Source organism: Eubacterium sp. AF34-35BH (assembly GCF_003477765.1).
Lineage (GTDB): Bacteria > Bacillota > Clostridia > Lachnospirales > Lachnospiraceae > Eubacterium_G.
In genome coordinates this window covers 115,343-169,371 of record NZ_QUDZ01000005.1, presented here as the reverse complement: position 1 = coordinate 169,371, position 54,029 = coordinate 115,343, and the positions used below count along the sequence as shown (strand labels likewise).

The 54,029-nt window shown below is 33.8% G+C and carries 48 protein-coding genes (1 of these 48 cut by a window edge); 39 read left to right on the top strand and 9 right to left on the bottom strand.

Going from position 1 to position 54,029, the window contains the following annotated elements; all coding sequences use genetic code 11:
• Window positions 1-294 precede the first annotated feature (294 nt).
• The 7 genes from DWZ69_RS07460 to DWZ69_RS07430 all read left to right on the top strand — a co-directional run bounded on the left by DWZ69_RS07460 (window position 295) and on the right by DWZ69_RS07430 (window position 8,043).
• Window positions 295-1,656 (top strand): sugar transferase, encoded by a 1,362-nt coding sequence (locus tag DWZ69_RS07460; RefSeq protein ID WP_118436584.1) that lies wholly within the window; start codon window positions 295-297, stop codon window positions 1,654-1,656.
• 9 nt (window positions 1,657-1,665) lie between these two features.
• A complete protein-coding gene (locus DWZ69_RS07455) occupies window positions 1,666-2,484 on the top strand; it encodes a glycosyltransferase (protein WP_118436583.1) in 819 nt (272 codons plus the stop codon).
• Between the two features lie 7 nt (window positions 2,485-2,491).
• Entirely contained in the window at window positions 2,492-3,616 is a 1,125-nt protein-coding gene (locus DWZ69_RS07450; protein ID WP_118436581.1) for a CDP-glycerol glycerophosphotransferase family protein, read from the top strand.
• The gene (locus DWZ69_RS07445) at window positions 3,613-4,800 is read left to right on the top strand and encodes a CDP-glycerol glycerophosphotransferase family protein (protein WP_118436579.1); all 1,188 of its coding nucleotides are present in this window, start codon (window positions 3,613-3,615) and stop codon (window positions 4,798-4,800) included. Before DWZ69_RS07450 ends, DWZ69_RS07445 begins: the two co-directional genes overlap by 4 nt.
• Window positions 4,801-4,872: 72 nt before the next feature.
• Window positions 4,873-5,289: a glycerol-3-phosphate cytidylyltransferase gene (gene tagD / locus DWZ69_RS07440; RefSeq protein WP_117999977.1), complete on the top strand. Its 417-nt coding sequence runs from the start codon at window positions 4,873-4,875 to the stop codon at window positions 5,287-5,289.
• Between the two features lie 9 nt (window positions 5,290-5,298).
• The gene (locus tag DWZ69_RS07435; protein WP_118436577.1) at window positions 5,299-7,494 is read left to right on the top strand and encodes a bifunctional glycosyltransferase family 2 protein/CDP-glycerol:glycerophosphate glycerophosphotransferase; all 2,196 of its coding nucleotides are present in this window, start codon (window positions 5,299-5,301) and stop codon (window positions 7,492-7,494) included.
• Between the two features lie 135 nt (window positions 7,495-7,629).
• Window positions 7,630-8,043, top strand: coding sequence for an EamA family transporter (locus DWZ69_RS07430; RefSeq protein WP_118436575.1), 414 nt, complete (start codon window positions 7,630-7,632; stop codon window positions 8,041-8,043).
• Window positions 8,044-8,262: 219 nt separating this feature from the next.
• On the opposite strand, the gene DWZ69_RS07425 is transcribed toward DWZ69_RS07430, so the two are convergent.
• Together DWZ69_RS07425 and DWZ69_RS07420 are read right to left on the bottom strand one after the other, a co-directional pair.
• Window positions 8,263-9,945 carry a CDP-glycerol glycerophosphotransferase family protein gene (locus tag DWZ69_RS07425; RefSeq protein WP_118436573.1) on the bottom strand — a complete coding sequence of 561 codons (1,683 nt, stop codon included), beginning with the start codon at window positions 9,943-9,945 and terminating at the stop codon, window positions 8,263-8,265.
• Window positions 9,946-10,050: 105 nt separating this feature from the next.
• Window positions 10,051-12,513, bottom strand: coding sequence for a glycosyltransferase (locus DWZ69_RS07420; protein WP_118436571.1), 2,463 nt, complete (start codon window positions 12,511-12,513; stop codon window positions 10,051-10,053).
• Window positions 12,514-12,694: 181 nt separating this feature from the next.
• On the opposite strand from DWZ69_RS07420, the gene DWZ69_RS07415 reads away from it, so the two are divergent.
• The 19 genes from DWZ69_RS07415 to DWZ69_RS07330 all read left to right on the top strand — a co-directional run bounded on the left by DWZ69_RS07415 (window position 12,695) and on the right by DWZ69_RS07330 (window position 30,071).
• Complete coding sequence (locus DWZ69_RS07415; RefSeq protein ID WP_022165131.1) at window positions 12,695-13,495, top strand: ABC transporter permease; 801 nt, start codon at window positions 12,695-12,697, stop codon at window positions 13,493-13,495.
• Window positions 13,496-13,503: 8 nt separating this feature from the next.
• On the top strand, window positions 13,504-14,247 hold the full coding sequence (locus DWZ69_RS07410) for an ABC transporter ATP-binding protein (protein WP_118436569.1): 744 nt from the start codon (window positions 13,504-13,506) through the stop codon (window positions 14,245-14,247).
• 42 nt (window positions 14,248-14,289) lie between these two features.
• The gene (locus DWZ69_RS07405; RefSeq protein WP_022165129.1) at window positions 14,290-14,538 is read left to right on the top strand and encodes a TIGR03905 family TSCPD domain-containing protein; all 249 of its coding nucleotides are present in this window, start codon (window positions 14,290-14,292) and stop codon (window positions 14,536-14,538) included.
• Between the two features lie 83 nt (window positions 14,539-14,621).
• Window positions 14,622-15,314, top strand: a complete 693-nt coding sequence (locus DWZ69_RS07400; protein WP_199640866.1) for a 5'-methylthioadenosine/adenosylhomocysteine nucleosidase — start codon at window positions 14,622-14,624, stop codon at window positions 15,312-15,314.
• Between the two features lie 91 nt (window positions 15,315-15,405).
• Window positions 15,406-16,119 carry a hypothetical protein gene (locus tag DWZ69_RS07395; protein ID WP_117999971.1) on the top strand — a complete coding sequence of 238 codons (714 nt, stop codon included), beginning with the start codon at window positions 15,406-15,408 and terminating at the stop codon, window positions 16,117-16,119.
• 124 nt (window positions 16,120-16,243) lie between these two features.
• Window positions 16,244-17,590, top strand: coding sequence for a glucose-6-phosphate isomerase (locus tag DWZ69_RS07390; RefSeq protein WP_117999970.1), 1,347 nt, complete (start codon window positions 16,244-16,246; stop codon window positions 17,588-17,590).
• A gap of 272 nt (window positions 17,591-17,862) precedes the next feature.
• Window positions 17,863-19,164: a leucine-rich repeat domain-containing protein gene (locus DWZ69_RS07385; protein WP_118436565.1), complete on the top strand. Its 1,302-nt coding sequence runs from the start codon at window positions 17,863-17,865 to the stop codon at window positions 19,162-19,164.
• Between the two features lie 156 nt (window positions 19,165-19,320).
• On the top strand, window positions 19,321-19,482 hold the full coding sequence (locus DWZ69_RS12080; protein WP_158573369.1) for a hypothetical protein: 162 nt from the start codon (window positions 19,321-19,323) through the stop codon (window positions 19,480-19,482).
• Between the two features lie 125 nt (window positions 19,483-19,607).
• Entirely contained in the window at window positions 19,608-20,606 is a 999-nt protein-coding gene (locus tag DWZ69_RS07380) for a LacI family DNA-binding transcriptional regulator (protein ID WP_117999968.1), read from the top strand.
• Between the two features lie 212 nt (window positions 20,607-20,818).
• Window positions 20,819-21,469, top strand: a complete 651-nt coding sequence (rpe, locus tag DWZ69_RS07375) for a ribulose-phosphate 3-epimerase (protein ID WP_117999967.1) — start codon at window positions 20,819-20,821, stop codon at window positions 21,467-21,469.
• Between the two features lie 14 nt (window positions 21,470-21,483).
• On the top strand, window positions 21,484-22,392 hold the full coding sequence (gene alsK / locus DWZ69_RS07370) for an allose kinase (RefSeq protein ID WP_117999966.1): 909 nt from the start codon (window positions 21,484-21,486) through the stop codon (window positions 22,390-22,392).
• Window positions 22,393-22,707: 315 nt separating this feature from the next.
• Window positions 22,708-23,628: a sugar phosphate isomerase/epimerase family protein gene (locus tag DWZ69_RS07365; protein ID WP_118436563.1), complete on the top strand. Its 921-nt coding sequence runs from the start codon at window positions 22,708-22,710 to the stop codon at window positions 23,626-23,628.
• 33 nt (window positions 23,629-23,661) lie between these two features.
• Window positions 23,662-24,768, top strand: coding sequence for a substrate-binding domain-containing protein (locus DWZ69_RS07360; protein WP_022165120.1), 1,107 nt, complete (start codon window positions 23,662-23,664; stop codon window positions 24,766-24,768).
• A gap of 78 nt (window positions 24,769-24,846) precedes the next feature.
• A complete protein-coding gene (locus tag DWZ69_RS07355; RefSeq protein ID WP_117999963.1) occupies window positions 24,847-26,343 on the top strand; it encodes a sugar ABC transporter ATP-binding protein in 1,497 nt (498 codons plus the stop codon).
• A gap of 1 nt (window position 26,344) precedes the next feature.
• The gene (locus DWZ69_RS07350) at window positions 26,345-27,319 is read left to right on the top strand and encodes an ABC transporter permease (protein WP_117999962.1); all 975 of its coding nucleotides are present in this window, start codon (window positions 26,345-26,347) and stop codon (window positions 27,317-27,319) included.
• Window positions 27,320-27,457: 138 nt separating this feature from the next.
• Window positions 27,458-28,357, top strand: coding sequence for a ribokinase (locus tag DWZ69_RS07345; protein ID WP_118436561.1), 900 nt, complete (start codon window positions 27,458-27,460; stop codon window positions 28,355-28,357).
• A gap of 65 nt (window positions 28,358-28,422) precedes the next feature.
• A complete protein-coding gene (locus tag DWZ69_RS07340; RefSeq protein WP_117999960.1) occupies window positions 28,423-29,160 on the top strand; it encodes a DeoR/GlpR family DNA-binding transcription regulator in 738 nt (245 codons plus the stop codon).
• Between the two features lie 92 nt (window positions 29,161-29,252).
• Window positions 29,253-29,705: a ribose 5-phosphate isomerase B gene (rpiB, locus tag DWZ69_RS07335; protein ID WP_118000039.1), complete on the top strand. Its 453-nt coding sequence runs from the start codon at window positions 29,253-29,255 to the stop codon at window positions 29,703-29,705.
• A gap of 123 nt (window positions 29,706-29,828) precedes the next feature.
• Window positions 29,829-30,071 (top strand): polya polymerase, encoded by a 243-nt coding sequence (locus DWZ69_RS07330; protein WP_117999959.1) that lies wholly within the window; start codon window positions 29,829-29,831, stop codon window positions 30,069-30,071.
• On the opposite strand, the gene DWZ69_RS07325 is transcribed toward DWZ69_RS07330, so the two are convergent.
• The gene (locus DWZ69_RS07325; RefSeq protein ID WP_022165113.1) at window positions 30,072-30,338 is read right to left on the bottom strand and encodes a hypothetical protein; all 267 of its coding nucleotides are present in this window, start codon (window positions 30,336-30,338) and stop codon (window positions 30,072-30,074) included.
• A 121-nt stretch (window positions 30,339-30,459) separates the two neighbouring features.
• Here DWZ69_RS07325 and DWZ69_RS07320 point away from each other — a divergent pair, with 121 nt between their 5' ends.
• The 4 genes from DWZ69_RS07320 to DWZ69_RS07305 all read left to right on the top strand — a co-directional run bounded on the left by DWZ69_RS07320 (window position 30,460) and on the right by DWZ69_RS07305 (window position 35,343).
• Window positions 30,460-32,511: a DHH family phosphoesterase gene (locus tag DWZ69_RS07320; protein WP_118436559.1), complete on the top strand. Its 2,052-nt coding sequence runs from the start codon at window positions 30,460-30,462 to the stop codon at window positions 32,509-32,511.
• Window positions 32,511-32,957, top strand: a complete 447-nt coding sequence (rplI, locus tag DWZ69_RS07315) for a 50S ribosomal protein L9 (protein ID WP_118436557.1) — start codon at window positions 32,511-32,513, stop codon at window positions 32,955-32,957. Before DWZ69_RS07320 ends, rplI begins: the two co-directional genes overlap by 1 nt.
• 71 nt (window positions 32,958-33,028) lie before the next feature.
• On the top strand, window positions 33,029-34,372 hold the full coding sequence (gene dnaB / locus DWZ69_RS07310) for a replicative DNA helicase (protein WP_117999956.1): 1,344 nt from the start codon (window positions 33,029-33,031) through the stop codon (window positions 34,370-34,372).
• A 266-nt stretch (window positions 34,373-34,638) separates the two neighbouring features.
• Complete coding sequence (locus DWZ69_RS07305; RefSeq protein ID WP_117999955.1) at window positions 34,639-35,343, top strand: helix-turn-helix domain-containing protein; 705 nt, start codon at window positions 34,639-34,641, stop codon at window positions 35,341-35,343.
• Window positions 35,344-35,463: 120 nt separating this feature from the next.
• Here the strand turns inward: DWZ69_RS07305 and DWZ69_RS07300 are convergent, their stop codons facing one another.
• Both DWZ69_RS07300 and DWZ69_RS07295 read right to left on the bottom strand, forming a co-directional pair.
• Window positions 35,464-35,637, bottom strand: a complete 174-nt coding sequence (locus DWZ69_RS07300; RefSeq protein WP_117999954.1) for a 4Fe-4S binding protein — start codon at window positions 35,635-35,637, stop codon at window positions 35,464-35,466.
• Between the two features lie 352 nt (window positions 35,638-35,989).
• Window positions 35,990-36,730 carry a helix-turn-helix domain-containing protein gene (locus DWZ69_RS07295; protein WP_118436555.1) on the bottom strand — a complete coding sequence of 247 codons (741 nt, stop codon included), beginning with the start codon at window positions 36,728-36,730 and terminating at the stop codon, window positions 35,990-35,992.
• Between the two features lie 340 nt (window positions 36,731-37,070).
• On the opposite strand from DWZ69_RS07295, the gene DWZ69_RS07290 reads away from it, so the two are divergent.
• Window positions 37,071-37,877, top strand: a complete 807-nt coding sequence (locus DWZ69_RS07290; RefSeq protein WP_118436554.1) for a sporulation initiation factor Spo0A C-terminal domain-containing protein — start codon at window positions 37,071-37,073, stop codon at window positions 37,875-37,877.
• A gap of 257 nt (window positions 37,878-38,134) precedes the next feature.
• Here the strand turns inward: DWZ69_RS07290 and DWZ69_RS07285 are convergent, their stop codons facing one another.
• The 3 genes from DWZ69_RS07285 to DWZ69_RS07275 all read right to left on the bottom strand — a co-directional run bounded on the left by DWZ69_RS07285 (window position 38,135) and on the right by DWZ69_RS07275 (window position 42,857).
• Complete coding sequence (locus DWZ69_RS07285; protein WP_117999951.1) at window positions 38,135-39,559, bottom strand: HAMP domain-containing sensor histidine kinase; 1,425 nt, start codon at window positions 39,557-39,559, stop codon at window positions 38,135-38,137.
• Complete coding sequence (locus DWZ69_RS07280) at window positions 39,559-40,263, bottom strand: response regulator transcription factor (RefSeq protein WP_022165105.1); 705 nt, start codon at window positions 40,261-40,263, stop codon at window positions 39,559-39,561. The genes DWZ69_RS07285 and DWZ69_RS07280 overlap by 1 nt, the downstream gene beginning before the upstream one ends.
• A gap of 224 nt (window positions 40,264-40,487) precedes the next feature.
• On the bottom strand, window positions 40,488-42,857 hold the full coding sequence (locus DWZ69_RS07275) for an endonuclease MutS2 (RefSeq protein WP_118436552.1): 2,370 nt from the start codon (window positions 42,855-42,857) through the stop codon (window positions 40,488-40,490).
• A gap of 146 nt (window positions 42,858-43,003) precedes the next feature.
• On the opposite strand from DWZ69_RS07275, the gene DWZ69_RS07270 reads away from it, so the two are divergent.
• The 6 genes from DWZ69_RS07270 (at window position 43,004) to DWZ69_RS07245 (ending at window position 48,091) form a co-directional block, all read left to right on the top strand.
• The gene (locus DWZ69_RS07270; RefSeq protein WP_117999949.1) at window positions 43,004-43,954 is read left to right on the top strand and encodes an HD domain-containing protein; all 951 of its coding nucleotides are present in this window, start codon (window positions 43,004-43,006) and stop codon (window positions 43,952-43,954) included.
• 22 nt (window positions 43,955-43,976) lie between these two features.
• Entirely contained in the window at window positions 43,977-45,419 is a 1,443-nt protein-coding gene (rlmD, locus tag DWZ69_RS07265; protein WP_118436550.1) for a 23S rRNA (uracil(1939)-C(5))-methyltransferase RlmD, read from the top strand.
• Between the two features lie 280 nt (window positions 45,420-45,699).
• Window positions 45,700-46,047, top strand: a complete 348-nt coding sequence (locus DWZ69_RS07260; protein ID WP_118436548.1) for a helix-turn-helix transcriptional regulator — start codon at window positions 45,700-45,702, stop codon at window positions 46,045-46,047.
• 165 nt (window positions 46,048-46,212) lie between these two features.
• Window positions 46,213-47,259: an ORF6N domain-containing protein gene (locus DWZ69_RS07255; RefSeq protein ID WP_118436546.1), complete on the top strand. Its 1,047-nt coding sequence runs from the start codon at window positions 46,213-46,215 to the stop codon at window positions 47,257-47,259.
• Window positions 47,260-47,573: 314 nt separating this feature from the next.
• A complete protein-coding gene (locus DWZ69_RS12255; RefSeq protein WP_279210256.1) occupies window positions 47,574-47,753 on the top strand; it encodes a helix-turn-helix transcriptional regulator in 180 nt (59 codons plus the stop codon).
• Between the two features lie 83 nt (window positions 47,754-47,836).
• A complete protein-coding gene (locus tag DWZ69_RS07245; RefSeq protein ID WP_118436544.1) occupies window positions 47,837-48,091 on the top strand; it encodes a hypothetical protein in 255 nt (84 codons plus the stop codon).
• Here DWZ69_RS07245 and DWZ69_RS07240 read toward each other — a convergent pair.
• Window positions 48,068-48,607, bottom strand: a complete 540-nt coding sequence (locus DWZ69_RS07240; protein WP_118436542.1) for a hypothetical protein — start codon at window positions 48,605-48,607, stop codon at window positions 48,068-48,070. The two genes, DWZ69_RS07245 and DWZ69_RS07240, sit on opposite strands and share 24 nt — an antisense overlap.
• A gap of 378 nt (window positions 48,608-48,985) precedes the next feature.
• On the opposite strand from DWZ69_RS07240, the gene pckA reads away from it, so the two are divergent.
• Together pckA and DWZ69_RS07230 are read left to right on the top strand one after the other, a co-directional pair.
• A complete protein-coding gene (pckA, locus tag DWZ69_RS07235) occupies window positions 48,986-50,587 on the top strand; it encodes a phosphoenolpyruvate carboxykinase (ATP) (RefSeq protein ID WP_118436541.1) in 1,602 nt (533 codons plus the stop codon).
• Between the two features lie 447 nt (window positions 50,588-51,034).
• Window positions 51,035-54,029 carry the 5' portion of a S8 family serine peptidase gene (locus DWZ69_RS07230; protein ID WP_118436539.1) on the top strand. The gene runs 935 nt beyond the window's last position, so only the first 2,995 of its 3,930 coding nucleotides appear in the window; the start codon lies at window positions 51,035-51,037; its stop codon lies beyond the right edge, outside the window.

The window sequence follows — 54,029 nt, the reverse complement described above, 5'->3', positions numbered from 1 at the left end:
TCAAAGTCTCAAAGAGCCTTTTCGCTGTGGTGAATCACCGAATGATATATAACTATTCAGCCAACAGCTCAAAGTCTCAAAGAGCCTTTTCGCTGTGGTGAATCACCATATGATACTGTAAATATCACCGAAAAATGTGCAAGCACCTTTTTGGGTGATATTTACAGTATCGCATGGCTGAATAGTTATACAAATTGACAAATAATAGTGGCTTTGGTAAAATTATAGAATATTATGAGCTGGTGTTGCGGACTTTGAAACTGTTGCAAGCCAGCTTATGTTGTAGGAGAAAAAATGAAACAGTCAAGAGCGTTTAGAAGAATAATAGTATTATTGTTGCTTGCAACAGTAATAACTGTACAGACAATAGTATTCTGGTATTGTTGGGATAATCATTACAGCAGTGGAATGGACAGAGGCTTTTTCTTTAAAGGTCATATGGTACTGTTGTTTGTATATGCTTTATTGTTTACAGTGTTCTGTCAGGTGTACGGAGCATTTAAGTTAGGAAGACTTAAGTATTCGGATTTGGTATTCTCTCAGTTACTTGCATTGTTATTTACTAATGTAATAATGTATTTGCAGATTTCCATGTTAAGTCTTAAATTAGTAAATCCGGCACCTATTATCGGGATGAGCTTTGATAATATTTTATGTTGTCTCATTTGGGCGGCAATAGCCATGTCGGTGTACAAATGGTTATATCCACCAAAAGACATGTTATTAATATATAGTGACAGAGATCCGGATAATTTAGTAAAGAAAATCAAAACAAGAGAAGATAAATATCACATTAAAGAGTCAATTCATTGTGATGAAGATTTTTCAAAAATAAAAGAAGCCATTTTGGGACATTCAGCAGTATTGCTTTGTGACATACCAAGTGGAACAAGAAACTCAATTATCAAACTTTGCTATATGTATGATAAGAGAGCATATATCACACCAAAGTTATCAGATATTATTGTTATTGGTGCAGAACAGAATAATTTATTTGATTCACCATTATTGGTAACTAAGGTAAGAGGTCTTAAATGGGAACAGGCTTTTGTGAAGAGAATTATTGATATTGTCATTGCCTTAATATTATGTATACCAACAGTTATTATTACTGTGATTGTTGCAGTATGCGATTTAATTTGGGATAGAGGACCGGTTTTCTACACACAGCCAAGACTTACGGTCAATGGAAAAGTTTTTAAAATATTAAAGTTCAGAAGCATGAAAGTTGACTGCGAAAAAGACGGCGCACGTTTAGCAGCCAAAGATGATGACAGAGTTACTAAGGTGGGAAAAATATTAAGAGCAACACATCTTGATGAATTACCACAGGTGTTTAATATCCTTGCAGGTCAGATGTCAGTTGTAGGTCCAAGACCTGAACGACCTGAAATCGCAAAACAGTACGAGGAAACAATTCCTGAATTTTGTTTCAGATTAAAGGTAAAAGCAGGACTTACAGGATATGCTCAGGTATACGGAAAATATAACACAACACCTTATGATAAATTGAAATTGGATATGTATTATATTCAACATTATAAGATTTGGACTGATATTCAGTTAATATTAATGACCTTTAAGATTATGTTCATGAAGGATAATACCGAAGGCGTGGACAAAAATCAGAAGACAGCAATTATAGATAAGAAATAGGTGATTTATATGACAGAGAATTACTCAGTGCTAATGTCAGTTTATATAAAAGAAAAACCTGAATATTTAAAGGAGGCCATTACCAGCATTCTTAATCAGACAGTAAAAACTAATGATTTTGTAATTGTATGTGATGGCCCTCTTACAGAAGGCCTGAATAAAGTTATTGCAGATTTTGTAACAACCTATTCAGGCTTATTCAATGTTTACAGACTTGAACATAACATGGGGTTGGCAAAGGCACTTAACAATGGAATATTACAATGTAAAAATGAGATAATCGTTAGAATGGATAGCGATGATGTAAGTATGCCTGATAGAGTTGAAAAGCAGATGAAGGCAATGAAGGAAAAAAATGCAGATATAGTTGGCTCTAACATAATTGAGTTTGTGGGAGATATTAGTAACACCGGAAACATGCGCGTGGTTCCTGAGAATAATGAAGAAATAATTATGTTTGCAAAAAACAGAAGTCCTTTTAATCATCCATCAGTAATGTACAAAAAATCAGCAGTAATCGAAGCCGGCTTTTATGAGGATTATAGATTTTTCGAGGATTATAATCTTTGGTGTACAATGTTAAACAAAGGCTACAAAGGATATAATGTTAAAAAAAATCTCCTGTATATGCGTGGCGGCAGTGAAATGTACAAGAGACGTGGCGGTGTTTCTTATGTAAGGTATATTTACAGATTCAGAAAACATTTGAAAAAGATAGGATTCATATCTATGGGAAATTTCCTTACAAGTGTATTAACAAGAAGTATTGTAAGTATTATTCCTAACGGCTTAAGAGCTGCCTTATATGGAAAGACATTAAGAAAGTAGTAGGACAATGAATAAAGAAGTTTTAAAAGTTTTTTTCAAACCATTAACGTGGTTTAACAAGGCTATAAAAAAAGACGAAAAGCTAATATTTTTCTATACTAACTTAGGCTTTAGAGATAATGTTAAGGCTTTTTATGATTATTTAATAAGAAAGAACTATAACGATGATTACCGGATTGTGGTAAGCAGTAATGATTATGAAAAATATATTGAAAGCACTCCTACTAATGTTACATTTGTGGGAAACACGCAGGGCATTAAGTATTTTCTAAAATCAAAATACGCTTTTTACTGCTTTGGTAAATATCCAATAAAACCTAGTAAAAATCAGACAGTTGTTAATTTGTGGCATGGCACACCTTTAAAGAAAATCGGAAATTTGGAAAAAGGATTAGAGAAAATAGACTATAACTTTTTTACCATTGTGGCTGCAAGTTCGCCATTGTATAAACCAATTATGGCAAAGATTTTCGGCTGCAATGAGGAACAGGTACAAATACTTGGAAATCCAAGAAATGATGAGCTATTTATACCAAACAAAAAAGAAGATGAATTGTTGAAAAAGCCAAATGAGAAATTAATTTTGTGGCTTCCAACATACAGAGAATATAATGATGATTATATTGTTTCGGTTTTAAAGAAAACTCAGATTGAAGAGTTGAATTCGAAATTAAAAAAATCAAACATTAAGATGATTATAAAAATGCATCCACTTCAAAAAGCTGATGCTTACAAAGAAAAGCACAGCAACATTAAATTCATGACACAAAAGGCACTTGAGAAGAAAGGTCTAAGTGTGTATGCACTGCTTAGAAATGCAGATGCACTTATTACCGACTACTCATCAGCTTACTTTGACTATATGCTTCTTAACAGACCAATTGCTTTTACAGTCGAAGATATTGAAGAATATAGAAAGAAGCGAGGTTTTGTATTTGATAATCCATTTGAATACATGCCAGGTGAGAAGATTAATTCCTATGAAGATTTGGAAAAATATGTAGCGAATGTGGCAGAAGATAATGATGTTTTCGCAGCAGAACGCGAGAGAGTTAATATGATTATCAACTCCTACAATGACGGAGAAAGCTGTCAGAGAGTGGAAAAGAAAGTTTTCGGAGGTATTAAATGAAAAAGGTAAAAGACATACTGAGAAAACTAATGCTGCTTTACAAAAGATTTTTATATTTTCTGGCAAAACTCATAGAAAAAAGAGATGACAAAATGGTTGTGTTTGAGTCTTTTCAGGGAAGAAATATTTCGTGTAACCCAAAGGCGTTGTATGAAGAAATGAAAAATAATCCTAAATATAAAGATTACACACTGGTTTGGTCTCTTAGAAATCCTAACAGAACAGATGTGAAAAATGCTGTTAAGTTTGAAAGTTTTGGCTATTACAGAGACTTGGCAAAAGCAAAATATTGGATTTTTAATTCAAATCCAAGAATGTTTTTGAAACCTAAGGCTGACCAGATTTTTGTTCAGACATGGCATGGTACACCATTGAAAAAAATAGGTCTTGATGTGGAAAAGCAGGGAAACGCATTAACAAACAAGTCTCAGATGAAAAATATTTATGTGGAGGAATCAAAGAAAATAACTTACATGATTTCACCATCTAAGTATTGTACAGATAAGTTTATTTCGGCATTTAATATGAAAAATGTGTCTAAAGAGAACAATGTGCTGACAACAGGCTATCCAAGAAATGACTATCTTTTTAAATTTACAAAAGACCAGTGCACTAATATAAAGAAAGAACTAAATATACCAACAGATAAGAAAGTTGTACTTTACGCACCCACATTCAGGGATAATCAGTACAGTGCAGCAGAAGGTTTCAAGCTGGCTAACTATATTGATTTTAAGGAAGCGTACAAAGAACTTGGTGATGATTATGTAATTTTATTTAGGGCACATTATTTTATATCAAAGAAACTGGATGTAAGTGAGTATAGAGGCTTTGTTTATGATGTATCTTCAGTTGAAGATGTAAACACTCTTTATGCCATAAGCGATATGCTTATTACAGATTACTCATCGGTATTCTTTGATTATGCTAATCTGAAAAGACCAATTGTTTTCTTTATGGCAGATTATGACGAATACAAAAATAAGACCAGAGACTTTTATTTTGATGTGAAAGAGTTGCCCGGTCCGGTAGTGTTTAATCAGCAGGAAACAATGGCGTATGTTAAGAAATTCATTGACAATTTTGTCATTGATGATAAATATAAAAAGTTTAACGAGAAGTATAATTATTTAGACGGACCTGACGTCAGTAAAAAAGTGCTGGATATGATAATAGAAAATTAGTATAATTGTTGTGATACTATGGGTTCGTTAAGATTATACAATCACACGAATGCAGAAATGGAGGAAGAACACGTGAAACGAGTTATAACATATGGAACATTTGATATGCTTCATTATGGACATATTAATATTTTAAGAAGAGCAAAGGAAATGGGAGACTATTTGGTAGTAGTGCTTTCAACAGATGAATTTAACTGGAACTCAAAGCAAAAGAAATGTTACTTTACTTATGAGCAAAGAAAGCAGGTACTTGAAGCTATCAGATATGTAGATTTAGTTATCCCTGAAAATAACTGGGATCAGAAGATTTCAGACGTACAAGACTACAAGATTGATACTTTTGTAATGGGTAGCGATTGGGAAGGCAAATTTGATTTTCTTAAAGATTATTGCGAAGTAGTTTATTTACCAAGAACAGAAGGTATTTCAACTACACAGATAAAAGAAGACCTTAACAAAAAAGACATGACTGCTAAGGGCGATAAGTAGGAGATGGAAATGGTAAGTATAATTGTAACCCACAGAAAGTGGCTATTGTATTTAAAAGACTGCTTCAAAAGCATTTCAGAACAGGAATTTAAGGATTATGAAACAGTGCTTGTTGTAGATGATTTACAGGATGACAAAGATGAATTCCAGCAGGTTATTGACGAATACAAGGACAAAATTAATTTAAAAGTATTCTATTTGGAAGGCAAAACCGGCGTATCCGCAGCCAGAAATTTGGGCATGGATAAGGCGCAGGGAGAATATATTTATTTTCTTGATAATGACGACTACATTTACGATGATGGGATTAAGAAATTATTAGATGTAATGGATGAAGATACAGACATGGCTTATGGTCGTGTTCAGGGAACATATCAGGGAACAGTTACATTTGAGGAAAAGCGTAATATTGAAAAGGAAGAGGAAAATCTTGAAAAATATGATTTTGATAATCCCATTGAGTCAAGACTTACTCATTTTAGAAGACTGGAAAGATTAACAGTTCTTGGTGCATTATATAGAAAGTCATTATTTACAGACAATAACATTAGGTTTAATGAAGAACAGTATTGTTTCGCAGATGTTAGAGTGCTTACAGAGATTTTGTGTACAACAAAGAAAATCAAAAGTAACGTAAATGCAATTTATGTAAAGAGACATCATAATGACAGATATAATAATCCGGCAATCGAACAGACACCTAAGATAGAGTCAATGCCTTATTATTTTATGGCAATTGACAATGCAAAGAAGGTAGCTGAGGGACATCCTGAAATTCAGGGACATTTTGATCTTATTGAAGCTAAGTTCGTTACATTATACTTAATTAAAAAACTCCGTTGGAATACAGAGGAAGAAGAGTGCTGGGAAAATGAATATTTCCAGGAATTCTACAAGAGATGTAGCCAGATGGATAAGAAGAATTTAAAAAGAAGATATTTTTATTTTCTTGAAAAGCCTGTAATAAAGGCAATGGCAAAGGGCGATTTGGCAAAGGTTAAAAAAACAGGCAACAGATATCTGGCAAAGAAGAAGTTAAAGAGAATGTTCAAAAATAAATGGGCTAGAAATAAAGCTTTTGCATTGCATATTTTTAACAAAATGCCAATGAAAGAAAACTATGTAATTTTTGAAAGTTTTATGGGAAGAAATTATTCCGGACAGCCTAAATATATTTACGAATACATGCAGGAACATTTTGGAGATAAATACACTTATGTGTGGTCTGTGGATAAGAGAGGATTGAAGATACCGGGAAAACATAAAACAGTTAGAAGATCAGGTCTTAGATATTTCTATTATATGAATAGAAGTAAATATTGGATTCTAAATATGAAACAGCCACTTAGTGTTCCAAAAAGGGAAGATACAGTGCTTTTGGAAACATGGCATGGAACACCACTTAAGAGACTGGCTTTTGACTTAAACGATGTTGTAGGTGGCGTATCAAATTACAAGGACAAGTTTTACAGACAGAAAGAAAACTGGGATTATCTTTTATCAGACAATCCGTTTTCAACTGAAAAATTCCAAAGTTGCTTTATGTATCCAAAAGAAAAAATTCTTGAATACGGATATCCTGCAAATGATCCTTTATATGCACCTGACAGAGAAGAACGTGCTAGAAAGATAAAGGAAAAATTGGGAATTCCTGTCGACAAGAAAGTAATTATGTATGCTCCAACATGGCGTGATGATAATTACTATGAAATTGGACAGTTTAAGTTTGACTTGGATTTAGACGTAAACAGATTAGAAAAAGAATTTGGTGACGAATATGTGCTATTGCTTAGATTACATTATTTAGTTGTTGAAGCTTTAGATATGTCAAAATACGGTGAGTTTGCAGTTAATGGAAGTGCTTATGATGACGTTACGGATTTGTATTTAATAACAGATATTTTAATAACAGACTACTCATCAGTATTCTTTGACTTTGCTAACTTAAAGAGACCGGTTCTTTATTATACTTACGATCTTGAAAGATATAGAGATGTTTTACATGGTTTCTATTTATCCATGGAAGATGATCTTCCGGGTCCAATGCTTCTAACAAATGATGAAGTAGTAGATGCCATAAAGAACATTGACCAAATTCAGGAAAAATATAAAGACAGATATGAAGAATTTTACAATAGATTCTGTTGCATAGATGACGGTCATGCTACAGAAAGAGTTGTAAATAAGATTTTTAAAGAATCATAATAAAAAGGCCTCATTCTATGAGGTCTTTTTGTGTACTTACACGAAAAAAGTTGTGTGGCAATATGCACTTAGTAAGTAGAATGTCACAAGAGGCATTCGTTGTTAAGTATAGGAAGTGATATAGGAGGGGGTTTTATGTGGGCAGTTTTCGCATTATTATCAGCAGTTTTCGCTGCATTAACAAGTATATTGGCAAAGGTTGGTATTAACGGTGTTAATTCAAATCTTGCGACAGCAATTCGAACAGTAGTTGTTGTAATTATGGCATGGGGCATGGTATTCCTTACCAAAGGTCAAAGCGGAATTGGAGCCATAAGCAAAAAAAGTTGGATTTTTCTTATTCTATCAGGGTTGGCTACAGGTGCATCATGGTTATGCTATTACAGAGCCTTACAAATGGGTAGTGCCTCAAAAGTAGTACCAATTGACAAACTAAGCGTGGTAATTACGCTTATACTTGCGTTTATATTTCTTCACGAAGATTTTACATACAAGTCAGCCATTGGCTCGATATTAATAACGGCCGGTACATTATTTATGGTGTTGTAAACAGATAACAAATGATGGAGATAATTGACGTATAATATATTTAAATGAATATATATGAATAATATTTTAAAATAATATATAGAATCAATAATATATGAAATGAGAAAAGAACCGGTTAGCATTGGGTAAAATCCATACTAACCGGTTTTTCTGTAATTATTATTTTCTTCTGTAACTACTGTATTACTGTAATTATTATTCAACTTTTGCAGTTATTATTTAACCCTGTTGTGGCTCATTTTCGTATAAGCCATTTAGGTTGTTTGCAAAGTCTGCAAAATATTCATTAATGTCACCTTCAACCAAAACTTCATCAAAGTGTACATCACCAAAAGCTCTAAGCGCTTCTCTGTCATAGAAAGTTTTAGACGCCTCAATGACAAATGGTAATGCAAACCAAACTAAAACTCTTACTTCATCAGGAAGATTGTTAAAATATTTTTTAGATTCTAAATCTTTAAAAGAAGTAACAAGTACAGTTACGTCTGTAGTTTTAAAATCGTATTTCTTAAGCTTCTGATAAAATTCAGCCCAAAAGGCATTGCTCTTTTGTTTTGAATTAACACATATAAGAACTTTTTTCTTCCCTTCATCAAAAGTTTTGATAATATCCTGATTTCTTGATGATAGATAGGTGTAGTCTTTAAAGATAATGTTAATAAGTCTCTGAGTAGACAATCCATCATCATTGTAAGTACACCAACGATTCATTTCATCTAGCTGTGGTTTGTAGAAATCGCAATATTCTTTTCTATTCTTGCAAATTGCATCCAGTGAGGAAGCAACTTCATCTAAATCAGAGGATACAATTCCCGGCAAAGTATTAACCGGTACATAAAGCCCTCTACCACTTTCGTATTCCTTTAAGTCAGGAACGTAGAAAACAATTGGTCGACCTGTAATCAGAAAGTCGAAGAAGATGCTTGAGTAGTCGGAAATTAAAATATCCACAACTGAAAGTAGCTCATTAGTATCAATTGTAAAAGGTATTAAAATATCCTTTAATTCAGAATCCTCAGCTAAAATTTTGTATAAGAAATAATGAACTCTTAAATAAATTCTATATTTGCTTTGGTCAATGTTTTCTGAAAACTTCTTAACAGTATTCTTAAACTCTTCAACATCATATTCAAGTTGATTGTAAAGATTACCTTTCCAGGTTGGTGCATACAAAATAATTTTCTTGTCAGTTTTGATACCAATGTCTTCAAGTTTTTGTTTTACCTTCTTAATATCTGCGTTTATAAGTAAATCACTTCTTGGATAACCAATTTCCAAAGTAGTGCCCTCATACAGACCGTCAAGCTTGTACGCACGCTTGTACATAACTTCTGTCATAAATTTGTTGGCTGAAATAAGATAGTCAGCACCTAAGAAGTTTCTTGCAGGTCCTCTGGCATTTTCAACACGTTCAACAGTATGTTCGTAACCCATGTATTTGGTTGGAACGCCATGCCAGGTGTTAATGTATGTTTGCTCAGGGCGTTTCACAAAAAAGTACCCAAAAGTTGAATTTGATACAAGATACTTGCTGCTGGCAAGATAACGGTAATAATCTTCAGATTCACGCTTAACAAAACGAACATTTGGTAAATCTTCAAATTCCTTAATGTTGTCTTTTGCCATATCCATATCTGAAATGGACCAAATATGAATCATATCCTCAAATGCAGGATCTTTCAATAACTGTAGAAAAATGGCACGAGGATTATCAAGAACACCAAGTCCTGAGAAAGCTTCGTAAAATATATGATGCTCACGAACCGGTATAGACAAAAATGAGTAGTATTGTTTTTTACCTAAATCTTTTTCAGGCATCTTTATGTTTTGAGTATATTTCTTTATGTTTCGCTTCAGAGTGTATTTAAACCCATTTTTTATAGTGGCTGAATATTTCTCCATACTTGCACCAATTCCAAGTAAAATACTTGTCCTTTCTTTGAAATAAGTAAATAGTTAAATGTTATATTAATTATATATGGGGGTTACGTGACAGGTTATCGTAAACTACCCGATAATTTCCTCAAACTGTTCTATTGTAGTTTTATTATAATCTTTGTAATTAAAATCACAAGTAGGAACCTGACCGTTAATAAAAGTAGTTAAACCTTTATAAATTTCCTCTTCGCTATTACCAATTAAAAGTTGTCCGTTTTCAAATAAAGAAGATTTAGCAGAGCTAAAGTCAGACATTATAATTGGCAGACCAAGTAATCTTGCTTCTAATAATGAAACAGGTTGTCCTTCGTGTAATGAAGGTAGAACAAAACAACTGCATTCTTTCATTAACATAAAAGGATTCTCCATATTACCGGTCATAATAACCTTCCCCTTTAAACCTAAAGACTTGATTAAAGATTTAAGATGTTCCATTAATGGACCGTCACCTATAATGTAAAGTCTTGTGTTATGATTCTCTTTGTTAACTTTGGCAAAACCTTTAATTAAAGCTTCCTGATTTTTCTCAGGTGATAATCTGCCCATATTAACAAAAGAAATTAAATCTTTATTAAGAAGCTCCGGTAAGCCTGCATTTATAGCAGTCTCTTCATTATATGATTCCTTGGCTCCTTTTAGTACCCTGTCAAAATTAGCTGCGTTTCTAACATAAGTACATTTTCTCTTCAAATTCTTGTAACCGATTTTTTCAAGGTTTACTTCCATTGTGGCTTCTGAACAACCAACGATTTTGTCATAGAACTGATAAGTTGAAAAAACAACACGAAGCTCACGACTGTGTGGTTTTTTGCCGTTTACAACTTTGTTCTTTTCGGTAAGTAAATCATTGTGTTGCCAAATTAACTTCTTTGCGCCTGTAGCACTTAAAAGAAGTATGGAATAGAAACTTCCATAACCTGAATAATCAATAACAGTGTCAAAATGACTTGTGCCAAAGCATCTTACAAATTCCCTGTCATACATTGCCTTTGGATAGACCTTTTTCATAAGACCGTTACAAAAGCCAAAGACTCTTAGGAAATCGTTGCGAATCATTTCACAAAATGTTGAAGGTGTGTAAGAAACTCTAGCAAAAATTCTAGGATTCTTATTAAATGAACAAATCATTTCTTTACTGTCAGGAAATTTCAAATTCCCTGCGTAAACAGTTACGTCATATTTGTCATAGTCAATATAATCAAGCATTGTTCTAAGTGCGGTGGAAATACCGTTCATTCGTAAACCACCACCGAAGAATAAAAGCTTTTTCTTATGGTTACTACATTTAATTAAATTATAGTCCCTGCCGTTAGCATCAGATGTTCTGCCATAAAAAACAACATCTACAATACGTTTTGCCACATTGCCGTCATCCATTGGACAACCAAAAGCTTTTGCTTCATTATATTTAATTTGATATTTGTTAATATAAAAATCTAAATTGTTAATAACTTTTCCAATTTCATCAATGTTTGTTAAACAAGGTCCCGGAAGTTGTTCCGGAGCAAGGTATAAACCACGATAATTCTTGTATTCTTCCAAATCAGGAATGTAGAAAACAACAGGTTTTCCAGTTGCAAGAAAATCGTAGAAAATACTTGAATAATCTGAAATCAAAACATCTGTAATTGACAAAAGTTCATTTGTATCTACGAAAGCAGGTATAAGCGAATCGCTTATTCTGCCGGATTTCTTAAGCTCCTTATAAACTACCTGATGAGGCTTAAGTAGAACCTGATATTTATCAGTGTCAATTAAGGACTCCAGTGACCGCTTAAAATCAATGTATTCATTAACATCAATCTGTGGGTGATTATAGTCGTTGCCCTTCCAGGTTGGTGCATATAAAATAATCTCTTTTTTTGAATCAATATCTAAGCCGTATTTTCCAAGAAGTGATAATAGAGCTTTTCTATCAGTATTAAAAAGCCTGTCATTTCTAGGATAGCCTTCTTCTATAATTGTTCCTTCGTATAATCCCTGTAATTTGTATTTTTCAAGAAATACAGATGTTAAAAAAGGATTGGCTGAAATCATATAGTCCGAAGAAAGAAAGTTCCTAAGGACATTAGAAATTGTAACCGGTGCGTCTGGCATATCAAAACCTAAACTCTTAATAGGAGTTCCATGCCATGTGTTAATGTATATTTGGTCCGGCTTCTTACAATAATAAAAGGGTAAGGAAACGTTAGTTATAATATATTTTGCTGAAGCTAAATAGCGAAGATGGTCATCGCTGTGTCTGCCGATAACAAATACATTTTTGTTTTCTGCAAACTGCTCCATAACAGGTTCGTTTCCATATTTATCTTCAATAACCCAAACGTGGGTATAATCCTTGAAATCGTCATTATTAAGTAACTCAAGAAAAATGCCAAAGGGGTTACAAATCATGCCTCGTCCAAAATAAGAATCATATAAAATAACCTTATCTTCAATTAAAAGGTTTTTGTAGTATTTAGCATATTTGGAACGCCTTGCAGTTTCTTTGAAATTGCCGGCTTTTCTTTTGACTTTGCCTAAAAATCCCATAAAAATCTCCGTTCTTTTGAATCTAGTATTCCTTATATTATAGTACAAATAAAAAAGAAATACTATAAATTTCACATTTAATAACTTTTTTGTTATAATAAAAAAATGTGGCTATTTGTTGACATTACAAAAGAATAATATATAATTATTGCGAGTATTACTAAGAAAAGATGGAGGTAATATGAAGAAGTATATTCAAGGATTTATGAGATATAGATATCTTTTAAAAGAATTAGTATATAAAGGTATTAAGCTCAAATATAGGAGATCATATTTAGGTTTAGTGTGGACGCTGTTGGAACCATTACTTACAACAATGGTATTAGCATTTGTATTTGGTGAACTGTTAGGAAACAGTCATCCTTACTACCCGGTATATATTTTATGCGGTAGATTGATTTACAGTTGCTTCTCAAGTACAAGTAAGGTGGCAATGAGATCCATTAGAGCAAATCAGGCTATGATAAAGAAGGTATATGTACCAAAATATTTATACCCATTATCAACAATTATATATAACTTTATTTTATTCTTATTATCATTAATAATACTTGCAATATTGGCTATATTCTATAGAGTTCCAATGTCATGGCATATTATTGAAGTGTTTATACCACTGGGAATATTATTTATTTTCTGTGTGGCAGTTGGACTTATATTATCAACTGTATGTGTATTCTTTAGAGATTTGGAATACTTATGGGAAGTTATAGTAATGCTTATTATGTATTGCTCAGCAATATTCTATTATGTAGACAAAGTTGAAAAGGTAAAAACTGTACTTCAGTTTAATCCATTATACTGCATTATCAGTAATGTAAGATGTGTAGTTATGGAAGGCGGTTCACTTTTCACAAGCATGAGTTATGGTCTATCAAACTTAACAATGATGCTTTACTCACTTGGATTTAGTTTGGTAGCATTAGTAATTGGAATTGTAATGTTCAAGAAGAATCAAGATAAGTTCATCTTGCATATTTAGGAGGAACTATGGAAAAACCGGCACTTAAAGTTGAAGATATAAGTATTCGTTTTAACTTAAGTAAAGAAAAAGTAGATAATTTTAAAGAATTACTTATAAAGAAAATAAAAGGCGAGACAATTCGTTTTAACGAATTCTGGGCTCTTAAAAATATTAATTTTGAACTTCAAAAAGGTGACAGACTTGGAATCCTTGGTCTTAACGGAGCAGGCAAGTCTACACTTCTTAAAGTTATTGCAGGAGTTTACAAACCTACAACAGGTAAGGTTACAAGAAACGGTCATATAGCTCCAATGATTGAACTTGGAGCAGGCTTTGATCCTAACTACACAGGAAGAGAAAACATTTTCCTTTATGGTTCAGTGTTAGGATTTTCAAGAAGTTTCTTGGAAGAAAAATATGATGAAATTTTAGAGTTCTCTGAACTTGGTGAATTTATTGATGTACCTATTAAGAATTATTCTTCAGGTATGAAAGCAAGATTAGGTTTCTCAATTGCTACAGTAGTTGAGCCGGAAATCTTGATCTTAGATGAAGTATTATCTGTAGGTGATGCTAAGTTTAGAAAGAAATGTGAAAAGAAAATGCAGGGGATGTTTGACCATGGAGTAACGGTACTTTTTGTATCACATAGTTTGCAGCAGGTTGAACGTTTATGCAATAAAGCTATATTACTAGATCATGGTCAGTTAATTGCCAAAGGTGATATTGATGAAGTGTCAGCAATTTACCAGAGTAAATTAAATGACTAAAACATTGTCGTATGTAATTCTTAGAAAAAGGAGGACAAGGTAATGGAATATACAACAAGAGGAACATGTTCAAGACTTATTAAGTTTGATGTTGACGGTGACAAGGTAAAAGACGTGCAGTTTGTTATGGGTTGTCACGGAAACACACAGGGCGTGGCAAAGTTAGTTGAAGGAATGGATATTCACGAAGTTATTAAAAGACTTAAAGGTATTGACTGTAACGGTAGAGGAACTTCATGTCCGGACCAGCTTGCACAGGCATTAGAACAGTATTTAGAACAGCAGAAATAAATTAATTTAATAGAACCGTTGTCAGAAAACAATATGACAACGGTTTTGTTAGCTTTAAATGAAAGAATTTTAGGAGGATAAACATGCTTGGTATAATTGGAGCAATGGAAGTGGAGGTGGCAACTTTAAAGTCAGCCATTAATAATTTGAAAGTAACAAAGAAGGCAGGAATGGAATTCTGCATGGGTAACATTTTTGGAAAAGACGTTGTAGTTGTAAAAAGCGGTATTGGAAAAGTAAATGCAGCAATCTGCACACAGATATTAGCGGATGATTTTCAGGTTGATGGGGTAATTAACACAGGTGTGGCAGGTTCCCTTAATAATGATATTAATATTTGTGATATTGTAATTTCAACTGAAGCCTTAGAACATGATATGGACGTTACACCACTTGGATATGAAAAAAGCGTAATTCCTGACATGGAAACTTCAGTGTTTAAAGCTGACAAGAGACTTATGGAGGTTGCCAAGAAATCTGCAAAAGAAGCTGAATTGGATGTGAAAATATTTGAAGGGAAGGTAGTTTCAGGTGACCAGTTTATCGGAACTGCAGAAAAGAAAAAATATCTCCGTGACCAGTTTGGCGGCGACTGTGCGGAAATGGAAGGGGCATCAATTGCCCATGCAGCATACTTAAACAACATTCCATTTTTGGTAATAAGAGCTATTTCAGACAAAGCAGATGGCGGTGCAGAAATGGATTATCCAACATTTGAGAAAAAAGCCGCAGAAAATTCAATTGAATTAATGTACAAAATTATTAAAAATTATTAGAAAATATGTCGAACGATTTTTAGTGCAACAAGGTTAAGTTTGTGCTACCATTTACTGAAAAGAAATTAATTTTCAGTAAGGGGGAAAATAAATGTTTGACTATTACATAAGTCAGTTGGAAAACTGGGCTGAAACAACAATACCAAAGATAGTAAATCAGGAAAACTTTCTACTTATTGTAGGGAGTTTTTTTGCGTTAGGAGTTGTCACAAAATGGCTTGTTTTACATAATTACAATAAGCTTATAAGAAAGGCAGGCAATATAAACAAAACCAACAACGCAACTTTAAGACAGATTAAAACTAAATATGATAGTTTAAGACAGGTAAATCACAACATGGAAAATCCTATAGGATTTGTGCAAAAGAGTTTGAACAGATGCAGAATAATGTATATTTCCATAAACAGGGTAAATAATATAATTAACTATTGTACGCTAATTATTATGGCAGTGTATTCAATTGTATCTTATGAGGTGTACTTAGAACGTCCTAATGAAATTACATGGGTTCAATATTTGATTATAGGCAGTTTTGTGGCAATTAGTTTGGAAATGGTTAATAGGACACTTGCCTGCAGTGATAGAAAAATGGAATTAACATATGTTTTGGCTGAGGCTTTGGAAGAAGGCAATGGCAGACGATTTAACCAGAGTCAAACGATTGAAAACAAAGTGGCTAATGAAATACCTGAAAATGAAAATATTAAACCTGATATTGCCTACTCTCAGAAAACATCTGAAAAAGAAGAGCAGGCAAGAGAAGAGGAAGTTTTAGACCAGGTTATTGGAGAGTTTCTTAGGTAAAAAAACATAAAAGATAGGGGACTTTTTAGTGAAAAATACCATAAAATACAGGGTTGAAAAAATCGTTTCAAAAAAGTATAATAAAAGTTGAGTTTTGTTTTAAGTTTAAACGGAGGAAAAAGATATGTCTAAAGTAACATTTGATTATTCTAAAGCTACTTCATTTATTTCAGAAGATGAAGTAACAAGCATGAAGAAAATCGCAGAAGATGCAAAGAAAGTTTTAGTTGAAAAAACAGGGGCAGGTAATGACTTTTTAGGATGGATTGATTTACCGGTTGACTATGATAAGGATGAATTTGACAGAATTAAGAAGGCAGCAAAGAAGATTCAGGGAGATTCAGAAGTTCTTGTTGTTATTGGTATTGGTGGTTCATACTTAGGTGCCAGAGCAGCTATTGATTTCTTAAGACATGGTTTCTACAACAATGTATCAAAGGAAATTAGAAAGACACCTGAAATCTATTACGCAGGAAACAGCATTAGCCCGGCATACTTACAGGGATTAATCGATGTAATTGGAGATAGAGATTTCTCAGTAAACATTATTTCAAAATCAGGTACAACAACAGAACCTGCAATTGCTTTTAGAGTATTTAAGGAAATGCTTGAAAAGAAATATGGAAAAGAAGAAGCAGCAAAGAGAATTTACGCTACAACAGATAAGGCAAAGGGAGCCCTTAAAGGACTTGCAACAGCAGAAGGTTATGAAAGCTTCGTAGTTCCTGATGATGTAGGTGGACGTTTCTCAGTTCTTACAGCAGTTGGACTTCTTCCAATCGCAGTAAGTGGAGCAGATATTGACAAGCTTATGGAAGGTGCAGCAAGTGGAAGAAAGGCTGCATTAGAAAATGCTTTTGAAGATAATGATGCAATGAAATATGCAGCAATCAGAAATATCCTCCTTAGAAAGGGTAAGGCAGTAGAAATTACTGCAAACTATGAACCAAGTTTACATTACTTTGGTGAATGGTGGAAACAGTTATTTGGCGAAAGCGAAGGAAAAGACCAGAGAGGTATTTTCCCAGCAGCAGTTGACTTGACAACAGATCTTCACTCAATGGGACAGTTCATTCAGGACGGTTCAAGAATTATGTTTGAGACAGTTTTAAATGTTGAAAAGTCAAAAGTATCATTAGTTATTGATGAAGATCCTGAAGACCTTGACGGACTTAACTACTTAGCAGGAAAAGATATGGATTTCGTAAACAAGAGTGCCATGAACGGTACAATTCTTGCTCATACAGACGGTAATGTTCCAAACCTTATTGTAAACATTCCGGAACAGAACGAATTCTATCTTGGAGAGCTATTATACATGTACGAATTTGCATGTGGTGTAAGTGGTTATATCCTTGGTGTAAATCCATTTAACCAGCCAGGTGTTGAAAGCTACAAGAAGAACATGTTTGCACTTCTTGGAAAACCTGGTTATGAAGATTTAACAGCAGAATTAAAATCAAGATTGTAATCATAAATTTAATGGTTCAAAGATTTTAACAAAAATAAATATGGGAAGAAGTCACCCGGAGAATACCACTCAATATAGACTTCGACACATATATTTCTAAATAATAAAAAGGACTTGATTATGAAGGAAGAGACGCCTTTGTAATCGGGTTCTTTTTTTATAAAAAAAATCCCTATGAAAAATATTTAAAGTTGATGCAATATTTTTTGAAAAGCCTTCGTTCTATATATATCAAACAAAATAAATCAAAGAGAAAACAGGAGGAGATTAAGATGAGAAAATCAAAATTTTTATCAGTATTAACAGCAACAACTTTGGCATTAACATTAGCAGTTCCAACAGTAATGCCATTAGAATTAACAACAGGAGTAGTAAAGGCAGTGGAAGTTACAACTACAGCACCTAGTCAGAAAATTGAAGGGCGTTGTGGTGACAATGCCATTTATAGCTACGATAAAGCAACTCGAACATTAACGATTAGTGGAACAGGTGCTATGTGGAATGGCACTAAGTATTCGTATTTAGGCACTGTTGACAAAATTGTAATAGGAAATGGAATTACAGTAATTGGTGAAGACGCTTTTGCAAAATTCAATGGCGTTGGCAGCGTTGAAATATCAGATACAGTAACAACAATTAAGGGTAACGCATTTAACGATTTAAAATCAATTACAATTCCAAAAACAGTTAGAACAGTTGAGACAGATGCTTTTTATGGTGTAGGAAAAGTTGTAGTAGAAGGAGATATGAATAATTTCCAGTATGGGGCATTAGGTTATGGAGTACAGGAAGTTCAGTTAAAAGGAAGTGCCGAAACATTAGGTCTTGCATTAGCAGAAGTACAGGACAGAGATTATTTATCAGTTACAATTACTAAGGATAATAACAGATGCAGAATCGCAAATGGGTGTTTAGTATCATCTGACGGTAAAACAGTTTACTACCACATTTCAGATAGCAACAAAGTGACAATTCCTGATACTGCAGTAACAATTAAATCAGCAGCTTTTTATAATCAGGGAATTGAAGAAGTAAAATTAGGCAAGAATGTAAAAACTATTGAACCATATGCATTTGCAGAAAACCCAGTATCAAAATTAACTACAAACTCAAAGTTAAAGAAGATTGGCAGATGCGCATTTATGGGAACAGATTTAAAGAAAGTTACATTAAAGAGCAGTGTAGCAATGAGTCCAAAGGCATTTAACCAGAAAGTAATATTGACTTCTACAAAGTCATTAAAGAGTGCAAAAACAGTAATGACAAGTGCAACTTTCAAAAAGAATAAAATTAATGCTAAGTTTGCAAAATTAACAGGTGCCAAGGGCTATCAGGTTCAGATTAAGAAAGGTGGCAAGACATATAAGTATTTTACAACAAAAACAAGCATTAAGGTTAAAGCCCCTAAGGTGTTCAAGAAAAAATACAACGTTAGCTTCAGCTATGATATAGATAACTATACATCAAAGATTGAAGGAAAGCCTGCTTATATTTCAGTAAGACCATACAAGATTGTAAAGAAAAATAAAAAGTCTTATGGTAAGTGGAGCGAAAAGATTGTTTTAACAAAATAAAATAATAAAATAATGCAAAGCCCTTGGAAATTATGTAAAATTAATTTCTGAGGGCTTTGTAATATAAGCTTAGCATGCGTAAAAAAATTCTAATATGAAAAACAGTGGAGGAAAAAATGAAAAATATAGTAAAGAAAATATGAAAAAAAGGCATTTATGGGTTGTCAATCCCTTACAGAAATAGATATGAATAAGGAATATAAATACTTCAGCACAAAAATGAAAATTAGAGCATACAAAAAGCAGGGCAAGAAGATTTATACAAAATGGAACAATTATTTAGACGCAAGATCCGTTTACGGAAGCAATTTTAACTAAGCTTGAAGTTCTATGGTTGATAAGTAAATTTAGTTATTTTATAATGATTACAGACCAAAAAGATATTACTTCGCCCGTACTTACTTTTAAAATATTTATACTCAAAATTTGAAAAGGAAATAATCATGAGCAACAATTTATCAATCAAAGATATTGCCAGAATGGCAGGGGTATCTATTGCAACTGTATCAAGAGTAATTAACAAAAACGGAAAAGTGGCAAAAGATACTGAAAAGAAAATATTGAAGGTTATGGAAGAAAACAATTATGTTCCTAACCTTTTGGCAAAGGGCTTTAGAACCAGAAAATCTACAGTAATAGGGATTGTTGTTCCTGATATTGCTAATGAATTTTTTAGCAGAATTGCGCAGAAAGTGCAGATGCTTTTTTTTGAGAAAGGTTACGCAACTATTATTTGCAATACTAATGAGGATTACAAATTAGAAAACCAGTGTTTGGACATGCTACAGGCACAGCAGGTAGGCGGGATAATTCACATTGTGTCTTCTACAAGAAAAAGGGAAAAGGCTGTTCCCATGCCTACTGTTTACATTGATAGAGAACCAATGTATATAAAAAATGATGATGTTGTGGTTGTTGAAAGCGATAATGTGTCAGGTGGATATCAGGCTACTAAAGAAATGCTTGAAAAAGGTTGTAAAAATATACTTTGCTTAAGTCCTGAGCATAACGTATCTACTCACAAGAAACGTTATTTAGGTTATCTAAAGGCAATTGAAGAAGCAGGACTTGAGTCACATTTGGTTTATGCCGGCTCTATATCCATGGAAGATGGTTATGAACAAACTAAGAAATATTTTAAAGAAAATCCTACCATAGATGGAGTGTTTGCAACAACTGACATAATAGCTATAGGAGCAATGAAAGCATTAAAAGAATTAAATATAAAAGTGCCACAGGAAGTTAAAGTATTCGGATATGATGATAGTGAAGTCGCTCTTATATCAACCAAAACAATTTCAACAGTGCGCCAGCCTGTTGATGAAATGGTAGAAATGGCAGTAAACAATTTAGAAAAATTAATTGATGAAAAAGAAATATTAGATAAAAAAACAGTATTACCGGTGGAGATTATTAAAAGAGAAACAACAGAGGCAAAGTAAAGCTAAACATTAAAAACAAAATGTAATCACTAAATCACAAAAACAATGGTGAAAAAACTTATAAAATTTATCGTTGACAGAAAATATATTACAGTATAAACTGAAAGAAAATAAAGGAACTGCAAAAGTAGTTTCTTTTAATTGCACATTGATGTAAACGTTTACATCAAAAAACGGAGATTAAATTACAAAAATGAAAGGAAGGTATTACAATGGAAAAATTATTATGCCCATCAATGATGTGTGCTAACTATGGTAACTTAGAAAAAGAGGTTCAGGATTTAATTGATGCAGGAGTAGATATTTTCCACATTGATATTATGGATGGCCAGTTTGTTCCAAACTTTGGAATGGGGTTACAGGACGTGGAATTTATCCGTAAGAAATCAACAATTCCTGTTGACGCTCATCTTATGATTGAGAATCCGGGTAACTATGTAGAAAAATTCGCAAAGCTTGGAATTGATATTATTTATATTCACCCTGAAGCAGATGTTCATCCAACAAGAACACTTCAGACAATTAAAGATGCAGGTGCTAAGCCGGGTATTGCGATTAATCCGGGAACTGCTGTAGAAACAATCAAACCTTTATTACCATTTGTAGATTATGTAATGGTAATGAGTGTTAATCCGGGATTCGCCGGTCAGAAGTATATTCATGCGGTAGATGAGAAGATAGAGCAGCTAGTAGAAATGAAAGAAAAGTATGGATACGAAGTTATGCTTGATGGGGCATGTTCTCCTGAGAGAGTTGAGACTTTATCAAAGATTGGAGTAAAAGGATTTATTCTTGGAACGTCTTCACTGTTTGGAAAGGATAAATCATATAAAGAGTTAATTAAAGAATTAAGAGCTTTGTAATAAAGGAGATATTCATGGGAAAGAATTGTGTTATAGGAATAGATATAGGTGGAACAAATATTAGAATCGGTCATACAGACGAAGCAGGTGAACTTGCTGATTTTGAGAGAATCTCCAGCAAGGAGACTTTCAAGGATGGAAATATTTCTGAAAGTCTGGCAGAAGTGTTGGAAGATTATATTAGCAGAAATTGCGTAGGACTGGAGATTTTGCAGATAGTTATTGGCATTCCTGCAGCTCTTAGTGCTGATAGAAAAGAAATTCTTCAGGTACCTAATATTAAGGGCATGGACCATTTGTTTCTTGGAGAAGAATTAGAAAAAAAACTAGGAATAAAGGTGACATTGGATAGAGATGTAAACATGCTCTATTATTGGGACAAATTCGACAAGAAGTTAGATGATCAGGGAATAGGTGTTGGAATTTATATTGGCACAGGTGTTGGAAATGCCATATTTATTAATGGTGAACCTCTTGTAGGGAGAGACGGCGTAGCAGGAGAACTGGGCCATATTCCTATGGTAGGCAGCCATGACAGATGTGGTTGTGGAAATATTGGATGCTCAGAATGCTATGCCTCAGGATGGAAATTAGTAGAACTTAAAAACGAGTATTTTCCTGAAATAGACATGAACGATTTATTTGTTAAGAAAAGCAATGATATTATTTTAAAGGAGTTCGTTGACAATGTTGCATGTGTTGCAGCAGCAGAAATCAATATATTAAATCCTCATTCTGTAATTTTTGGTGGAGGGGTAATTAATATGAAAGGATTCCCAAAGGACTATTTAGAGGAGAGACTTTACGTTCACATGAGAAAACCATATCCTGCGGAAACTTTGAAGGTACAGTATTCTGAGGATAAAGTGGACAATGGTGTAAAGGGTGCTATTATATATGCCAAGAAATTAGTAGAAATTTAATACTGATGTAAAATAGTAAAAAAGTGTCGTTTTCTTTCACAATAAATTCATGTATTTGAAATAATGTGAAAGAAAACGACACTTTTTTATTCTGCTACAATAAGAAAACAGAAGATTTGACGGAAAATGTAACGTTTTTATTGGGGATAAATGTACAAAATGCACAAAAATGCGTTTCCAAAACTGTGAAAAACGTGAAAAATAATGAAAAGTATTGACAGAAAATGAAAAGAATTATACAATTATGACAACAGATGAAAACATTTGAAATAAAATGAAAATAAATGCAAACAAAAACACAGAAAGGAAGGTATTATGAACTACGCAGGAAGATTTAACTCGTTTATATTAAAAGGTCAAAATGTCTTTGATGCAATTAAGGCATACCACGAAATGGATGGAATTACACATTTAGAATTTAACTATCCAGAACATTTCGCAGGATATGATTTAGAAGAAATAAAGAAAGCAATTGGAGACTTGAAGGTAAATGGTCTTGCAGTTAGATGGAGAAATTATTTTACAAATGGTGACTTCACTAATCCAGATGAAGAATTAAGAACAAAGGCAATTCAATATTGCAAAGAAGCCGCTGATATTTGTAGAGAGCTTGGCGGAACATATATCACCCTTTGGATGGAAAATGATGGTTTTGATTATGCATTCCAACTTGATTACGAGGAAGCGTGGAATCAGTTAATAGATGCTTTTAGAGAAGTTGCTGATTATGCACCTGATTTAAAGATAAGCATTGAATACAAACCATTTGAACCAAGAAACTTTTCAATGATAGATAGTACAGGAATGACTCTCCTCCTTATAAAGGAAATTGACAGACCGAATGTTGGATGTACATTAGATTTTTGCCATATGCTGATGAAGAGAGACAGCCCGGCATACGGTCTGGCAATAGCCGCAAGTATGGGTAAGCTATACGGATTACATATGAATGACGGATATTCACAAATGGATAGCGGAATGATTTTTGGATCAGTAAATATAGCACATGCGGCGGAGTTCATTTACTACTTAAAGAAATATAATTATCAGGGAGTTGTGTTCTTTGACACATTCCCAATTAGAGAAAATGCCAAAGAAGAAACTCAGGCAAACATTGATTCTTTCGAAAAGATTTCAAAAATAATTGATGAAATTGGAATGGACAGAATCGCAGAAGTTGTATCTAAACGTGACGGTGTTGAGGCTCATCGCCTTGTACTGGACATGTTAAAATAAGAAATTTTATAAAAGAAAAAGGAGAAAATGCAAATGAGAAAGAAAATTTTAGCAGTAGCATTAGCAGCAACAATGGTGTTCGGATTAGTTGGCTGCGGTAGCTCATCACAGAGTTCAGACAAAACAACAAAAGCGAACAATGAAACACAGGCAACAGAGGACTTCAACCCAGATAAGATTGAAGACAGCAAGACAATCGAAGATATCCGTAAGGACAACGGAGAAGAAGTTAAGGTTGCAAGTGACTTAAAGTTAGGTGCCATCGCAAAATCATTCTCAAATGAATTTTGGCGTAACTTTAAGAATGGTTATGAACAGTCAGCAAAGGTTATTAAGAAAGCCGGAGTTGATATAACAGTAAAAGTAGATGGAACAACAGATGAAGGTGATGAAATCGGACAGCAGACAATGACAGATAACCTTGTAAACCAGGGATACAGTGCATTAATGTTAAGCCCAATCTCAGATTCAAACTTAACATCATCAGTAGATAATGCTAAGAACAAAAAAATCCCTACAGTAAACGTAAACGATGGATTAATTTCAGCAGCAGATTACTTTGTAGGACCTGATGCATACCAGAATGGTGAATTAGCAGCTGAATGGGTTTCAAAGAAACTTGGTGACAAGGGTGATGTTGCTATCGTTGTAGGTATGGCAAAAGCTTTCGCAGCTCGTGAAAGAACAGCAGGATTCAAGGGTTGGATTAAAGACAACAAGTCAGGACTTAATGTAGTAGCAGAACAGAACGCTGACTGGGATCGTCAGAAAGCTAAAGAATTAGCAAGCACATGGATTCAGCAGAAACCTGACTTAAAGGCAATCTTCTGTAACAATGATGATATGGCTTTAGGTGTAGTTGAAGCTGTAGAAGAAGCTAAGGCTGACATTTTAGTAGTAGGTGTTGATGGTATTGGTGAAGCTTATGATTCAATCAAAGCCGGAAAGCTTGATGCAACAGTAGATTCATTTGGATACTATATGTCACAGGTTGCTACAGAAGTAACATTAAGAATTTTAGATGGACAGGATATCCCAAGAGTAGTACATACTCCACAGGCACTTATTGATTCATCAAATGTAAACGAAGATGCAGCTCAGATCATTGGATGGAAAGATCCAACATATGTTGCAAAATAATTTAACTTGAAAATAAAAGGTAATTTTACAATGGGAGAAGGCACTGCTTTCTCCCATCTATAAAAAGGAGGAACTATTATGGCGAAGGCTGTTGAATTTGTTAATATTAACAAACGCTTTCCAGGAGTACACGTCCTTAAAGATATATCTTTTTCTGTAGAGGAAGGAGAGGTTCACGCATTATTAGGTGAAAATGGTGCAGGAAAATCCACACTATTAAATATATTACATGGGGTTTATCCGGAATATGAAGGCGAAGTAAAGCTTCATGGAGAGAAAGTAAGCTTTAAAGACACAAATGATGCTATTGTAAATGGCAAAATATCTAAAGTTCATCAGGAAACTTTAGTAGTAAAAGATCTTACTGTTGGTCAAAATGTAACAATGGGTTATGAACCTAAAAAAGGAGTCTTTATAGACTTCAAGAAAATGAATAGAGAAGTTGATGAAATACTGGCAGAATTAAATTGTAACTTTAAATCATCAGATTTAGTAAGTACATTGACAGCAGGTGAAATGCAGATGTTGGCAATTGCAAGAGCATTGTACCATCATTCAACAATTATCTCTCTTGATGAGCCAACAGCATCAATTACAATGAAAGAAACAGAGGCTTTGTTTGATGTAGTAAGAAAACTAAAGAAACAGGGCGTAACTATTTTATATGTAAGCCATAGATTGGAAGAAATTTTCCAAATTTGTGATAGAGCTTCCATTTTAAGAGATGGGGAATATATCCAGACAATGGACATTAAAAATACTACCAGAGAAGAATTAATTCATGCAATGGTAGGTAGAGATGTAGCAGCAGTGGCTTCAAGAACAAAACCAAGTCCACGAACAGACGAGGTTGTTTTAAGTGTAGAACATTTAACAAACGAAAATTATCAAGACGTAAGTTTTGAACTTCATAAAGGTGAAATCCTTGGTTTCTTCGGCTTGGTAGGAGCAGGAAGAACAGAGGTAATGAGAACAATCATTGGAGCTGACCAGAGAACTTCAGGAAAGATTGTTTTAAAAGGCAAAGAGGTAAAGAGCGGCTGGAATACTACAAAGGCTTTGAGAGCCGGAATAGGTTTATTACCGGAAGATAGAAAAACACAGGGATTTATGAATCTATCAAACAATTATGAAAACATAGCTATTTCCAGTTTAGAGAAATATATGACAGGACCATTTACAGACACGAAAAAGAAAGTCAAAAACGCAGAGAAGTTTTTTGAGGAAATGGATGTACATCCAAGACGTGTTGATTATCTGACAAGTAATATGTCAGGTGGTAACCAGCAGAAAGTTATTTTAGCAAGATGGATGTCTACAGATGTAGATATAATCATTTTTGACGAACCAACAAAAGGTGTAGATGTAGGTGCAAAAGCTGAAATTTACAGACTTATGGAGGAACTTGTAGAAGCAGGAAAGAGCATCATAGTGGTATCTTCTGAATTGCCGGAAGCAATGGGAATTAGTGACAGAATTATCGTTATGAGCGAAGGTAAAGTAACTGCTGAGTTAACAAATGAAGTTGATTTTGACGAAGATTCAATTCTTGATTTAGCAATTGGAGGTAAATAAAATGAAAAATATTTGGAATAAGTATAAGCGAGAATTCGTAGTTCTTATAGCTACAATCGCTATGTGTGTAGTATTTACAGCACTAAATAAAAACTTTTTAAATTATAGTAACTTTATAACAGTTTTACAGCAGATGGTATTAAATGGTATTCTTGCTGTAGGTATGATGTTCACAATTATTACCGGCGGTATCGATCTTTCAGTTGGTTGTACATACGCTATTACCGGTATCGTAGTTGCATCTTGTACAGTAACTTATGGAATGAATCCAATCTTAGCAATTATAGTTGGTATTTTAATTGGTGCAGTACTTGGAGCATTCAATGGATTCTTAATTAACAAATTAAAATTACAGCCTTTCATTGCTACACTTGGTACAATGAGTTTATACAGAGGTATTGCTTATGTAGTAACAGGCGGTGTTCCAGTAACAAATGTTCCTGAATCATACAGAAATATTTTCAACGGTGAATTGTTTGCCGGTGTTAGAAGTTACATTGTAGTAATGGTAGTAGTATTCGTAATTGCACATATTATCTTATCAAAGATGAGAAGTGGTGATTATTTATATGCAATCGGTGGTAACGAAGAAGCTGCTAAACTTTCAGGTGTAAACGTAATCAAAACAAAATATGTAGCATACATTTTCTGTGGAATTTGTGCAGCAATTGCAGGTATGATTATGTTAGCAAGTTTAGGCTCAGCTGAAGCAACAGCAGGTCAGGCATATGAAACAAATGCTATCGCAGCAGCAGCTATTGGTGGAACAAGAATGGCAGGTGGTAAAGGTACAGCACTTGGTACATTCTTCGGAGCATTAATGCTTGCAGTATTAAAAGTAGGTATGGTAGTAATCAACGTTGATTCTTTCTGGCAGTTCGTAGTAACTGGTATTATCATCATCGTAGCTTCATACTTCGAATTTATTCAGCAGGATATTAAAGGATTTGTTTCAAGACATAAAAAGACAGCTTAGTTTTAAACTACAATTAAAACCGCAAATAGCACACAGTATTGCGGCACTAATATATTTTCAAAGCATTTGAATTATAAAAAGGCGCAAGGATTTAAACTTTGCGCCTTTCTTTTTTAGCAGATGACAGGAGGTAAGAAAGTGAAAAATAAAATTACTGTAATAGGCAGTTTAAATTATGATGTTATCTTAAAAGTAGACAGATTACCTTATAAAGGTGAAACAATGGCAGTAGAAGATTCAACATTTAGTGCCGGTGGAAAAGGCGCAAATCAGGCAGTGCAGGCAGCAAAACTGAAAACTCCTACATATATGGTAGGGTGTGTTGGAACTGATGCATCAGCAGACTTTTTGATTTGTACAGCAAAACAGTACGGAGTTGATACAAGATATATTAGAAAAGTTGAAGGCAGCAGTGGAATGGGAATTATACATGCGTTAGAAGATGGAAGCGTTCACGCCAGCATTGTACGAGGTGCAAATTTCCAGATTACAAAAGAAGACATAGATAAAGCCATGCCGGCATTAAAGGAGTCAAAGGTTTGTATTTTACAAAACGAAATTCCTGTGCCAATGATAGAATATGGAATTGACAAAGCAAAAGAAGCAGGATGTATAGTTGTGTTAAATGCAGCACCTGCAATTGAGTTACCGGACGAATATCTTGCAAAAGTAGATATACTTGTAGTAAATGAGGTAGAGGCATCATTTTACTGTAAGGAAAATATTGACTCATTAGAAAAAGCAAAAGAAGAAATAAAGAAATTAGCCGAAAAATACAATAATAACGTGATTATCACATTAGGATCACTTGGGGCTGTAGTATATGAAAATGGTAAAATCGAAGTGATTCCGGCAAAGAAAGTGGATGCAGTTGAAACAACCGGAGCCGGAGATTCATATATTGGGGCAGTAAGTCATTCTATTGTTGAAGGATTAACATTAACAGAGGCTTGCAGATTTGCAACAAAGTGCAGTGCAGTAACTGTATGCAGATATGGAGCACAGCCATCTATGCCAACATTAGAAGAAGTTATGTAAACACCGATTATTATTGACATTTTTATTGGCGAAAGGATATTATAGAGAGCAGGAGGAAAAAAGATATGATACCTTATGAGAGAAGATTGCAGATAGCACAATTATTAGAGGAAAATGAGGTTGTATCTTTAGATGAGCTTTGCGATGCCTTAGGTGGGGTGTCTGAATCCACAGTTAGAAGAGATCTTAAAACAATGGAACGTGAAGGTGAGATTACTTTATTAAGAGGCGGTGGTGCTTGTTTAAAAAGAGACAGCTATGAAATCCCTGTTATGTCAAAGAAAATGAAAAATGTCAGTGAAAAAGATAGAATAGCTAAAGCAGCAGCAGAATTAGTTGAAGATGGTGATTCTATATATATTGATTCAGGAAGCACTGCTTTAGATATGATGAAATATTTAAGAGATAAGAATATAACAGTAGTGACAACGAACGCATTAATATATTCTGAACTACAAAGTCCTAACATTAAATGTATTATTGCCGGCGGAGAGATTAATATAGCAACAGCATCAATTAGAGGAATTACAACAAACAATTTCTTAAAGAGTTACTATTTTGATAAGGCATTTGTTGGAATGTCAGGTTTTTCACTTGAGGCTGGATATAATACACCGGATTTGTTGGAAGCTGAAAAAAAGCGAATTGTATGTAAAAATGCCAAGAAAGCTTATATTTTAGCAGATAGTAGCAAGTCGGGGAAAAGTACATTATGTAAAGTGCTTGATTTAAATCAGGCAACAATAATATGCAATGAAGTAACGGACGTTGTAAAGGGTGCAGAAGAATATATTATTGTATAACAGGTTATTTACTGTATAACATATTAATTTTTAAAGGAGATATTTCTTAATATTTTCTAGACTAAAATATGAAAATTATGAGAGGTAGAAAAATGAAAATTGGAATTGGAAATGATCATGTTGCAGTAGAAATGAAGAATGAAATTAAGGCATACCTTGAAGAAAAAGGCCATGAAGTTGTTAATTTCGGCACAGATTCAACTGAAAGATGTAACTATCCTGAATATGGGGAAGCTGTGGCAAATGCTATTGTTGCAGGTGAAGTTGACTGTGGTGTTTTAATTTGTGGAACAGGAGTTGGAATTTCACTTTCTGCAAACAAGGTTAATGGAATAAGAGCATGTGTATGTAGTGAACCATATAGTGCAAAATTATCAAAACAGCACAATAATACAAACATAATTGCTTTTGGAGCAAGGGTTGTAGGTATTGAACTTGCCAAAATGATAGTAGACCAGTGGCTTGAAGCAGAATATGAAGGTGGAAGACATCAGGTTAGAATTGACATGCTAAAAGAAATAGAAGAAAAGCAGAAAAATAAATAGACAAATTTATAATATAAAAATTATAATTAAGTTTGCATTTTATGATAATAATTTAATGTTTAACGTGATGTTAAATATTAAATTAAAATAAATATTAAATTAATAAGGAAAGGAAACACAATTATGAAGATTAAGAATATCGATAATCCGGAAGAATTTTTAAAAGTAATAGACAGTTGTCAGGGAAAGGTTGAACTTATCACAGATGACGGGGACAGACTTAACCTTAAATCAAAGTTATGTCAGCTTGTTTCACTTTCAACAATTTTCTCATCATCAGCACAGATTCCTGAAATGGAAATAGTAGCTCACGAATTAGAAGATTCAAAGAAAATTATGGATTTCCTTATGAGAGGACCAATGTAATTAGTCCTCTTCGATTACATAGAAATCCAGATAATCAAAATCAATAGATTCAACAAAACTGTCCGCATAAAATCTTGTGCGGGCAATTTTTTTGAACTCCTTAATATTAGATTCAAGCCATATAGGATTGCTTAAATCAAATTCGTCGCAAATCATCTCAAGAGCCTTGAAAATCTTATGGGTTCTTGTGTCGTCTATATCTAATTCAATTGTAGTGCTTTGTAGCATTTTGTTGCTTTTAAAGGTTCTACCCCAAACTCTGAACATAAAAATCTCTCCTTCACAAATAACTTCTTTGATTTTAAAGGAAAATATATTAACTGTAAAGATAAAATATGGTATAATTAAAACGATACTAGGTTTTTATACCTTTTTGAAAGGAAGAAAAATGGTGGACGAGAAGAAATTAAAAGCTAAAGGAAATTTACCACAATATATTAGATGGCCATTATACTTGAATTTTATTTGGCTTGTAATGGCAGCATTAGGGTTTACAATAAGTATAAAGACAGGTGTGTTAATGACATTTGCAGCAGTTTTATATTTATGTATATCTGCTACGGTGTATTTATTGTTTAAGCCTAATATTATGAGAAATCTTGTTGATTTTGGGGCGGAGTACAGTCAGGTTCAAAGAAAAATGATACGTGACATGGAAGTTCCGTATTGCCTTTTAGATGAAAGCGGCAAGGTAATGTGGACTAATAATGAAATGGATAAAATATGTGAAAAAAATATTAGAAATAAGCCTATTGCATCTGTTTTTGAAGGAATAACCGCAGAGGACTTTTCATTTGATGAAGAGGGCAGAAGCGAATTTGAAGTTAAACACGAGAATAAAGTGTATAAGGTAATTCTCAAATTATTCTCAATGAATGAGGAAAACGTAGAAAGTGCTTTAGTGCCATTGATTGGTGGTGATGGGGCGTTAATTTCCATGTATATGTTTGACGAGACATTGATTCACCAGTTAGCTAAAGAGAACAAAGAGGAAAAATTAGTAACAGGTCATATTTATATTGATAACTATGATGAAGTTCTTAATAGTATCGATCCAACAAGAAGAACATTGCTTGTAGCGTTAATAGATAGAAAAATAAATAAGTATTTCACACAGTATGACGGAATTGTACGAAAGCTTGAAAATGATAAATATTTCGTCATGTTTAAAACAAAATTTGTTAGCAAGATGCAGACAAATAAGTTTGCAATATTAGATGAAGTAAAAACAGTAAATATTGGAAATGGACTTCCAATTACACTTAGTATTGGTATAGGTGTAGGTGGCAATGGTTTAGTGGCAAATTATGAGATCGCAAGAGCAGCCATTGACATGGCACTGGGACGTGGTGGTGACCAGGCAGTGCTAAAAGAAGGCAACAAAGTATATTATTATGGTGGAAAGTCCAAGTCAGTAGAAAAAAACACAAAAGTAAAATCAAGAGTAAAAGCTACAGCATTTAGAGATTTAATTGAAACAAAAGAAACAATATTTATAATGGGACACCATATTGGAGATAACGATTCATTTGGTGCTTCCATAGGATTTTATAGAATAGCTCAGACAATTGGTAAAAAAGCCCACATTGTAATAGAAGATATTTCAGGTAGCGTAATACCGATAGCTCAAATGTTCCATGAGTCAGATATTTATGCTGAAGACATGTTTATTTCAGGTAGCGAAGCAGTTTCCAAAATAGGAAAAAATGACGCCTTAATAGTTGTTGACTGTAACAGAGCTGCTTATACAGAATATCCTGAATTAGTCAGAAGAGCACAGTGCCTGGTTGTTTTTGATCACCATAGACAATCAGAAGACGTAATAGATAACGCACAGTTGTCATATATAGAACTTGCATCATCTTCTACATGTGAAATGGTTGTAGAGATTATGCAATACATACCAGAAACAGTTAAGATTAACAAAATGGAAGCCGAAGCACTTTATGGTGGTATTATGGTGGATACAAACAACTTCACTAACAGAACAGGTGTAAGAACTTTTGAGGCAGCAGCATATCTTAAGAAAAATGGTGCTGATATAACAAGAGTCAGACGAATGTTCAGAGATGATATTAATGACTATAAGGCAAAAGCTACAGCAGTACAGAATACAGAAATTTACAAGGACTGTTATGCAATTTCTGTATGTACGGCAAAGAATGTTTCATCACCAACAGTTGTAGGTGCTCAGGCAGCTAATGAATTGTTAAACATTAAGAATGTAAAAGCATCATTCGTATGTACACCATACAATGATTTAATATACATAAGTGCAAGATCGTTAGATAAAATTAATGTTCAGGTGCTTATGGAAGAGTTTGGAGGTGGCGGTCACATGAATCTGGCAGGAGCTCAGGTTAAAGACGCATCTTTAGGAGAAGTAACACAGATGATTAAAAACGCAATCAGTAGAAGAATTGAAGAAGGAGACATGTAATGAAAGTTATTTTATTAGAAGACGTAAAGTCACTTGGAAAAAAAGGTGAGATAGTAAATGTAAATGATGGATATGCCAGAAACTTTATATTAAAGAAGAATTTAGGTTTAGAAGCAACAGGAAAGAATTTAAATGACTTAAAGCTTCAACAGCAGAATGCAGCTAAAGTTGCCAAAGAAAAATTAGAAGCTGCTCAGGCTTTGGCAAAGGACTTAGAAGACAAATCAATTACTGTTAAGATACAGGCTGGAGTTGAAGGCAAGGTATTTGGTTCAATTTCAAGTAAAGAAATAGCTTTAGAAGCAAAGAAACAGCTGGGAATGGACATTGATAAGAAGAAGATTGTCATTCCTGACGCAATTAAGTCGCTTGGAACTTACAATGTAAACATTAAGTTACACAAGGATGTAGTTGGAAAGTTAGCAGTAAAAGTTGAAGCAAAATAATTAGTAATTAAGAGAATCGCAATATGTCTAAGGATGTATTGCGATAATTTTACTATGAATGGAGATGCACTATGGACGAAGCAGTAGTAAAAAGAATAATGCCTCATAGCAACGAGGCGGAGCAGGCTGTTATTGGCTCAATGATGATGGACCAGGAAGCAATAACAGTTGCAATGGAAAAATTATCAGATGCGGATTTTTATAATAAACAGTACGGTTCATTGTTTAAGGCAATGGTTGAATTGTATAACGAAGGACGTGAGGGTGACCTGGTTACAATCAAAACAAAACTGGAAGAAATGGACGTTCCTTCAGAAGTTATTAGTATTGATTTTATTAGAAATATTTTAGATATGGTTCCAACATCTGCAAACATAAAGCAGTATGCGGATATTGTATATGAAAAGTCAGTAATGAGAAATCTTATAAGGGCAAATGAGAGTATTGCTAATACATGTTATGCAGGCAACAAGCCTTTAGAGGCAATTCTTGAAGAAACAGAGAAAAGTATTTTTGACTTGATTCAAACAGGTAATACAGGAGATTATGTTCCTGTAAGACAGATTGTTTTAAATGTTTTTGACAAGATTGAACAGGCAGCTCAGACGAAAGGTTCTATTACAGGTTTGGAAACGGGATTTGCCAAGCTTGACAAGCAGTTGTCAGGTCTCCAGCCTTCAGATTTGATTCTTATAGCCGCCAGACCTTCTGTTGGTAAAACAGCTTTCGTACTCAACTTAACAGAAACAATTGCAGTTAAACATAACATTCCGGTGGCAATATTCAGCTTGGAAATGTCAAGCGAACAGCTTATAAACCGTGTGATTTCACAGAACTCAATGGTTAGTTCACAGAAAATCCGTATTGGTGATTTAAGTGACAGCGAATGGGAAAATATAGTAGAATCAGCCAATGTTATTGGTAACTCAGGAATTATTATTGATGATACTCCGGGTATAAGTATCGGTGAAATGAGATCAAAGTGTAGAAAGTTTAAACTGGAAAAAGATATTCAGTTGGTTATTGTAGACTATTTACAGTTGATGACAACCAACACACCTCACGGAAGCCGTGAACAGGAAATTGCAGAAATATCAAGAACATTAAAGGGTATTGCCAGAGAGCTAAATGTTCCGGTAATTGCGCTTTCACAGCTTAACCGTGCATCTGAAACAAGAGAAGACAGAAAGCCTATTATGGCGGATCTTCGTGAATCCGGTTCTATCGAGCAGGATGCCGACGTTGTAATGCTTATGTCAAGATATTACGACAAGGAGAAAAAAGAAGAAGACAGAAACAGAATTATTCTTAACGTAGCTAAACAGAGAAACGGCCCTGTAGGTGAAGTTGAATTGGTATGGTTACCACAGTTTACAAAATTCGAAGATGCAGAACAACCTGGTGATCAGATTTAAATCGTTGTATGCCTAAGAAGATATAAAGTATTTTTAATAGATAATGCTAATATGTAGAAAACCTTTGAAACAGATTTTAAATTTGTCTCAAAGGTTTTTTGTATACTCAAGTATATAAATATATCTTCTTCGACACCTCCGCAAAAGGTTACATTTTTTGCAGTGCTATTTTTATTGATAGGGGAATATAATGGACTTATAATTGTGGTGTTAAGAAATTAGTATGAATTTCAAACCCTGTAAAGGGGCAGGTTTAGGAGGTTAAAATGGGGGAAAAGAGATACATGATTTCAGATGCATCAAGGATGCTGGGAGTAGAATCTCATGTTTTAAGATACTGGGAGGAAGAACTTAATATAGTTATACCAAGAAATGAAATGGGGCATCGATATTACACCGACAATCATATTAATTTGTTGAAGAATGTGCGTGACTTAAAAAATCAGGGCTATGGACTTAGAACAATTAAAATGATGCTGACGGACCCTGATACAAAAGAAGGAAAAAACAATAATTGCAGAAATAACATGGCTTTAACAGCTACAGCAGTTAGTGCACCGGTGCTTAAAGAGCAGATGAAGGTTGAGACAATTGAGAGTAGCGAAAGCAAGATGGAACAGTTTCAGGCAATAATGGATAAGGTTGTTTCTAAGGCGTTAAAGAAGAGTGCCGGAGAATTAGGCAAGGAAGTAAGTGGAAACGTAAGCGAAAAAGTTTTAAAAGAAATGAATTATCTAATGCGGACTCAGGACGAAAGAGAGGAAGAACGCTATAAAAAGTTAGATATGGCAATGCGTTCCAAACAAAAACTTTCAAGAAGAGAAAAAAGACGACAACTTAAAGCTGAAAAACTTCTACTGAAGAAAACTAAAAAAGAAGAACAAAGACTTAAACAGGAAAAACAGAAAAAGCTGGCAGCAGAGAAGAAAAAGGGAGATTTGAAAATCGGAAAGAAAGCACCGGCTCAGTAGGTAACTATTAAGTAACTCTATGGGACAGATGTAGAAGTTGGTTATTAGCAGAATTAAATAATGAATAATGTGCAATAGAAAAGGAGACAACCTTGGGGTGTCTCCTTTTGCTATCTCTAATTAAGCATCTAATTCGATTGAACCTGTAGGACATGATCCTGTACAAGCTCCACATTCGATACATGCACTAGCATCGATAACGAATGCTCCGTCACCTTCGCTAATAGCGCCAACTGGGCAAGCGCCTGCGCATGCACCACAACCGATGCATCCATCATTAATCTTGTAAGCCATTATGAAAGCCTCCTTTAAATTATAAAATTTATATTCATATAATAATACAATTACTGATAGATTGCAACAATTTAATTATTAACAAATTTAGAAAAATATATAAAAACATATAGAAAATCTTCCTAACAAAATTGGAAATTATGTGTATTAAAATAACCGTTTATTAGTGTGAAATACTGCAAAAAGTGATGAAAATATCAAATTTTATAAAAGATTTGTGACAAAGTTAGTAATTTCCCTATATTTATATTTACAGAGTTTATGTTCAGATAATTTACCGAATTTATGTTCTGATAAATTGCAACAATTATGTTCTAATAATGCGCTGATTTTATGTTTTGATAATATAAGTTTAGGTCCTAATAACAGTGATTACTCTTCCGAAAAAATGTATATCGTCAATGTTGTTTATCAAAAGTGTATCCCCACAATTAGTAATAGGAACCAGACGCATAGGTTGTCCCATTTCATATCTTCTAATATAAACAGCTTTCCCTTTTAAGAATATACCAACTTCTCCGGGGACAGGAAAACGGTCTCTAGCAATAAGTAGAGTATCACCATCAAGATATGTAGGGGTAAGATTGTTGCCTAATATTTTTATTCCACACATAATTATATTATTGCAAATGTCTGAGTATGCATAGGCATTAATGGTTTCAGTGTAAACACTATCGTAAATCATGCCATCTTTGACTAATCCTGTAGGAACAAATACGGGGATTTCCATTACACCGTTAGTTTGATTATTTTGCTGAATTGAATGTTCAAAACGGACAATTTCCTGAAGAAGAGTAAAAGCTCTTGGAGGCAATTCACCAGCAGGTATACTGCAACCAATATCGTAGCCAATAAGATAATCCATGCCACATCCCAGAGCCTGACTGATTTTGTATAAAGTATAAATAGTTGGATTTTTTATTTTGCCGGAAAGAAGTTTCTTCACAGATTCATAGGGGAGCCCCGAAAAATCAGAAAGTTTCCTAATTGACCATTTGCTAGTATTAAGTATTTTATTAATGTTTTTTATAATGTTTGATTTTAAAAGATTTTGTTCAGCGTATTTGTTATTAGCTTCAATATTCATTTTCATACCCCTCTCATAAAGATAATGAATTGCACCGGGTAATTGATTAGAGCAAAGATTTGGTGTAAAACAATAACTTTCAATTTTTTCCTGATACAGCTATTATAAAAATGCAGATTTTAAATTGCAATATTTTGTTTAAATATCTGCAAAAATTAACTTGCAATATATTATTGTAAACTTAACGAAGGGGGGAGATTCAAAAAGTAAAGTACAAAAAAGGAGATTGTAGGGCAATTGATAAATGCCTGCAAAATGAAAAACAGGAATATTTTTAACGAATATTGTTGAAAAAAATAAAACTAAGAATGCAAAAAGAAAAAGTTTTATAAATGAAGGGGGCAACATGGGGAAGTTAAAAGTATTGGTTGCAGAAAGTCAGACTGTTGTAAAACAACATTTGACAAAAGAACTTGAAAAAGATTTAGAAATTGCAGTAGTGGGGGCTACTGACAACGGAAAAGATGCTTTTGAAATTTTTAAAAGAGAAGAACCCAATATCGTTATATTTGATTTGCTTTTACCTATATACGATGGGTACACATTGTTAGATAAGATTAATGAGTATGGTGTGTCGGATAAGACAAAACTTATAATGACAACTACAGTTACTAGTGATTTGCTAATTTGTGAGGCATTTCACAGAAATGTAGATTATGTTCTCACCAAACCTTATGATACAAAAATCGTTGTGAAGAAAGTAAAGAAGATATACACACGAATGAATGAAATAATTGAAGAGGGGACAGTTGCAACAACTGAAATTATGACTAAAGAAAACACCAAAGGGTTAAGTTATAGTGTTTTTGAGGACAATAAGAAAATTGATAAAGTTATTTCAGAAAAACTTAATGCAGTCGGTATACCAACCAGATTAAAAGGCTACAGATATATGATAACTGCTGTAAAAGAGGCTGTAAACAATGAGGAAGCTTTGGATGCAGTGACTAAGATTCTATATCCCGATGTAGCAAAAAAACACCATTCTACAGCACAAAGAGTTGAAAAAGCAATAAGGCATGCCATAGAGGTCGCCTGGAATGATCAGGCCCATAAGGAAAATTATGGATACATAATTGATTCAGGAAAATACCGACCTACTAATTCGGAATTCATTGCAAAAATTACCCAGGACATAATACAAAATCAATAGAAATGTATTAAAAATTATGAGATTAAGTAAAAAGAAAACTAAAAATAAAATAATTAACAAATAAATAAAAAAATATAAAACAAAAATTAAATAAAACTAAGGAAAAATGAAAAAAGATTCCTGTTAATGGACGTCTCATCTCAAAATCTAATTACAAGAGATTGGGATAACAGCCAAATGCAGGAATCTTGTTTCATTGAATATGATTATTTATTTGATATAACTATTTATTTCACATAACTGTTTATTTCATATAACTATTTCTTGGCACGTTTTAGTGAAAATACAAATTCTGTTCCAACACCTTCGGTGCTTATAACGTCAATGTTTTCACCATGAGCCATCATAATTTCTTTAACAATGGCAAGACCAATACCGGAACCGGTTTTATCACGACCTCTTGAAAGGTCTGTTTTATAAAATCTTTGCCAAATTTTATCAATGCTGTCGCTAGGAATACCCATACCAAAATCTTTAACAGAACAGTAGACTTTTTCGCCCTTGTTATAAACTTTTAATATAATTTTCGAACCCACATTACTAAATTTAATGGCGTTATCTAAAAGGTTATAAAGAACCTGCTCGATTTTTCCCTTGTCAGCATAGACATTATAATGTTTTGTTGGAAATTGGATTATAAGCTGTATGTGCTTCTTTTCGCAACTTCCCTGAAAAGTTTCAACAGTGGAAGTAATTACATTTTCCATACTGAACTCTTCGTATAAAAGTTCAGGTCCGGTGCTGTTCCAATTGTTTAAGCTACGCAGACCGGTTGTTAATTTCTCTAAACGGTTTGCTTCGGAAATAACAATTGATAAATATTTGTTATAATCCTCAGGTGGTATGGTTCCATCCATCATTGCTTCCAGATAACCTTTAATTGATGTTAAAGGTGAACGGAAATCGTGAGAAATATTTGAAATAAATTTCTTCTGATATTCCCTTGAATTGTTTAACTGCTTAGACATGTATTTAAGTGAACTTGCCACATCACCAATTTCATCATCGTTATTTACTTTTAAGCCCTCATATTCAAAATTACCTTTGGCATATTCCATTGCCGCCAGACGAATTTGTTTAAGAGGTAAATAAATAAACCACATGAAATTAAGAAAAACTATTAAAGACAAAGCCAGTATTATAATATACGTTACATAGAAAATGTAAGTAATATTGTAACTGCTGTCCTTAATATAAGATGTAGGCATGTGGGCTACCACGTACCCGTAAGTTATATCGTCTTTTGCAAGTGTGTGGACAACACTTAAAGTGTCAGTTTTTGAAATATTGTATAATTTTCCTATTCTATAGGAACCTTTGCTATAGTCAGTTGGATCAAAGTCGTTAAATACAATTGTATGTTCATCGTTGTTTAATTCCTGAGTTTTGTCAGTAGTATAAATCATTTTCTTATTATTATCTAAAACAAGAAGATTACAATTCAATACTCTGTTAAAATCACTAAAGTAGTTATCAGGACTTGAAATATCATCCAAAGATTCTATATCAAGAGATTTGATATTATCTGAAACAACAGACGCGTAGCTGTTAAGCTGTTTGGCATCGTCCTGAACCAAATGATTGTAAATAAGGTTTGTTGACCAATAAGTTATAAGTAAAAATCCAAGTACAGCAAAGGAAAAATATCCTATAAAAAATTTAGTTAAAATAGAATTTCTCATTATTTGTTATGTACCTCGAATCTGTATCCAACGCTCCAAACAGTTCCAATAGACCATTCATCTGTGTCAGAAATTTTTTCTCTTATACGTTTAATGTGGACGTCAACTGTACGTGTATCACCTGCATATTCGTAACCCCAAATATGGTCAAGCAACTGTTCACGAGTGAAAACCTGGTTAGGAGATGAAGCCAGGAAGAATAAAAGTTCAATTTCTCTTGGTGTCATTTCAACCTGTTTTCCTTTATAAATAACTTCGTAGTTTGATAAGTTGATAATTAAATCCTTGTACTCCACATATTTGTCTGACTTAGGAGTTGGAGCTGCAGCCGGTGCTGTGTAACGTCTTAGAACTGCCTTAACTCTTGCAACTAATTCTTTGGAATCAAAAGGTTTAATCATATAATCATCAGCACCAAGTTCAAGTCCTAAAACCTTGTCAAAAACTTCGGTTTTGGCAGAAAGCATAATAATAGGAACTTTTGACTCTTTGCGGATTTCCCTACATACTTCGTATCCGTCAATGCCCGGTAGCATAATGTCAAGAAGTACAAGGTCAGGATTATATTCCTTAAAAGCGTTAAGTGCTGACTGACCGTCTTCTTCTGTTCTTGTATCAAAACACTCTTTTGTTAAATAAAGAGAAATAAGATTTGCAATGTTTGCATCATCATCAACGATTAATATTTTCTGTTTGTTTGCCATTTGATTGTCCTCCCATTAATGGTTACTGAAAAATTAAAATCCTAGTATCTTTTATATTTTAAAGATAATGGAAATATAATGTTCATTAAAATTTTTCAGCCGATTTTTAATAATTATATCATAAAATTCTTATGTTAAATAACTTATAATAAAATGTAAAAATATCTTATTTGCAGTAAATAAAATCTGCAATAATACAAAATTTTATTTTCTAATATTAAACATTACTTAAATTCTACTACTGTAGCACCTGCACCGCCTTCACCATGCTCGCCGTTTCTGTATGACTTAACATAAGAGCAGGTTTTCAAATAATTCTGAACGGCTTTTCTTAATGTGCCTGTGCCTTTACCATGAATTACATAAACCTGTGGTAAATGTGCAATGTAAGCATCATCAAGATATTTCTCAAGTTCACCTAAAGCTTCATCAACAGTTTTACCGATTAAGTTGATTTCCATCTTCACGTTAAGAGATTTGTTCATCTTAATCTTGCCGCTACTGTTTCTTGTAAGACCCGGTGCCTTAATATCAGGTTCATCAATAATTTCTAAGTCCCTAATATTAACCTTGCTGTTTAAAATACCCATTTTGACAGTTAAGTTACCGGCTGCGTTTGGAAGGGAGGCAACAGTACCATTTAAGTTCATGCTAAGCACCTTAACCCCTGTTCCAAGTTTAAAGTCAGAAGCTTTGTAAGATTTTGAAGGCTTAGAAGCCTTAATCGAACTGTGGCTTTGATTCTTTTTAATTTTTGAACCAACGGCAGTTCTTGATTTCTCAAGTTCTTTTGTATTGCCGGACTTACCGTATTTGTTAATATTTTTAATTGCTGTATCAGCAGTTTCCTTAGCTTCTTTAAGAATATCAAGGGCTTCTTCCCTTGCTTTAGATAAAATTTTATCTTTCTTTTCATTAATCTCTTTAGTTCTGTATTCGTAATCTTTTTTCAAAGATGCTATTTGAGACTTGTAAACAGAAATTGTTTCGTGGTCTTTTTCAATCTGTTTCTTCTGGCGCTCAAGTTCAGCTAAAACATCTTCAAACTGCTCATCTTCAGCATCAATTCTAGACTTGGCATCATCAATAATAAATTTAGGTAAGCCAAGTTTTTCTGAAATTGCAAAAGCATTACTTTTTCCCGGTATACCAATTAATAAGCGGTAAGTTGGTCTTAAAGTTTCAACATCAAATTCGCAACTGGCATTCTGGACACCATCTGTGGAGAGGGCGTAAAGTTTTAACTCACTATAGTGAGTTGTTGCCATGGTTCTTGTACCCATATTCTTTAAGAAGTTAAGAATTGAAATTCCAAGAGCTGCACCTTCTACCGGATCAGTTCCTGCACCTAATTCGTCAAAGAGAACAAGAGAGTCCTGATCGGCTTTGTTTAAAATATTTACAGTGTTTACCATGTGAGCTGAGAAGGTACTTAAACTTTGCTCAATACTCTGCTCGTCACCAATGTCTGCAAAAATCTCTTTAAATACTGCAAGGCTACTGCCCTCAAAGGCAGGGATATGTAAACCTGACTGGCCCATTAATGATAATAGCCCAACTGTTTTTAGGGAAACTGTTTTACCACCGGTGTTAGGACCTGTAACAATAAGCAGGTTAAAATCTTTTCCTAAATTAACGTCTATTGGCACTACTTTCTTTGAATCAAGTAATGGATGACGTCCCTGTTTAATATTTATAAAACGTTTGTCGTTAAATTCAGGCATGGTTGCTTTCATTTTCTTGGCAAGATTTGCTTTTGCAAAAATAAAGTCAAGTTTAGGCAGTAATTCCATGTCAGTTCTAAGCTGTTCCATGTATTCGCTACATGTAACACTTAAATTAGCAAGTATAATCTGAATTTCGTCAGCTTCTTTAACTGATAATTCACGCAACTTGTTATTAAGTTCCACAACTACAGTAGGCTCTACAAAAAGAGTTGAACCTGTTGAGGACTGGTCGTGAATAATTCCCGGCACATTGCCACGATATTCTTGTTTAACAGGAACGCAGTAACGACCGTCTCTCATGGTAATAAGAGAGTCCTGTAAGTATGTTTTGTTGTTAGTAGAATTAACAAGGTTACTAAGCTGACTGTGAATTCTATCATTTGTCAGCTTCATTTGTCTTCGAATATTTTTTAAGTTATAAGAAGCATCATCTGCCATTTCTTCTTCAGAAATAATACACTTCTCAATTTCTTTATTTAAATTAGTAAGAGGCTCAATGGCTTCAAACATATCGTCTAGGCTGTCTTTGTTACCATCGTCATCTCGTCTTGAAAAAGTTTTAACCCTGTTGGCAACTTTTAATAGGGAACTGATTCTAAGAAGTTCTCCCATGCCAAGGGTGCTGCCAATTTCCAATCGTTTAAGGGATTCACCAATGTTGTGAAGTCCCGAAAAAGAAAGGCTGCCTTTTTGCCAAACTCGTGTAAGTGCATCGCCTGTATTTTGCTGCATTATTTTTATCTCATGATAATCAGATGAAGGTGTGAGATTCTCACAAAGTCTGCGTCCCTTGTCAGAACCTGCTTCTTCTTTTAGCAAGTCAATAATTTTGTTAAACTCTAATGTTTTTAATACCTTTTTGTTCATTTTATAATCTCCATTTATTTGATGTAACTATACATATTCTGCCACCAAATACAGTGGTACTGTTCTTGTATTTGAATACATAATCAATTATAATAAAGTTTAGCTTAAATGTGTATAAAAGTAAATTCTTATATTAGGAGGAAATAATGAAATATATCGAAACATTACGTGAAGGTGAAAGAGTACAGGAAGTATACTTATGCAAACAAAAAAGTAGCGCAATGACAAAAACAGGAAAAGAGTATGAGAATGTTATTTTACAGGATAAAACAGGACAGTTAGATGCAAAAATCTGGGACCCGGGTTCAATGGGCATTGATGATTTTGACGCATTAGATTATGTAGAAGTTCATGGAGACGTTACAGTTTTTAACGGTCAGACACAGCTTAGTATTAAGCGAGCAAGAAAGGTAAGTGAAGAAAGTGTTGATCCATCAAATTATTTACCTTGCACTGATAAAAACATGGACGAAATGATGACAGAATTGCTAAAATTCATCGCCAGTGTTAATAATCCTTATTATAAACAGATTTTAACAACATTATTCGTTGAGGATGCTAATTTCGCAGAGGCGTTTAAGAAACATTCAGCGGCTAAAAGTGTTCACCATGGATTTATCGGTGGTTTATTAGAGCATACACTTTCAGTAACAAAGTTGTGCGATTTTTATACAAAACAATATCCTATTTTAAACAGGGATTTACTTATTACTTCTGCTATTTGTCATGATATTGGAAAAGTATATGAATTATCAGATTTTCCTTCTAATGAATACACAGATGCAGGACAGTTGTTAGGACATATTGTTATGGGTTCGGAAATGCTTTCAAAGATTATAGCAACAATACCTGATTTTCCAACAAAGCAGGCAAATGAATTGAAGCATTGTATTTTGGCACATCATGGCGAGCTTGAATACGGTTCACCAAAGAAGCCGGCATTAATTGAAGCTGTTGCACTTAATTTTGCAGATAATACAGATGCAAAGATGGAAACAGTTATGGAAATCTTTAAGAGTAACACAACAGCAACATCAGACCAGTGGTTAGGCTACAATAGATTTTTAGAGAGCAACATTAGAAGAACTACTGAATAAAAATGGAGAATGATTAAAATATATGTTTAATAAGAATGATATTATTGAAATAGAAATTATTGATCAGGGAACTACAGGAGAGGGCATAGGCAAAGTTGATGGCTATGCTCTTTTTGTAAAGGATGCAGTTATTGGTGATGTGGTAAAAGTAAAAATTATGAAGGCAAAGAAGAATTTTGCTTTTGCTAAATTACTTGAAGTCGTAAAGCCATCCCCTTATCGTGTAGAGCCTCTTTGCCCTGTGGCAAACCGCTGTGGAGGCTGTCAGCTACAGGCAATGAATTACAAGCAGCAGTTGGAGTTTAAAGAGAAAAAAGTTTACAACAATATTAAGCGAATCGGTGGCATAGAAGATTTTGAAATGAAGCCCATTATTGGTATGAAAGAGTTGGCAGTAAAGGGATATGAAGACAATGGTCCTTTTCACTATAGAAACAAGGCACAGTTTCCAATAGGTCTGGACAGAGAGGGAAATATTGTCAGCGGTTTTTATGCAGGCAGAACTCATTCCATTATTAGTGTGGACAATTGTCTCCTTGGCATTGAAAAAGATGGTGACGTAAATGGCACCGTAATGCATATAGTAAAAACTTTTATGAATATTTATAACATTAAACCTTATGATGAAAAAACGCACAAAGGTTTGGTGAGACATGTTCTTATTAGAATTGGTGCTTTTACAAATGAGATAATGGTTTGTGTGGTTATTAATGGAAATAAATTGCCACATTCACAGGAATTGGTGGAACAGTTATTGCAAATTGATGACATAACAAGTATTTGTCTTAATGTAAACAAAGAAAAAAGCAATGTTATATTAGGAAAAGAAATTATTAACCTGTACGGAAAAGACTATATTGAAGATTACATTGGTGATGTTAAATTTAGAATTTCACCATTGTCCTTTTTCCAGGTAAATCCAATTCAGACAGAAAAGCTTTACAACAAGGCGCTGGAATATGCAAACCTTACAGGTGAGGAAAATGTGTGGGATTTGTATTGTGGTATTGGAAGCATTTCTCTTTTCCTTGCAAAAGCTGCAAAGAAGGTTATTGGCGTGGAGATTGTTCCTGAAGCAATTGACAATGCCAGAGAAAACGCTGCCATAAATGGTATGGAAAATACAGAGTTTTTGGTTGGGGCAGCAGAAGAAGTAGTTCCTAAATATTTTGATGAACATAAAAATCAACCTGAATGTAAGCCAGATGTGATTGTGGTGGACCCACCACGAAAAGGTTGCGACCAGGTTTTGCTTGATACTATTGTAAAAATGAATCCGGAAAGAATTGTGTATGTAAGCTGCGACAGCGCTACATTGGCAAGGGATTTGAAGTGGCTTGAAGAACATGGGTATAAGCTAAAGGAAGCAACACCATGCGACATGTTTGGTCAGACAGTGCATGTGGAGACGGTGGCGTGGCTTGAGCAATATCAGTCAGAGGATACCATTCATGACGTTGATTAAAAATATATAAGAAATTGACAACGTGTAGTTTTTCATTACAATTTAATTCGAAATAATCTAAAAAATATATCTAATTCAGGGTAAAAAGTTTGTGATTTTATGTCGCAAACTTTTTTGACGTAAAAGAATAATGCACGGTAATATTGAATGAAAAGTATGATTATAATTCCTAGTAAAACTTGGTTGTAAAGTTATTATAGAAAAATGGATTATCGATATTGATTATTGTAATAATCAATGTTAAAATGAACGTAAAAACGTGCATAAAATGGAGATGAATATGATAATAAGTGAAAGAATTTTTGAAATAATGAAGGAACAGAAAATGAGCCAAAGAGAACTCTCAAGAAGAACAGGGATAACAATCAGTACAATTAGCGATTGGAATACTAAGAAGTCAAATCCGGCTTCTGATAAGTTATTGGTTATTAGTGAGGCTTTAGGGGTTCCTGTGGAAGAATTGCTTACAGGTTCCGAATCCTTTAAAGAAAATTTGCCAGAGGATATTGATTATAAGAATGTTAAGGATCATAAGATTTTAGAAGACTACCATAAGTTATCTAAAGGTCAGCAGATGCGTTTATTAAAATACATGAAGAGATTAGGGAAAATGAATGGAGGAAAATAAGAAAAGAAACGAGCAACCCGCTTAGCTACTGACAAGTCAGCACGTACGGTACAAAAAACCATTTCTTACTTCAAAAGGTACTATTTATTTGTAAAAATGTCAAGGAGAAAAATTGTGAATTAAGTGGGCGGCAGAAATATAACGCAAAATGGATGGAGGAGTTCTATGGCAGAAGACAAAAAGAAAGAGGAAATTGCAGTGATTGAAATCAATGAAGAATTTATGAAACAAAAATTGTATGAGTTTAGGGGCTGCAAAGTGTTATTAGATGCAGATTTGGCTGAAGTATATGGATATGAACTTAAGGCTTTTAATCAGCAGGTAAAAAGGAATAAAGAAAGATTTAAGAATGATATGATGTTTCAATTGTCTGATAATGAAGTTGAATATTTGCGGTCACAATTTGTGACTGCAAATATAAGTAGAAAATCCCGAAGCAATCCTTATGTTTTTACAGAACAAGGTGTATACATGTTAATGACTGTACTAAAGGGAGAACTTGCGGTAAGACAAAGTATTGCATTGGTAAGAACTTTCAAAAGAATGAAAGATTACATATTAGAAAATCGTGATTTAATAGGTCAGCGGGAAATACTTCAGTTAAGCATGGAAGTTGCTAACAACAGAATAGAAATTAACAAAATCAACTCAGATATGATATCTCTTGAAAAGCAGATTTCAGATGTTGCAGAAGGCTTGAAGGATGTTGTGACAAAATCTGAGTTGGCTGATATGATGAACAGCTTTGTTTCAGATGATGATGAAAAGTGGCTCATGTTTAATGCAAAATTTAGTAGTGCCGATGAGGTATATGAGTCCATTTATAAGCAGGCAAAGTCGTCAATATATGTCGTTGACAATTATATTGGATTAAGAACGCTGGTACATCTTAAAAATTCTCCTACAGGAGTAAATATTACTTTATTCAGCGATAATGTTGGGAATAATAAACTTCATAATATAGAATTTACGGATTTTTGCAAAGAATATCCATCCGTAAAAATATCAATGAAAAAGACAGGTGGTATATTTCATGATCGATTTATAGTGTTGGATTATGGAACTGCTGATGAAAGGGTTTTCTTATGTGGGGCTTCATCAAAGGATGCAGGAGCTAGAATAACCAGTATTGTTGAAGACTATGGAGTATCTAAATATACCCCGGTTATTACAACGCTGTTGAAGAATCCAACTTTGATTTTACCACAGTAGAGCAGATAGCATAAGCTACAGGTAAGGATATAGAAGAAGTGAAAGTGATTATTACAGGGAAGGAAACTGAACTTGCATAGAGTTATATAAAAAAGGAACCTTTGAGTTTAAATAACTTGGAGGCTCTTGCTATATGAAAATTTCAAGGAGAAAACTGTGAACGTACATATTCACAATTAAAGTTGGACTCACTTTAGGTGTTTGTTGCATACGAAATATTTAATTATTGGGGAACATTTCTCTATAATAACAATATAAAATGTTCCCCAAAGGAGAAAATGATATTCTTACCAGAAAACTTAAAAAAGTATTGAATATTAAAGAAGTTAACGCAAGAAGATGTGGCGGGATATCTTGGAATTACATCACAGAGTGTCTCAAAGTGGGAACGTGGAGAGGCTATTCAACCTCTTATTCAGCAAGAATTGAATGAAGCAGAAATTGATGAAAATATAAAATTAATTCTTTTGGCAGACGGAAAAGAAATTTGGTAGATTTGTAAGTTATAAAAATTAGCGAACCTTTTGGCTTTTTTAGAGACTAATATAGTGTAAATCGATTTACAGGAGGAAGAAAAATGAGTGAATATATTAATAATGAACTTATCGAGAACACATATTTGTTCTACATAAAGCGAGTGGCTAATAGCGATATGGCAAAGGATTTAGCTCATGATATTTTATTGGAAGCATTAAAGGCTGTTTCAAAAGGGAAAACGTTTATAAATTTTTATGGATGGTATTGGAGAATGGCGCATAATAAATATGCAAACTATATGGAATACAAGAAAACTCAAACACCACCATGCCTAAATAACATAGTGGTGTCTTGAATTATCTGGTTTAAGCTCGATGTATACAGTATTACCCACTTTTATATTAGAATAATTAATAGGTCCATGAACCCAAATTCTATCTAGTATAAAAGTTCCATCTTCTAATTCACAAACAAGATATTTGTATTTTCGCCTTTGATTTAGATATGGAATGATTTCATCAACAGTCATTTTCTTTTTTACAACAGCACTGGTAATAAAAGCACGGTTAATATTAAAAGCAATATAATTATGTATAAGCAGTTGTATTAAAGACAAAACATTAAAAACAGCAAAAACACAAACTACCAAAACAATCATACGTTCTTTGGTTTGATATGGCTTGAAACTATAAGGTATAGTTTCTCTTGCAAGAATTTGAAAAATAACAACAACACCTGCAAGGATAAAAGTTATAAAAAATCTTTTGAACCAACATAAAATAAAATTATGGCACTGGGATTTTCGTATCTTCTTTCTCTCTTGTTCTGTAGCAATGTGAAAATTCTCAGTGCTTAAATATATACTTTTCATGGTATACCCCCCCTTGGTACTCAATTTTAAATTGTTTTGTTTAATTTACCATAAAACATCAAAAGATAAAAGGTAAATATTAACTATAAATTCCTCGTGCTTAATAGAGAAAAATTAAACTAAAAAACATACACAATGAAGGCTGAGGCTAAAAACAATTTTGCATATCAAAAAAAGCAACTAATTTTTAAATATATTTTATGGTTAATTTTTTAACGAAATGCATAAATTTGTTGAATAAGCATTGAATTTGTCAGTTATTAATGTATAATATATGCGTAAAGCGAGATTTTTTTGCTTTAGGTAAGAAAGGCACCATAATTATTAAATTCCTTGGTGACTTTTCGAAAAACAAGATAGAAAAGGAGTATTATTAAAATGGCAATCGATTTAACAAAATATGGAATTAATGGAACAACTGAAATTGTTTACAATCCATCATACGAAGAGTTATTTGCAGAAGAAACAAAGCCAGAACTTGAAGGTTTTGACAAAGGTCAGGAAAGTGAATTAGGTGCAGTAAACGTTAAGACTGGTGTATACACAGGACGTTCACCTAAAGACAAATACATCGTTATGGATGAAAATTCAAAGGACACTGTTTGGTGGACATCAGATGAATACGCAAACGATAACCATCCATTATCAGAAGATGTATGGGCTACATTAAAGGACATCGCTAAGAAAGAACTTTCAAACAAGAAACTTTATGTAGTAGATGCTTTCTGTGGAGCAAATGCAGACACACGTATGGCTATCCGTTTTATCGTAGAAGTAGCTTGGCAGGCACATTTCGTAACAAATATGTTCATTAAGCCAACAGAAGAAGAACTCAAGAACTTCGAACCAGACTTCGTAGTATACAATGCTTCAAAGGCAAAAGTAGAAAACTACAAAGAACTTGGATTAAACTCAGAAACAGCAGTTGCATTCAATATCACAAGCCGTGAACAGGTTATCATTAACACATGGTACGGCGGAGAAATGAAGAAGGGTATGTTCTCAATGATGAACTACTACTTACCACTTAAGGGTATTGCTTCAATGCACTGTTCAGCAAATACAGATTTAAATGGAGAAAACACAGCAATTTTCTTCGGTTTATCAGGAACAGGAAAGACAACACTTTCAACAGATCCTAAGCGTCTCTTAATCGGTGATGACGAACATGGTTGGGATGACAACGGAGTATTCAACTTTGAAGGTGGATGCTACGCTAAGGTTATTGACTTAGATAAGGAATCAGAACCAGATATCTACAATGCTATTAAGCGTGATGCACTTCTTGAAAATGTAACATTAGATGAAAATGGAAAGATTGATTTCGCTGATAAGAGCGTAACAGAAAACACTCGTGTTTCTTACCCAATCAATCATATTAAAAATATTGTACGTCCTATTTCATCAGCACCAGCAGCTAAGAACGTAATCTTCTTATCAGCAGATGCATTTGGAGTATTACCACCAGTATCAATCTTAACAGAAGGTCAGACACAGTATTACTTCTTATCAGGATTTACAGCAAAATTAGCTGGTACAGAACGTGGAATTACAGAACCAACTCCAACATTCTCAGCATGTTTCGGACAGGCTTTCTTAGAGCTTCATCCAACAAAATACGCTGAAGAATTAGTTAAGAAGATGGAAAAGAACGGCGCTAAGGCATATCTTGTAAACACAGGATGGAATGGTACAGGAAAGCGTATCTCAATTAAGGATACACGTGGTATCATCGATGCTATCTTAAGCGGAGCAATCAACGAAGTTCCTACAAAGACAATTCCATACTTCAACTTTGAAGTTCCAACAGAACTTCCTGGAGTAGATGCAGGAATTCTTGATCCAAGAGATACTTACGCTGATGCTTCAGAATGGGAAACAAAGGCATTAGATCTTGCAGACAGATTCATCAAGAACTTCGCAAAATACGAAGGAAACGAAGCAGGAAAAGCACTTGTTTCAGCAGGACCACAAAAATAATCGCGAAGCTTTGAGCAAAGCGACATAATAAAAGAAGAGACAGGCAACCCGTTATGCTTGCATAAACGGGAGCCTGTCTCTTCTTTTATTTAGCGGCATTCTGCGAATGCCACGTGCTTATTGATTTGTAAACAAATCAATAAGAGGAGTGTCGCGCGTAAAAAGTCAAATTAAAGTAAATGCCGCGTGCTTATTGATTTGTTTACAAATCAATAAGAGGAGTGTCGCGCGTAAAAAAGTCAGAGCAAAGGGAATGCCGCGTGCTTATTGATTTGCATACAAATCAATAAGGGGAGTGTCGCGTTTGAAAAGAAATTTTGATATAAAAGTGATTTTTTGCTCGAAATAATGTATAATTATAAATATTTTTGTGGGCATAACAAATTTATCGTATATTTGCTAAGTAACAATGCCCCAAAAAAACAATAAATTTATAGGAGGGTTTGTATGAGAAAGACATTCAAACAAATTATGTCTATTATGCTGGCAGCAGCATTAACGCTAGGTGGAACACCTTTCACAGCAAAGGCGTCTATAGACATAAAACAAGAAGAAAACAACAAAAACAAAAAGGAAAAAAGTTATGTAGAAGGACAGGCAGTCATTCTATATAAGGAAAGTGGAAAGAATGTTTCAACACAGAGTATTACAGACAGTAAGGTAAAAATTAAAGAAACATATGATTTCCAGGAAAGCAAAGGAAAGGTGAAAACTTATAGTAACAATGATGCTTCAGACGTGAAGGTTTCTTTAGTTGAATCAGATTCATATTCAACAGAAGAACTTATTGCAAAGATGAAGAACAAAGTTGGTGTTATAAGTGTTCAGCCAAACTATATTTATAAGGCTTCAGATTATAATGACAAGTATTATAAATATCAGTGGTCTCAGGAAAACGTTGGTCAAAATGGCGGCACAAAGGGATTAGATATTAACGCTGACAGCAGCGCTTTGGCTGACAAGGACAATAAGGAAAAAGTTGTTGCAATTGTTGACACAGGTGTTGATTACACACATGAAGATTTAAAAGATAAAATATGGAACAACCCTTATGATGAAAGTGAACTAAAAGGAAAACATGGATATGATTTTGCTAATGAAGATGCAGATCCATTAGATGACAACGGTCATGGTAGTCACTGTGCAGGTATTATTGCAGCACAGTCTAACAACAATGTTGGTATAAGTGGAACTGCAAAAAGTGATAACATAAAGATCATGGCACTTAAATTCCTCGATGAAGAAGGTTCAGGTTCAACAATAGATGCTATAAGTGCTTATAACTATATTTATAAAGCGCAGTCATTAGGCACAAATGTTGTAGCTGTAAATGACTCATGGGGCGGTGATGCAGACGAAACAGAAGATGCATTAAAAGCTGTTATTGAAATGGTTGGTAAGAAGGGTGCACTTTCAGTTGTAGCTTCCGGAAATGACGGTGTAAATGTAGATGATCAATACACAAGTCCTGCCTGTATTGACAGCGATTACATTATTTCAGTTGCAGCAAGCAACGAAAATGATGAACTTGCAACTTTTTCTAATTATGGAAAAGATAATGTAGACATTGCAGCACCGGGAACTAACATTCTCTCATCAGTTTCATATAATTGCTATAATCCATCTATTTACGAAAACCCAATGGATTTAAGTAGTACATTCTATACATACGACACAGAAAAAGTAGTTAATGTAGTTGAAGATGAAGCTATCGTAAAAGATGCAGCACAGGGGGAGGCTCCTTGGGGACATTCAAGTGATGATGAGGGTGCAAAATTCACAGCAACTACAACTCACAATTCATATTTTGGAGAAGCAAAAAATACAAACAAGTCCCTTAATTTATCTGTAAGCAATATTGCAACAGAAGAACAGTATAATTTCTATTTACCATACGAGTTGAAAAAATCTTCAACTCCTGTAACAGTAAGTGCAATGTTAAAGGTAAATGCGAAACCTAAGAAAGACAACACAAACATTACAGGTCTTTTAGATGAAGATACAATTGGAACGTATGGAATTTTTGATTGTGATGTAAAAGATTCAGGAGAACTTGATTTTGCTAATGCAGAAATGATAGGTATGTCACACTTAGAGCAGGATAATTGTTATACACATTTAAGTTTTTCAACTTCAGGTAAAGTTAAAAAAGATACTAAGAAAGTTCTTATTCTTGCTTTAGTTGCTTCAACAGATGGCGAGTATGGATTTAGTGTAGAAGATTTTGGTGTAAGCAAAGAAGATGTTAATTCAGACGAATTTGGAAAATACGACTTTTATAATGGTACATCAATGGCTACACCACATGTTACAGGTGCAGTAGCAGCCATTGCAAATATATATGGTAACAGTAATTCATTAGATGTTAAAAACAGAGTGCTTGGTTCTGTAAGAGAGATACCGGCATTAGCAAACAAAGTTTCATCAAGTGGTGTACTGGACTTAACAAAGGTTGACACACCTAGCATTAGCGTTGGTAAGATTCAGATGAACGCTAAATCACAGGTTGAAATTAAAGGTTCATACCTTAAAGGTGCTAAAGTATTTGTAAACAATACAGAAGTAAAACAGCTTTCAAACAATGATCAGACAGTTACATTTGACGGAAATAACTATAAGAATAAAACTTTAAATATTAAGATTCAAAAAGAAGAAAAAACAATAGAGAGAACATGTTACTTCTCATGTGGTAAAGCATTCACATCTGACAAGAAGTTCATAAACTCTATGTTAGGCGGTCAGTTAGTATCAACAGGTCAGGAAGTGGCATACATTACTGATGAAGGTATTGTTATGTGGAGTTCTTTATCAAATAGTCAGGATATTGATATTGATGAATTAATTAAAAAATTCCCTGAATTAAAAGATGAAATCTTAAAAGAACAGGAATCTTTAAAAGATGCAGGTAGAACTTCAGAACTTGATGAAGGAAGATTTCCATTTACAACAGAAATGTTCGGGGCAGAATATAAGTATGCATTAAACGGTAGTGTATATGCTAACAGCAATTTTGCCTACACAAACGGAAAGCTTTATGGAGCAGTAGGTTTAGATTTAGGTTACACAGAAGAAGAAATTCTTGCATACTATGATACTAATAAAGGTTGGAAGAAATTAACAGCAGTTCCAAAAGAATTTAAGGGGGCATTTGGTTACAATTTAGTAGCATATAATGGTGACTTATATTTATTCGGCGGAATTAAGAAGGATGGAAGTCTTGATACATCAGTTATGAAGTATTCTTTATCAGCAAAGAAGTGGACAACAGTTGCTAAGTTGCCAAGTGGACGAGCTTGTGCAAAAGCTGTTCAGGTTGGAAATAAGTTAATTGTAACATTGGGAACAGACGGAACAGAATCAACTCCAAAGAACTTGATTTTTGATGGTAGTAAGTGGACTGTGTCTAAAGCTACAATTGGAAAAGTTACAGATGCTTACAAGG

Excerpts from the sequence above, each read along its gene's own strand:
- DWZ69_RS07415 (WP_022165131.1), top strand. The coding sequence starts at position 12,695 with ATGAAGAAGTATATTCAAGGATTTATGAGATATAGATATCTTTTAAAA.
- DWZ69_RS07400 (WP_199640866.1), top strand. The coding sequence starts at position 14,622 with ATGCTTGGTATAATTGGAGCAATGGAAGTGGAGGTGGCAACTTTAAAG.
- DWZ69_RS07350 (WP_117999962.1), top strand. The coding sequence starts at position 26,345 with ATGAAAAATATTTGGAATAAGTATAAGCGAGAATTCGTAGTTCTTATA.
- DWZ69_RS07305 (WP_117999955.1), top strand. The coding sequence starts at position 34,639 with ATGGGGGAAAAGAGATACATGATTTCAGATGCATCAAGGATGCTGGGA.
- DWZ69_RS07460 (WP_118436584.1), top strand. The coding sequence starts at position 295 with ATGAAACAGTCAAGAGCGTTTAGAAGAATAATAGTATTATTGTTGCTT.
- DWZ69_RS07245 (WP_118436544.1), top strand. The coding sequence starts at position 47,837 with ATGAGTGAATATATTAATAATGAACTTATCGAGAACACATATTTGTTC.
- DWZ69_RS07280 (WP_022165105.1), bottom strand. The coding sequence starts at position 40,263 with ATGGCAAACAAACAGAAAATATTAATCGTTGATGATGATGCAAACATT.
- DWZ69_RS07285 (WP_117999951.1), bottom strand. The coding sequence starts at position 39,559 with ATGAGAAATTCTATTTTAACTAAATTTTTTATAGGATATTTTTCCTTT.
- DWZ69_RS07240 (WP_118436542.1), bottom strand. The coding sequence starts at position 48,607 with ATGAAAAGTATATATTTAAGCACTGAGAATTTTCACATTGCTACAGAA.
- DWZ69_RS07425 (WP_118436573.1), bottom strand. The coding sequence starts at position 9,945 with ATGGAGAAATATTCAGCCACTATAAAAAATGGGTTTAAATACACTCTG.
- DWZ69_RS07330 (WP_117999959.1), top strand. The coding sequence starts at position 29,829 with ATGAAGATTAAGAATATCGATAATCCGGAAGAATTTTTAAAAGTAATA.
- rpiB (WP_118000039.1), top strand. The coding sequence starts at position 29,253 with ATGAAAATTGGAATTGGAAATGATCATGTTGCAGTAGAAATGAAGAAT.
- DWZ69_RS07260 (WP_118436548.1), top strand. The coding sequence starts at position 45,700 with ATGATAATAAGTGAAAGAATTTTTGAAATAATGAAGGAACAGAAAATG.
- DWZ69_RS07455 (WP_118436583.1), top strand. The coding sequence starts at position 1,666 with ATGACAGAGAATTACTCAGTGCTAATGTCAGTTTATATAAAAGAAAAA.
- alsK (WP_117999966.1), top strand. The coding sequence starts at position 21,484 with ATGGGAAAGAATTGTGTTATAGGAATAGATATAGGTGGAACAAATATT.
- DWZ69_RS07395 (WP_117999971.1), top strand. The coding sequence starts at position 15,406 with ATGTTTGACTATTACATAAGTCAGTTGGAAAACTGGGCTGAAACAACA.
- DWZ69_RS07360 (WP_022165120.1), top strand. The coding sequence starts at position 23,662 with ATGAGAAAGAAAATTTTAGCAGTAGCATTAGCAGCAACAATGGTGTTC.
- rpe (WP_117999967.1), top strand. The coding sequence starts at position 20,819 with ATGGAAAAATTATTATGCCCATCAATGATGTGTGCTAACTATGGTAAC.
- rlmD (WP_118436550.1), top strand. The coding sequence starts at position 43,977 with ATGTTTAATAAGAATGATATTATTGAAATAGAAATTATTGATCAGGGA.
- DWZ69_RS07380 (WP_117999968.1), top strand. The coding sequence starts at position 19,608 with ATGAGCAACAATTTATCAATCAAAGATATTGCCAGAATGGCAGGGGTA.
- DWZ69_RS07290 (WP_118436554.1), top strand. The coding sequence starts at position 37,071 with ATGGGGAAGTTAAAAGTATTGGTTGCAGAAAGTCAGACTGTTGTAAAA.
- DWZ69_RS12080 (WP_158573369.1), top strand. The coding sequence starts at position 19,321 with ATGGGTTGTCAATCCCTTACAGAAATAGATATGAATAAGGAATATAAA.
- DWZ69_RS07355 (WP_117999963.1), top strand. The coding sequence starts at position 24,847 with ATGGCGAAGGCTGTTGAATTTGTTAATATTAACAAACGCTTTCCAGGA.
- rplI (WP_118436557.1), top strand. The coding sequence starts at position 32,511 with ATGAAAGTTATTTTATTAGAAGACGTAAAGTCACTTGGAAAAAAAGGT.
- DWZ69_RS07405 (WP_022165129.1), top strand. The coding sequence starts at position 14,290 with ATGGAATATACAACAAGAGGAACATGTTCAAGACTTATTAAGTTTGAT.
- DWZ69_RS07385 (WP_118436565.1), top strand. The coding sequence starts at position 17,863 with ATGAGAAAATCAAAATTTTTATCAGTATTAACAGCAACAACTTTGGCA.
- dnaB (WP_117999956.1), top strand. The coding sequence starts at position 33,029 with ATGGACGAAGCAGTAGTAAAAAGAATAATGCCTCATAGCAACGAGGCG.
- DWZ69_RS07255 (WP_118436546.1), top strand. The coding sequence starts at position 46,213 with ATGGCAGAAGACAAAAAGAAAGAGGAAATTGCAGTGATTGAAATCAAT.
- DWZ69_RS07430 (WP_118436575.1), top strand. The coding sequence starts at position 7,630 with ATGTGGGCAGTTTTCGCATTATTATCAGCAGTTTTCGCTGCATTAACA.
- pckA (WP_118436541.1), top strand. The coding sequence starts at position 48,986 with ATGGCAATCGATTTAACAAAATATGGAATTAATGGAACAACTGAAATT.
- DWZ69_RS07300 (WP_117999954.1), bottom strand. The coding sequence starts at position 35,637 with ATGGCTTACAAGATTAATGATGGATGCATCGGTTGTGGTGCATGCGCA.
- DWZ69_RS07365 (WP_118436563.1), top strand. The coding sequence starts at position 22,708 with ATGAACTACGCAGGAAGATTTAACTCGTTTATATTAAAAGGTCAAAAT.
- DWZ69_RS07340 (WP_117999960.1), top strand. The coding sequence starts at position 28,423 with ATGATACCTTATGAGAGAAGATTGCAGATAGCACAATTATTAGAGGAA.
- DWZ69_RS07325 (WP_022165113.1), bottom strand. The coding sequence starts at position 30,338 with ATGTTCAGAGTTTGGGGTAGAACCTTTAAAAGCAACAAAATGCTACAA.
- DWZ69_RS07275 (WP_118436552.1), bottom strand. The coding sequence starts at position 42,857 with ATGAACAAAAAGGTATTAAAAACATTAGAGTTTAACAAAATTATTGAC.
- DWZ69_RS07410 (WP_118436569.1), top strand. The coding sequence starts at position 13,504 with ATGGAAAAACCGGCACTTAAAGTTGAAGATATAAGTATTCGTTTTAAC.
- DWZ69_RS07450 (WP_118436581.1), top strand. The coding sequence starts at position 2,492 with ATGAATAAAGAAGTTTTAAAAGTTTTTTTCAAACCATTAACGTGGTTT.
- DWZ69_RS07295 (WP_118436555.1), bottom strand. The coding sequence starts at position 36,730 with ATGAAAATGAATATTGAAGCTAATAACAAATACGCTGAACAAAATCTT.
- DWZ69_RS07320 (WP_118436559.1), top strand. The coding sequence starts at position 30,460 with ATGGTGGACGAGAAGAAATTAAAAGCTAAAGGAAATTTACCACAATAT.
- DWZ69_RS07420 (WP_118436571.1), bottom strand. The coding sequence starts at position 12,513 with ATGGGATTTTTAGGCAAAGTCAAAAGAAAAGCCGGCAATTTCAAAGAA.
- DWZ69_RS07445 (WP_118436579.1), top strand. The coding sequence starts at position 3,613 with ATGAAAAAGGTAAAAGACATACTGAGAAAACTAATGCTGCTTTACAAA.
- DWZ69_RS07390 (WP_117999970.1), top strand. The coding sequence starts at position 16,244 with ATGTCTAAAGTAACATTTGATTATTCTAAAGCTACTTCATTTATTTCA.
- DWZ69_RS07435 (WP_118436577.1), top strand. The coding sequence starts at position 5,299 with ATGGTAAGTATAATTGTAACCCACAGAAAGTGGCTATTGTATTTAAAA.
- DWZ69_RS07270 (WP_117999949.1), top strand. The coding sequence starts at position 43,004 with ATGAAATATATCGAAACATTACGTGAAGGTGAAAGAGTACAGGAAGTA.